This is a genomic window from Bradyrhizobium sp. UFLA06-06 (assembly GCF_054820065.1).
Genome location: NZ_JADFUD010000003.1, coordinates 111,069 through 166,412, shown reverse-complemented (window position 1 = coordinate 166,412; position 55,344 = coordinate 111,069). Strand labels below are relative to the sequence as shown.

The 55,344-nt window shown below is 64.1% G+C and carries 59 protein-coding genes and 1 tRNA gene (2 of these 60 running past the window's edge); 43 read left to right on the top strand and 17 right to left on the bottom strand.

Going from position 1 to position 55,344, the window contains the following annotated elements:
- The 7 genes from IF803_RS03975 to IF803_RS03945 form a co-directional block, all read left to right on the top strand.
- Window positions 1-476, top strand: the 3' portion of a protein-coding gene (locus IF803_RS03975) for a DedA family protein (RefSeq protein ID WP_028332199.1). It extends 55 nt beyond the left edge of the window; 476 of the gene's 531 nt are visible here — the last part of the coding sequence; the start codon falls outside the window, past its left edge; it ends in the stop codon at window positions 474-476.
- Window positions 477-617: 141 nt separating this feature from the next.
- Complete coding sequence (locus tag IF803_RS03970) at window positions 618-3,269, top strand: DUF3857 domain-containing protein (RefSeq protein WP_461191343.1); 2,652 nt, start codon at window positions 618-620, stop codon at window positions 3,267-3,269.
- A gap of 217 nt (window positions 3,270-3,486) precedes the next feature.
- Window positions 3,487-4,476, top strand: a complete 990-nt coding sequence (locus IF803_RS03965) for an MBL fold metallo-hydrolase (protein ID WP_461191342.1) — start codon at window positions 3,487-3,489, stop codon at window positions 4,474-4,476.
- Window positions 4,477-4,818: 342 nt separating this feature from the next.
- On the top strand, window positions 4,819-5,493 hold the full coding sequence (locus IF803_RS03960) for an FMN-binding negative transcriptional regulator (protein ID WP_461191341.1): 675 nt from the start codon (window positions 4,819-4,821) through the stop codon (window positions 5,491-5,493).
- Entirely contained in the window at window positions 5,490-6,536 is a 1,047-nt protein-coding gene (gene argC / locus IF803_RS03955; protein WP_461191340.1) for an N-acetyl-gamma-glutamyl-phosphate reductase, read from the top strand. The genes IF803_RS03960 and argC (IF803_RS03955) overlap by 4 nt, the downstream gene beginning before the upstream one ends.
- 120 nt (window positions 6,537-6,656) lie before the next feature.
- On the top strand, window positions 6,657-7,637 hold the full coding sequence (gene argC, locus IF803_RS03950; protein ID WP_461191339.1) for an N-acetyl-gamma-glutamyl-phosphate reductase: 981 nt from the start codon (window positions 6,657-6,659) through the stop codon (window positions 7,635-7,637).
- A 14-nt stretch (window positions 7,638-7,651) separates the two neighbouring features.
- Window positions 7,652-8,242 (top strand): class I SAM-dependent methyltransferase, encoded by a 591-nt coding sequence (locus tag IF803_RS03945; RefSeq protein WP_461191338.1) that lies wholly within the window; start codon window positions 7,652-7,654, stop codon window positions 8,240-8,242.
- Between the two features lie 50 nt (window positions 8,243-8,292).
- Here IF803_RS03945 and IF803_RS03940 read toward each other — a convergent pair whose 3' ends face one another.
- Window positions 8,293-8,691 carry an MAPEG family protein gene (locus tag IF803_RS03940; RefSeq protein ID WP_038386775.1) on the bottom strand — a complete coding sequence of 133 codons (399 nt, stop codon included), beginning with the start codon at window positions 8,689-8,691 and terminating at the stop codon, window positions 8,293-8,295.
- 92 nt (window positions 8,692-8,783) lie between these two features.
- Window positions 8,784-10,592: a PHA/PHB synthase family protein gene (locus IF803_RS03935; protein ID WP_461191337.1), complete on the bottom strand. Its 1,809-nt coding sequence runs from the start codon at window positions 10,590-10,592 to the stop codon at window positions 8,784-8,786.
- Between the two features lie 291 nt (window positions 10,593-10,883).
- On the opposite strand from IF803_RS03935, the gene IF803_RS03930 reads away from it, so the two are divergent.
- The 7 genes from IF803_RS03930 to IF803_RS03900 all read left to right on the top strand — a co-directional run bounded on the left by IF803_RS03930 (window position 10,884) and on the right by IF803_RS03900 (window position 18,605).
- The gene (locus IF803_RS03930; protein WP_016842954.1) at window positions 10,884-11,159 is read left to right on the top strand and encodes a hypothetical protein; all 276 of its coding nucleotides are present in this window, start codon (window positions 10,884-10,886) and stop codon (window positions 11,157-11,159) included.
- Between the two features lie 216 nt (window positions 11,160-11,375).
- Window positions 11,376-12,596: an LL-diaminopimelate aminotransferase gene (locus tag IF803_RS03925; RefSeq protein WP_016842955.1), complete on the top strand. Its 1,221-nt coding sequence runs from the start codon at window positions 11,376-11,378 to the stop codon at window positions 12,594-12,596.
- A gap of 38 nt (window positions 12,597-12,634) precedes the next feature.
- The gene (locus IF803_RS03920) at window positions 12,635-13,954 is read left to right on the top strand and encodes a homoserine dehydrogenase (RefSeq protein ID WP_028342125.1); all 1,320 of its coding nucleotides are present in this window, start codon (window positions 12,635-12,637) and stop codon (window positions 13,952-13,954) included.
- 79 nt (window positions 13,955-14,033) lie between these two features.
- The gene (glpX, locus tag IF803_RS03915) at window positions 14,034-15,032 is read left to right on the top strand and encodes a class II fructose-bisphosphatase (RefSeq protein WP_028332190.1); all 999 of its coding nucleotides are present in this window, start codon (window positions 14,034-14,036) and stop codon (window positions 15,030-15,032) included.
- Between the two features lie 119 nt (window positions 15,033-15,151).
- Window positions 15,152-15,871: a haloacid dehalogenase type II gene (locus tag IF803_RS03910; protein ID WP_461191336.1), complete on the top strand. Its 720-nt coding sequence runs from the start codon at window positions 15,152-15,154 to the stop codon at window positions 15,869-15,871.
- Window positions 15,872-15,926: 55 nt separating this feature from the next.
- Window positions 15,927-17,768 carry a single-stranded-DNA-specific exonuclease RecJ gene (recJ, locus tag IF803_RS03905; RefSeq protein ID WP_461191335.1) on the top strand — a complete coding sequence of 614 codons (1,842 nt, stop codon included), beginning with the start codon at window positions 15,927-15,929 and terminating at the stop codon, window positions 17,766-17,768.
- Window positions 17,769-17,786: 18 nt separating this feature from the next.
- Window positions 17,787-18,605: an SDR family NAD(P)-dependent oxidoreductase gene (locus IF803_RS03900; protein ID WP_461191334.1), complete on the top strand. Its 819-nt coding sequence runs from the start codon at window positions 17,787-17,789 to the stop codon at window positions 18,603-18,605.
- A gap of 284 nt (window positions 18,606-18,889) precedes the next feature.
- Here IF803_RS03900 and IF803_RS03895 read toward each other — a convergent pair whose 3' ends face one another.
- Complete coding sequence (locus tag IF803_RS03895) at window positions 18,890-20,125, bottom strand: lytic murein transglycosylase (protein WP_461191333.1); 1,236 nt, start codon at window positions 20,123-20,125, stop codon at window positions 18,890-18,892.
- A 140-nt stretch (window positions 20,126-20,265) separates the two neighbouring features.
- Window positions 20,266-20,841, bottom strand: coding sequence for a MarR family winged helix-turn-helix transcriptional regulator (locus tag IF803_RS03890; protein ID WP_461191332.1), 576 nt, complete (start codon window positions 20,839-20,841; stop codon window positions 20,266-20,268).
- Between the two features lie 95 nt (window positions 20,842-20,936).
- Here IF803_RS03890 and IF803_RS03885 point away from each other — a divergent pair, with 95 nt between their 5' ends.
- The 3 genes from IF803_RS03885 to IF803_RS03875 all read left to right on the top strand — a co-directional run bounded on the left by IF803_RS03885 (window position 20,937) and on the right by IF803_RS03875 (window position 22,999).
- A complete protein-coding gene (locus tag IF803_RS03885; RefSeq protein ID WP_461191331.1) occupies window positions 20,937-21,416 on the top strand; it encodes a carboxymuconolactone decarboxylase family protein in 480 nt (159 codons plus the stop codon).
- A gap of 37 nt (window positions 21,417-21,453) precedes the next feature.
- The gene (locus tag IF803_RS03880; protein ID WP_461191330.1) at window positions 21,454-21,960 is read left to right on the top strand and encodes a cupin domain-containing protein; all 507 of its coding nucleotides are present in this window, start codon (window positions 21,454-21,456) and stop codon (window positions 21,958-21,960) included.
- 145 nt (window positions 21,961-22,105) lie between these two features.
- Complete coding sequence (locus IF803_RS03875; RefSeq protein WP_461191329.1) at window positions 22,106-22,999, top strand: dihydrodipicolinate synthase family protein; 894 nt, start codon at window positions 22,106-22,108, stop codon at window positions 22,997-22,999.
- A 21-nt stretch (window positions 23,000-23,020) separates the two neighbouring features.
- On the opposite strand, the gene IF803_RS03870 is transcribed toward IF803_RS03875, so the two are convergent.
- The 3 genes from IF803_RS03870 to efp all read right to left on the bottom strand — a co-directional run bounded on the left by IF803_RS03870 (window position 23,021) and on the right by efp (window position 26,094).
- Window positions 23,021-23,443 (bottom strand): DUF805 domain-containing protein, encoded by a 423-nt coding sequence (locus IF803_RS03870; protein ID WP_461191328.1) that lies wholly within the window; start codon window positions 23,441-23,443, stop codon window positions 23,021-23,023.
- A gap of 351 nt (window positions 23,444-23,794) precedes the next feature.
- Window positions 23,795-25,399 carry a M23 family metallopeptidase gene (locus IF803_RS03865; protein ID WP_461191327.1) on the bottom strand — a complete coding sequence of 535 codons (1,605 nt, stop codon included), beginning with the start codon at window positions 25,397-25,399 and terminating at the stop codon, window positions 23,795-23,797.
- A gap of 128 nt (window positions 25,400-25,527) precedes the next feature.
- Window positions 25,528-26,094 (bottom strand): elongation factor P, encoded by a 567-nt coding sequence (gene efp, locus IF803_RS03860; RefSeq protein WP_016844580.1) that lies wholly within the window; start codon window positions 26,092-26,094, stop codon window positions 25,528-25,530.
- A gap of 536 nt (window positions 26,095-26,630) precedes the next feature.
- On the opposite strand from efp, the gene epmA reads away from it, so the two are divergent.
- From epmA to IF803_RS03840, 4 genes are read left to right on the top strand one after another with little or no spacing between them, the layout of a single operon-like run.
- Window positions 26,631-27,683: an EF-P lysine aminoacylase EpmA gene (epmA, locus tag IF803_RS03855; RefSeq protein ID WP_461191326.1), complete on the top strand. Its 1,053-nt coding sequence runs from the start codon at window positions 26,631-26,633 to the stop codon at window positions 27,681-27,683.
- Entirely contained in the window at window positions 27,680-28,771 is a 1,092-nt protein-coding gene (locus IF803_RS03850) for a lysine-2,3-aminomutase-like protein (RefSeq protein ID WP_461191325.1), read from the top strand. Before epmA ends, IF803_RS03850 begins: the two co-directional genes overlap by 4 nt.
- Before the next feature lie 10 nt (window positions 28,772-28,781).
- Window positions 28,782-28,994, top strand: a complete 213-nt coding sequence (locus IF803_RS03845) for a hypothetical protein (RefSeq protein WP_038386801.1) — start codon at window positions 28,782-28,784, stop codon at window positions 28,992-28,994.
- A 22-nt stretch (window positions 28,995-29,016) separates the two neighbouring features.
- Complete coding sequence (locus IF803_RS03840) at window positions 29,017-29,283, top strand: hypothetical protein (RefSeq protein ID WP_028342111.1); 267 nt, start codon at window positions 29,017-29,019, stop codon at window positions 29,281-29,283.
- Between the two features lie 66 nt (window positions 29,284-29,349).
- Here IF803_RS03840 and IF803_RS03835 read toward each other — a convergent pair whose 3' ends face one another.
- The 4 genes from IF803_RS03835 to IF803_RS03820 form a co-directional block, all read right to left on the bottom strand.
- On the bottom strand, window positions 29,350-30,435 hold the full coding sequence (locus IF803_RS03835; protein ID WP_304500132.1) for a 3-deoxy-7-phosphoheptulonate synthase: 1,086 nt from the start codon (window positions 30,433-30,435) through the stop codon (window positions 29,350-29,352).
- A gap of 241 nt (window positions 30,436-30,676) precedes the next feature.
- A complete protein-coding gene (locus IF803_RS03830) occupies window positions 30,677-31,249 on the bottom strand; it encodes an HdeD family acid-resistance protein (RefSeq protein ID WP_038386803.1) in 573 nt (190 codons plus the stop codon).
- Between the two features lie 88 nt (window positions 31,250-31,337).
- Entirely contained in the window at window positions 31,338-33,197 is a 1,860-nt protein-coding gene (locus tag IF803_RS03825) for an acyltransferase family protein (RefSeq protein ID WP_461191324.1), read from the bottom strand.
- A gap of 79 nt (window positions 33,198-33,276) precedes the next feature.
- On the bottom strand, window positions 33,277-34,314 hold the full coding sequence (locus tag IF803_RS03820; RefSeq protein ID WP_028342108.1) for a PrsW family glutamic-type intramembrane protease: 1,038 nt from the start codon (window positions 34,312-34,314) through the stop codon (window positions 33,277-33,279).
- Between the two features lie 355 nt (window positions 34,315-34,669).
- Here IF803_RS03820 and IF803_RS03815 point away from each other — a divergent pair, with 355 nt between their 5' ends.
- Complete coding sequence (locus IF803_RS03815) at window positions 34,670-35,575, top strand: sulfite exporter TauE/SafE family protein (RefSeq protein WP_461191323.1); 906 nt, start codon at window positions 34,670-34,672, stop codon at window positions 35,573-35,575.
- A 7-nt stretch (window positions 35,576-35,582) separates the two neighbouring features.
- Here IF803_RS03815 and IF803_RS03810 read toward each other — a convergent pair whose 3' ends face one another.
- Window positions 35,583-36,815 (bottom strand): hydantoinase/carbamoylase family amidase, encoded by a 1,233-nt coding sequence (locus IF803_RS03810; protein ID WP_461191322.1) that lies wholly within the window; start codon window positions 36,813-36,815, stop codon window positions 35,583-35,585.
- 178 nt (window positions 36,816-36,993) lie between these two features.
- Between IF803_RS03810 and IF803_RS03805 the strand changes: the two genes are divergently transcribed.
- The 3 genes from IF803_RS03805 to IF803_RS03795 all read left to right on the top strand — a co-directional run bounded on the left by IF803_RS03805 (window position 36,994) and on the right by IF803_RS03795 (window position 37,792).
- A complete protein-coding gene (locus IF803_RS03805; protein ID WP_461191321.1) occupies window positions 36,994-37,338 on the top strand; it encodes a hypothetical protein in 345 nt (114 codons plus the stop codon).
- Window positions 37,339-37,422: 84 nt separating this feature from the next.
- A complete protein-coding gene (locus tag IF803_RS03800; protein ID WP_016844593.1) occupies window positions 37,423-37,572 on the top strand; it encodes a hypothetical protein in 150 nt (49 codons plus the stop codon).
- A 145-nt stretch (window positions 37,573-37,717) separates the two neighbouring features.
- A tRNA-Glu gene (locus tag IF803_RS03795) sits at window positions 37,718-37,792 on the top strand.
- Between the two features lie 133 nt (window positions 37,793-37,925).
- Here the strand turns inward: IF803_RS03795 and IF803_RS03790 are convergent.
- From IF803_RS03790 to IF803_RS03775, 4 genes are all read right to left on the bottom strand, one after another.
- Window positions 37,926-38,720, bottom strand: coding sequence for a hypothetical protein (locus IF803_RS03790; protein ID WP_461191320.1), 795 nt, complete (start codon window positions 38,718-38,720; stop codon window positions 37,926-37,928).
- Between the two features lie 135 nt (window positions 38,721-38,855).
- Window positions 38,856-39,065, bottom strand: coding sequence for a hypothetical protein (locus IF803_RS03785; protein ID WP_461191319.1), 210 nt, complete (start codon window positions 39,063-39,065; stop codon window positions 38,856-38,858).
- 216 nt (window positions 39,066-39,281) lie between these two features.
- Complete coding sequence (locus IF803_RS03780) at window positions 39,282-39,419, bottom strand: hypothetical protein (protein WP_461191318.1); 138 nt, start codon at window positions 39,417-39,419, stop codon at window positions 39,282-39,284.
- Window positions 39,420-39,676: 257 nt separating this feature from the next.
- Window positions 39,677-40,330 carry a LexA family protein gene (locus IF803_RS03775; protein ID WP_461191317.1) on the bottom strand — a complete coding sequence of 218 codons (654 nt, stop codon included), beginning with the start codon at window positions 40,328-40,330 and terminating at the stop codon, window positions 39,677-39,679.
- Window positions 40,331-40,687: 357 nt separating this feature from the next.
- Here IF803_RS03775 and IF803_RS03770 point away from each other — a divergent pair, with 357 nt between their 5' ends.
- The 10 genes from IF803_RS03770 (at window position 40,688) to nusG (ending at window position 46,654) form a co-directional block, all read left to right on the top strand.
- On the top strand, window positions 40,688-40,990 hold the full coding sequence (locus tag IF803_RS03770; RefSeq protein WP_461191316.1) for a hypothetical protein: 303 nt from the start codon (window positions 40,688-40,690) through the stop codon (window positions 40,988-40,990).
- 145 nt (window positions 40,991-41,135) lie between these two features.
- A complete protein-coding gene (locus IF803_RS03765) occupies window positions 41,136-41,402 on the top strand; it encodes a DUF2312 domain-containing protein (protein ID WP_461191389.1) in 267 nt (88 codons plus the stop codon).
- Complete coding sequence (locus tag IF803_RS03760) at window positions 41,402-41,887, top strand: HNH endonuclease (RefSeq protein WP_461191315.1); 486 nt, start codon at window positions 41,402-41,404, stop codon at window positions 41,885-41,887. Before IF803_RS03765 ends, IF803_RS03760 begins: the two co-directional genes overlap by 1 nt.
- 41 nt (window positions 41,888-41,928) lie before the next feature.
- The gene (locus IF803_RS03755) at window positions 41,929-42,318 is read left to right on the top strand and encodes an ABC transporter permease (RefSeq protein WP_461191314.1); all 390 of its coding nucleotides are present in this window, start codon (window positions 41,929-41,931) and stop codon (window positions 42,316-42,318) included.
- Window positions 42,315-43,706 carry a hypothetical protein gene (locus tag IF803_RS03750; protein WP_461191313.1) on the top strand — a complete coding sequence of 464 codons (1,392 nt, stop codon included), beginning with the start codon at window positions 42,315-42,317 and terminating at the stop codon, window positions 43,704-43,706. Before IF803_RS03755 ends, IF803_RS03750 begins: the two co-directional genes overlap by 4 nt.
- Window positions 43,703-43,897 (top strand): hypothetical protein, encoded by a 195-nt coding sequence (locus IF803_RS03745; RefSeq protein WP_038380096.1) that lies wholly within the window; start codon window positions 43,703-43,705, stop codon window positions 43,895-43,897. Before IF803_RS03750 ends, IF803_RS03745 begins: the two co-directional genes overlap by 4 nt.
- On the top strand, window positions 43,894-44,199 hold the full coding sequence (locus IF803_RS03740; protein ID WP_461191312.1) for a hypothetical protein: 306 nt from the start codon (window positions 43,894-43,896) through the stop codon (window positions 44,197-44,199). Before IF803_RS03745 ends, IF803_RS03740 begins: the two co-directional genes overlap by 4 nt.
- Window positions 44,200-44,443: 244 nt before the next feature.
- Window positions 44,444-44,680 carry a hypothetical protein gene (locus tag IF803_RS03735; protein WP_461191311.1) on the top strand — a complete coding sequence of 79 codons (237 nt, stop codon included), beginning with the start codon at window positions 44,444-44,446 and terminating at the stop codon, window positions 44,678-44,680.
- Between the two features lie 55 nt (window positions 44,681-44,735).
- Window positions 44,736-45,992 (top strand): helix-turn-helix domain-containing protein, encoded by a 1,257-nt coding sequence (locus IF803_RS03730; RefSeq protein ID WP_461191310.1) that lies wholly within the window; start codon window positions 44,736-44,738, stop codon window positions 45,990-45,992.
- Window positions 45,941-46,654, top strand: coding sequence for a transcription termination/antitermination protein NusG (gene nusG, locus IF803_RS03725; protein WP_461191309.1), 714 nt, complete (start codon window positions 45,941-45,943; stop codon window positions 46,652-46,654). The genes IF803_RS03730 and nusG overlap by 52 nt, the downstream gene beginning before the upstream one ends.
- A gap of 214 nt (window positions 46,655-46,868) precedes the next feature.
- Here the strand turns inward: nusG and IF803_RS03720 are convergent, their stop codons facing one another.
- The gene (locus tag IF803_RS03720; RefSeq protein WP_461191308.1) at window positions 46,869-47,876 is read right to left on the bottom strand and encodes a PAS domain S-box protein; all 1,008 of its coding nucleotides are present in this window, start codon (window positions 47,874-47,876) and stop codon (window positions 46,869-46,871) included.
- A gap of 264 nt (window positions 47,877-48,140) precedes the next feature.
- Between IF803_RS03720 and IF803_RS03715 the strand changes: the two genes are divergently transcribed.
- The 8 genes from IF803_RS03715 to IF803_RS03680 all read left to right on the top strand — a co-directional run.
- Window positions 48,141-48,422: an HNH endonuclease gene (locus tag IF803_RS03715; RefSeq protein ID WP_461191307.1), complete on the top strand. Its 282-nt coding sequence runs from the start codon at window positions 48,141-48,143 to the stop codon at window positions 48,420-48,422.
- Window positions 48,423-48,500: 78 nt separating this feature from the next.
- Window positions 48,501-48,992, top strand: coding sequence for a hypothetical protein (locus IF803_RS03710; protein ID WP_461191306.1), 492 nt, complete (start codon window positions 48,501-48,503; stop codon window positions 48,990-48,992).
- Entirely contained in the window at window positions 48,992-50,749 is a 1,758-nt protein-coding gene (locus IF803_RS03705) for a terminase TerL endonuclease subunit (RefSeq protein ID WP_461191305.1), read from the top strand. The genes IF803_RS03710 and IF803_RS03705 overlap by 1 nt, the downstream gene beginning before the upstream one ends.
- A gap of 116 nt (window positions 50,750-50,865) precedes the next feature.
- A complete protein-coding gene (locus IF803_RS03700; protein ID WP_461191304.1) occupies window positions 50,866-52,095 on the top strand; it encodes a phage portal protein in 1,230 nt (409 codons plus the stop codon).
- Window positions 52,088-52,957, top strand: coding sequence for a S49 family peptidase (locus tag IF803_RS03695; protein ID WP_461191303.1), 870 nt, complete (start codon window positions 52,088-52,090; stop codon window positions 52,955-52,957). Before IF803_RS03700 ends, IF803_RS03695 begins: the two co-directional genes overlap by 8 nt.
- A gap of 130 nt (window positions 52,958-53,087) precedes the next feature.
- Window positions 53,088-54,401, top strand: a complete 1,314-nt coding sequence (locus tag IF803_RS03690; protein ID WP_461191302.1) for a phage major capsid protein — start codon at window positions 53,088-53,090, stop codon at window positions 54,399-54,401.
- 102 nt (window positions 54,402-54,503) lie between these two features.
- The gene (locus tag IF803_RS03685) at window positions 54,504-54,953 is read left to right on the top strand and encodes a hypothetical protein (RefSeq protein WP_461191301.1); all 450 of its coding nucleotides are present in this window, start codon (window positions 54,504-54,506) and stop codon (window positions 54,951-54,953) included.
- A 63-nt stretch (window positions 54,954-55,016) separates the two neighbouring features.
- A protein-coding gene (locus IF803_RS03680; protein WP_461191300.1) for a head-tail connector protein crosses the window boundary here: on the top strand, window positions 55,017-55,344 show its 5' portion. 293 nt of this gene lie beyond the right edge of the window; 328 of the gene's 621 nt are visible here — the first part of the coding sequence; the start codon lies at window positions 55,017-55,019; its stop codon lies beyond the right edge, outside the window.

The following is a 55,344-nucleotide window of genomic DNA, read 5'->3' as shown; positions in this document are numbered from 1 at the left end:
CCGCTCCGATCGTCATGCTGCTGGCGTTCGCTGAATCGCTCGCCTTCATTTCATTGCTGGTTCCGGCCTGGGGCGCGCTGGTCGCGATCGGCGCCCTGATCGGCGTCAGCGGGATCAGCTTCTGGCCGATCTGGATCGCGGGCGGCGTCGGCGCCGCACTCGGCGACTGGGTCTCCTACTGGTTCGGCTATCGCTACAAGGAGCAGGTCGCGCAGATGTGGCCGCTGTCGCGCTACCCGGAGATCCTGCCGCGCGGCGAGGCCTTCGTGAAGAGCTGGGGCGTGCCCAGCATCTTCATCGGCCGCTTCTTCGGACCACTGCGTGCCTCGGTGCCGCTTGCGGCCGGCATTTTCGAGATGTCGTACTGGCAATTCCAGATCGCCAATTTCGTCTCCGCGCTGGTCTGGTCGGCGGCACTGCTGTTGTTCGGCGACGTCATTGCGCATGCCATCGAGTGGGTGTGGCGGGTGGTGTAGCGCCGACAGTCGGCGACATCGGACGGGTGCCCACACGCTAAAAGAGAAGCCTAAAACTTTTTCTATCCCGGCGAGGCGACGGTAATCTCGCGGTGCTAGCTCAACAGCCGACGTTTCGGTCGTCGTCGGGCTTGCATCACCATGATTGCGCGCATCTGTCTCCTTTTCGCTTTATTGCTACTGACGCCGTTGAGCTTCGCTGCAGCCGATAAATCGGCTTCAACGACTGCGGACCCGCACCGGGTCTGGATCGATCCGGGCTGGCGGCGGACGATCAGCCGCTATGCGATTACTTTCGACGAGCAGGGCCTGAGCACGACTATCTTCGATTTCGAAGCCCAAGCGCTCGATGAGAAGGGGGCCGAGGCGCTCGCTCGACGAATCTTCCGCTACAACAGCTATTTCTACGACTTGTCATCCGGCGAGCTCGCTACGTTGAAAGCCGATGGCCGGGTCATTGCGGTCGACGAACGCGCAATCCGAGACCAGCCTGCCTCGACGGACGGCTCTTCTCCCTATTTTGACGAGCAGCGGCAGCGGTTGGTTGCTTATCCGGACGTCGCTCCCGGCGACAAGGTCAAGGGGCGGTTGATCTACAAGGCGAAGAGAGCCGTGTTTCCCGGCGAATTTGCGGGCTACTGGAGTCAAATGGCGGATCAACCCCGCGAGGTGATGGAGCTCACGCTCGATGCGCCCGCGTCGAAGCCGTTGCATGTCGGGTTGCGCAATGTCGAACATGAAGAGGAGAGGCGAGGCGACCGGATCGTCCATCATGTTCTCTTCAGGCAAGAAACGCCGAGGCCGCGCGAGATGGACGCGGGGACATTCGACGATGCCCGGCGGTTCGAGGTCAGCACCTTCGCGGACTATGCAACTTTTGCGGCGGTGTTGAACGCCCGTAACGCGCCGATGGCGCAGCCTGACGAGAATTTGGAAAAGCTCTCTGCCGAGATCGTCGGCGACGCCTCGGACGCCCGAAGCAAAGTTGAACGAATTCACAACTGGGTCGCGCGGAATATCCGGTACGTTGGGATCGGGCTCGAGGATGGTGGTTTGACGTCACAACCCGCATCCGCAGTCCTCGCGGCGCGCTACGGTGACTGCAAGGCGCATGCGACGATCCTCAAGGCGTTGCTCGCGGTTCAGGGGATCGAAGCCAACCTTGTCGTGGTGAATGCCAGCCTGCAGTACACGCTGACGCAGGTCGCGACGCAGAATTTCGACCACGCGATTGTCTATGTTCCGGCAATCGACCGCTATCTCGACCCGACCTCGTCGCTGGTGGCGTTCGATTCCCTGCCGCCGAACCTCGGCGGCAAACCCGCGCTCAACATCGACAAGGGGACGATCGGCCGTATCCCGGTGACGGCACCGCAGCGCTTCGTGTTGGCTGCGGATACGGAATACACGCTGCACAGCGATGGTACACGTCAGGCGCGCTCGGTGTTGTCCGGCAATGGACTGGGAGCAAGTGTTGGACGATCCGTCGCACTCGGCCTTGACGCGGGGGACCGTCAGAACGGCGCCAGGAAGCTGATCGAGCAGGCGGGGCTGAGCGGTACGGGCGACTACAGCTTCCCGAATCCGCGCGACCTGTCCGACAGCTATGCGATAACCGCGAACTTCCAGATCACCAAGCCCGTCGGCCTCAATCATCTCGAGCGGATCAGGATGCTGCCCCTGACTGACCCGCGCCCCTCGCTGCTGCTGCTCGCCACCAGCGGGCCAACCGACCGGGCCTTTCCGTGCCGCTCGCTGGAATATCGGGAGACCAGTTCGCTCACCGTACCCGAGGGAACCAACTTCTACGAAAAGCCGGCGCCGGTCATCTATAGCAAGAGTTTCAGCGGCAGCACGGCATACGGCGCCGCGACGGGGCGCATCGAGGTCAACGCGACCGCTACGCTAAACGGCCGCACGATTCGCTCCAGCGCGTTGGTGCGGTTCACCGTCGACGCTGCGGTCTGTCCGGCGGAATTTGCAGCGGCGATCAAGGCTGGCTTGGACAAGTTCGCGGAGTTCAAATACGGACCGATCGGATTGACGCCGAAACCGGTGCCGCTCGTTACGGAAATCAGCGCCGAGTTTACCGATGGCGTGAACGCGTATCAGGCGCAAAACTACGTGCGCGCGATGGCTCTGCTCCGACCGTATGCCGAGCATGGCAACGCCAAAGCTCAATCCTATGTGGGGTACATGTACGAAAGCGGCTACAGCGTCGAGCGCAACTACGCCGAAGCGATCCGTTGGTTTCTGATGGCCGCCGAGCAGGGCGATTCCTACAGCCAGGGGAAGCTAGGCTACGCATATGAGTACGGGCTTGGCACCGCGCGTGACGAGAAGGTCGCAGCCCAATGGTACGCCAAGGCAGCCGAGCAGGGCGATGTCTTCGGTCAGACCCACCTCGCGCGCCTCTATCGGGATGGCGCCGGTCTCGCCCAGGACTATCAGCAAGCTGCGACCTGGTTTTCGAAGGCTGCCGATCAGGGCTCGGCTTGGGCGCAGGGGAATCTCGCATTGCTTTACATCAAGGGCCGCGGCTTGCCGCTCGACCTATCCCGGGGCATCGCGCTGCTTCGGGTTGCCGCCGATCAGAACGACAGTGAGGCCCAGTACAATCTGGGATATGCCTATGAGAGCGGCACGGGTGTTCCGAAGGACATCCAGGAAGCCGCCAAGTGGTACAGCAGGGCGTCCGATCGCGGTAATGCGCTCGCCCGCACGCGCCTCGCGGGATTGCTGGGAGGCGGAGGAATTTTGGGCCACCTGCGCCAACTCTTCGGTGGTCTTTGAGCTCCTGATCTGCCCGACGACGGTGCGCCAGCGCATCCGACCCATCGCCGCGAGAGCCGTTGCCGGCCGTCGGCCTCGGAATAAGGCCGCGGCGCAGGGGTTAGCCCGGACGATGGCCAAGTCGCGCAACCGTCATCGCGCGGGCATCGAAAGGCTGATACATCCTCGCCTACCAACTGCGAATTTATTGGGCGCCGTTTCACTGGGAGGACAACACATGGAATTGACACGACGTCATGCTCTTGCCGGCGCTGCCGGCATCGCCGCCGCACCGTTGCTATCAACCGTTCCTGCGGCCGCTGTGGCGCCGCTCGCCGACAAGCAGGCGCCGAGCTTCTATCGCTACAAGGTCGGCGACATCCTCGTCACCGTGGTGTCCGACGGCAAGAACGTCTTCAAGCTGGAAGATTCATTCATCCCGAACGCGAAACGCGACGACGTGAATGCGGCGCTGGAGAAGGCGTTCATGCCGCGCGACATGATGACGATCTGGTTCGCGCCGCTGGTGCTCAACACCGGCGGCAAGCTGGTGGTGATCGACACCGGCAATGGCGCGCTGGCGAAGGCCAGCACGAAGGGCGCCAATGGCCTGTTCGCCGACAATTTCGTCGCCGCCGGCTTCGATCCCAAGAATGTCGACATGGTCGTGATCTCGCACTTCCACGGCGACCACGTGAACGGCCTCTTGACCGCCGAAGGCACGCCGGCATTCCCGAACGCCGAGGTGCTGGTGCCGGCGACCGAGTGGAAGTTCTGGATGGACGACGGCGAGATGAGCCGGGCGCCGGCCGGCCGCATGCAGGGCCTGTTCAAGAACAACCGCAATATCTTCGAGGCCGGCCTGAAGAAGAAGGTCACGCCCTACGAGTGGGGCAAGGAGATCGCGCCGGGCCTGACCTCGGTTGAGACCGTCGGCCACACGCCGGGTCATACCTCGTACGTGCTGGCCTCCGGCTCGGACAAGGTCTTCATCCAGTCCGACGTCACCAACAATCCGAACCTGTTCGCGACCAACCCCGGCTGGCATGCGTTCTTCGACCAGGACGGCGACGTGGCGGAGAAGACCCGCCGCCGCATCTACGACATGGTGGTTGCCGAGCGGCTCCAGGTGCAGGGCTTCCACTATCCGTTCCCGGGCCTCGGCCATGTGGTGAAGGACGGCAGCGGCTATCGCGTCGTGCCGGCACCGTGGAATCCGGCGATCTAGGTTCGTCATTCCGGGGCGATGCGTAGCATCGAACCCGGAATCTCGCGCCGCAATCTCTGGATTCCCCGATGCGCAATTGCGCATCTGAGGTTCGCGCCCAGGGCGCGCGCCCCGGAATGACAAGCAACATCTTGACGTCAAGCGGGCGCGGCCTTATAGCCGCGCCCATGATCAACGCCGCGACCATCATCATTGCCCGCCGCCGCCGCATTATCGCGGTATGGGCGGTCGCTCGCGTTTAAAGACCATCGCCTCTGCCGCCGGACCTGATCCCGCGGCGCTCTCCTCAAAAAGACACGCGGTTCGATCTGGCGGCTCCTTCGTCATGCAGGAGCATCAGTCATGTATACGCCACCGCCTTTCAAGCCTGACCGCGCCGCGAGCCTTGCCTTCGCGGAAGCGCGCGGTTTCGGCATGGCCTGCGCGTGGGACGGCAGCAAGCCGATCGCCTCCGCGCTGCCGTTCTACTTGACTTACGCCGCCGACGGCACGCCGCGGGCGCTGTTTCATGTTGCCCGTCACAATCGGCTGATAAAGCTGGCGGGTGGCACGTCCTGGCTGCTGGCCGTTACCGGCGCCGACGCCTATGTTTCGCCGGACTGGTACGTGTCACCCGATCAGGTGCCGACCTGGCTCTATCAGGCGGTGCATCTGACCGGGCCGGTGCGGACGTTGTCGGATGACGAGCTTGCCGTTCAGATCGACGCACTGAGCGCCAAGTTCGAGGACCGGCTGCTGCCGAAAAAGCCGTGGGTGTCGGGCAAGATGACCGCCGCGAGGCTGGAAACCATGAAGAAGGCCATCGTGGGCCTCGAGATGATGGTGGAAGAGGTGGAGGGCAGCTTCAAGCTGAACCAGCACAAGTCTGAAACCGATTTCGCAGCGGTCGGCAACACGCTCGCTTTGCAGGCCGAAGCCGGTGCCCGGGACGTCGCGGCCTTGATGCGCGAGGTGCGCCCGCAGGCTTTCGCGATGATACAGACCGAGATGACTACGCTTCCGAGGAGCGAGCAATGACGAAGAAGAAAATCGGAATTTTGGGCGCGTCCGGCTACACCGGCGCCGACGCGGTGCGCCTGTTGGCGCGGCACCCGAATGCCGAAATCACCGCGCTTACCGCTAACACCCATGCCGGCAAGACGATGAGCGAGGTGTTTCCTCACCTCTTCATGCTCGACCTGCCAAAACTCGTGGAATGGGAAAAGGTCGACTGGACGCGGCTCGACGCCGTGTTCTGCGGACTGCCGCACGGGACGACGCAAGAGATCATCGCAGCGGTGCTGAAAGCCAATCCCAGAATCAAGATCCTCGATATGTCCGCGGATTTCCGGCTGCGCAACAAAGACAGCTATGCGCAATGGTACGGCCATGAGCACCGGGCGCTCGAATTGCAGGACGAGGCGGTCTATGGGCTGACCGAACTCTACCGGGAGGAGGTCACGGCCGCGCGGCTGGTAGCCTGTCCCGGCTGCTATCCGACGGCGGTGCTGCTGGCGCTTGTTCCGCTGGCGAAGGCAAAGCTGATTGACGTCGACGACATCATCATCGACGCAAAGTCGGGCGTCACCGGCGCCGGACGCGGACTGAAGCAGAACACGCTGTTCAGCGAGGCCGGCGAAGGGTTGTCGCCCTATTCGATCGGAAGCCATCGACACTCGGCGGAGATTGAGCAGGAGATTGGCGCGGCCGCTGGCTCGGCTGTGACGGTGAACTTCACCCCGCATCTCATTCCGATGGCGCGGGGTGAGTTCTGCACATCCTATGTCAAGCTCAACGGGGCTACGCCGGACGATTTGCGCGCCGAGCTGGAAAGGGCCTACGTCAACGAGCCGTTCGTATATGTGACGAAGAAGGGTGTGCTGCCACAGACGCAGAACGTGCGTGGTTCGAATTATGTTCAGGTCGGCGTCGTCGCCGACCGGATCAAGAACCGCGCCATCGTGCTCTCGACGCTCGATAATCTTGTGAAGGGTTCGGCCGGACAGGCGATCCAGAACATGAACCTGATGTTCGGCTTGCCCGAAACCACCGGACTGGAGCAGATCGCGCTGTTTCCATGAGCGGAGGTTGTTGTCGCTGGCGAGGGGCGCTCCATCTAAGGATAACTGCCCATCCCCGTTGGCGGCGCAGGCGCGGCCAGATGTGTTAAACGAAACGAACGAGCTCGAAAGGAACGTGCCATGACCCTCACCGACACCAACCAACCGAAAACCAAAAGCGGTGCGACCAAGGCCACCGTGTTCGTCGATGGTGCGTCCGGCACGACCGGCCTCGGTATCCAGGAGCGGCTGCTCTCGATCGGCGACGTCGCGGTGAAGCACATCGCCGAGGACAAGCGGAAGGACGCCGGTGCCAAGCGCGCGCTGATGGAGGAGGTGGATCTCGTGATCCTCTGCCTGCCTGACGAGGCTGCCAAGGAGACCGTGGCGCTGATCGACACGATGGGCAATGCCGCGCCGAAAGTGCTCGACGCCTCGACGGCCTATCGCGTTGCGCCCGACTGGGCCTATGGTTTCCCCGAACTCGCGCCCGACCAGGCCGACAAGATCCGTAACGCGAAGAAAGTCTCCAATCCGGGTTGCTATCCGACCGGCGCAATCGCGCTGCTGCGGCCGATCGTCGACGCCGGCCTGCTGCCGGCGGATTATCCGGTCACCGTCAACGCGGTGAGCGGCTATTCGGGCGGCGGCAAGTCGATGATCGCCAGCTTCGAGGACGGCTCGGCGCCGGCCTTCGAGCTCTACGGCCTCGGTTTCGAGCACAAGCACGTGCCGGAGATGCAGCTCTATTCGCATCTGACGCGGCGGCCGATCTTCATCCCGTCGGTCGGCAACTACCGGCAGGGCATGCTGGTCTCGGTGCCGCTGCAACTCGACGCGCTGCCGGGCAAGCCTGATGGTACCGATCTGCAGGCGGTTCTGGCGAAGTGGTACGCCGGCAGCAAATATGTCTCGGTGATGCCGCTGCAGAACGAGGCCGCCAAGGGCGGTCGGCTCGAGCCGGAGGCGCTCAACGAGACCAACCAGCTCGAGCTCTATGTCTTTGCCAGCGACAAGCACCACCAGGCGGTGCTGGTCGCGCGGCTCGACAATCTGGGCAAGGGCGCCTCGGGTGCCGCGGTCCAGAACATGCGGCTGATGCTCGGGCTGGCCGACAGCTGACGGCGACGCGGATCGTGGACGACGCCACGCTGCAATTCTATCGGCGCAATGCCGAGGCCTATGCCGGGTGGGCGAAAGCCCCGTCCACCCGGCTGATCGGCTTTCTGAAGCTGCTGTCGCCGGGCGGCGCGATTCTCGAACTCGGCTGCGGCGCGGGCAATCATGCCGCGGTCATGCTCGCCGAAGGCTTTGTGCTGCGTGCGACCGACGGGTCGCCCGAGATGGCCGAGGTCGCGGCGCGCCGCATCAAACATCCCGTCGAGGCGATGCTGTTCGATGAGCTCGAGGACCGCGAAGCCTATGACGGCGTCTGGGCCAGCGCCTGCCTGCTGCACGTGCCGCGTGACGAATTGGCCGGCATCATCGGCCGCATCCATCGGGCGCTGAAACCCGGTGGCGCTTTCTACGCGAGCTACAAGATCGGCCATGGCGATGGCCGCGACAGCATCGGCCGTTACTACAATTATCCCGCGGCGGACTGGCTCGCCGCGACCTACGCCTCGTCAGGGCCGTGGACGCAAGTCTCGTCCGACACCAGCGAGATCAAGAGCTTTGACGAGGCGCCCGCGACGATGCTGCATATCGTGGTCCGGAAGAGCGCGTAGTTGATGCCGCGCCGGCGCGGCTGTCGCCGCAACCGGCGGGAATATTTGGATCAGACGATCTTGAAGATCGCGAGCGCCAGCACCGCTTGCGCCAGGAAACCGACCGTGAAGGCCAGGGTGCGGAACACCGGCAGGCCGAGCGTGTACACGATCAGGTGGGCGACGCGGGCCCAGAAATAGACGGCGCAGGCGAGCACGGTCCATTTGGTGGAATAGTCAGCCGCGTTGAGGATCAGGACCAGCGGCGCGAAGATCACGAGGTTCTCGACCGCGTTGTCATGGGCGAACATCAGCCGGTTGGCCCATTCCGCGTGCGGCTTGTCGTTGCGCGAGGGGTTGCCCATGGCGCCGGAGAGGCCCCGAACCTGACAGCGGTTGATGATGTAGGGAATCCACAGCAGCCCGGTCAGGATCACCGTCAGCGACAGCCAGAACAGTTCGCGCGTCATCGTCTCCCCCTCACGTGAATTCGATTCCCGACCGTCGGGACCGTCTGTTTATAGCTGAGCGGGAGACTTGGCGCTACGCGAGAGACTTGGCGCTACGCGCGGACGCGGACATAGCTGCCCGGGGCGTCCTCGAGCACCTGTGTGCCGCTGGAGCCGACCATGCGCGCCGGGACCGTCTCCGGATCATGGCTTTCCAGCCAGCCGCGCCAGTCGGGCCACCACGAGCCCTTGTGCTCCTCGGCGGCCTTCAGCCAGTCGGCGAGCTTCATGTCCTTGATGTTGTCGTTGGTCCAGTACTGGTACTTCTTCGACGCGGGCGGATTGACCACGCCGGCGATATGGCCGGAGCCGGACAGCACATATCTCACCGGACCGCCGAAGAACTGCGAACCGTAGAGCACCGATTCCGCCGGCGCGATGTGATCCTCGCGGGCGGCGAGGTTGTAGACCGGCACCTTCACCTTCGACAGATCGAGCAGCGTGTTGTCCAGCACCATGGTGCCGGTCGACAGCCGGTTCTCCAGATAGCAGTTGCGCAGGTAGTAGGAGTGGTTCGACGACGGCATCCGCGTCGCATCCGAATTCCAGTGCAGCAGGTCGAACGAGGAGGGCGTCTGGCCCTTCAGATAATTGTTCACGACATACGACCAGATCAGGTCGTTCGAGCGCAGCATGTTGAAGGCCATCGCCATCTTGCTGCCCTCGAGCACGCCGGATTCCTGCATGTCGCGTTCGAGCGCCGAGATCTGGTCTTCGTCGACGAACACCAGGAGATCGCCGGCATGGGTGAAGTCGACCTGCGCGGCAAAGAAGGTTGCCGACGTCACGCGCTGGCGGCGCTTCTCGGCGAGATAGGCGAGCGTCGAGGCGAGCAGGGTGCCGCCGACGCAATAGCCGGCGGTGTGCACCTTCATCTCGCCGGTGACCTTCTCGATGACGTCCATCGCCGTCAGCGGGCCTTCGGTCATGTAGTCGGCCCAGGTCTTCTTGCCGAGCTCCTTGTCCGGATTGACCCAGGAGATCACGAACACCGTGATGCCCTGGTCGACGCACCATTTGATGTAGGATTTCTCGGGGCGCAGATCGAGGATGTAGAACTTGTTGATCCAGGGCGGCACGATCAGCAGCGGCGTGCGCAGCACGTTCTCGGTCGCCGGCGAATACTGGATCAGCTGCATCAGCTCGTTCTGGAAGATCACCTTGCCCGGCGTCGTCGCCATGTTGACGCCGACCTCGAGATTGCTCGAGTCGGACTGGCGGATCCGCAGCGTGCCGTGGCCGGCCTCGATATCCTCGGCCAGCATCTTCATGCCGCGCACCAGATTGTCGCCGTTGGTCTCGACGGTGGCGCGCAGCACCTCCGGATTGGTCAGCACGAAGTTCGACGGTGCCAGCGCGTTGGTGATCTGCTGGACGTAGAATTCGGCCTTCTTGCGCGTGTGCGGATCGATCCCGTCGGCGTCATGGACCAGCTGCTGCGCCCATTTCGAGGTCAGCAGATAGAGCTGAAGGATGAAGTCGAAGAACTGGTTCGACTTCCATTCCGGATCCTGGAAGCGCTTGTCGCGCGGGGCCGGGGCGATCGCCGGCCTGGCATCGGCCTCGCCGGCCATGCGGCGTACCGCCGAGCCCCAGAGATCGAGATAGTCCTTGCCGAGCTGCATCTGCAGCGACGAGGCGCGCTCCTTGTCGGACAGCCAGTATTCGGCGATCACGCTGAACGTCTTGATGACCTCACCGAGCTCATTCGGCGGCTTGTCGCGGACTTCTCCGGTCTGGCGCGGCTTGAGATAGGCTGCCAGCGCCTGGCCGCTGCTCTCCATGGCCCGCGCGATGTTCATGGCGAAGGCTTCGGCGTTGAATTTCGGGGTGGTCTGGGTGTCGGTACTAACGTTGCTCATCTGAGGTACAATATCGCGTCGTTTGGAGGGCGTCATCGCGCGGTGCGGTAACGCAAATCAGTCAAAATCCAGCATTTCGCTCTGTTGCGGTGCGAGAAAAAATCTTTGTTCCGTCATATTGAAGCCTCAGGCGTCGCTTTTGGTGTTCCCGCTTTAAGCGTTTCGGGCGACAATGGTTTGAAACGCTGAAGTCGAAATTAACGCAGCGGGGACGCTGCAAGGCTCGTACCAGTGCGACCCGTGTCGGCAACGTGCGACGTGCGCGCTAGCTTGTTGGGGACAATTCGGCGCATGCCGATCGATCGAATGAACAGGGGGCTCGCGGCCGCAGTGCTGCTCGCGTCGTTGGTGGCGCTGAGCGGGTGCTCGAGCACGATCGCCGATATGACAATGCCGGCCGATGCGCCGGCGCGCGAGAAGGACGCCGGCGGCTACCTGCCGGTCCATGATCTTCCGCCCGACCGCGCCGATCCGACGATCAAGCCGGCGGACCAGGCCAAGATCGAGCAGGAGCTGATTGCCGCGCGCGCGCGGCAGGCCTCGACGGCCGCCCAAAGCGGCAAGTAGCGCCCGACAAACGGCCGATCAGCGCTGGCGCCGCCCGGTGTCCGTGCTAAAAGAAACCCAGTTCAACCGCAGATCCGGCCGCAGCCCCCAGATCGTGCGCCTGAATTCGCTCTAAGTCATTGATTCAGTGCGATTTCTGTCAGAGGCCGAGCCGGCTTCCGCAAACTGGACCAAGGGGGTCGATTCTGGCATCGCGGTTGTCGGAGCAAGGGTCCCATGGAAGATTTTTACCGCATTCGCCGTCTGCCGCCTTACGTCTTTGAGAAGGTCAACCAGGCCAAGGCGGCCGCGCGCAACGCCGGGGCCGACATCATCGACATGGGCATGGGGAACCCGGACCTGCCGACCCCGCCGCATGTGATCGAGAAGCTCAAGGAGACGCTGGGCAAGCCGCGGACCGACCGCTACTCGGCCTCGCGCGGCATCAACGGCCTGCGTAAGGCCCAGGCCGCCTATTATGCGCGCCGCTTCGGCGTCAAGCTCAACCCCGACACCCAGGTGGTTGCGACGCTCGGCTCGAAGGAGGGCTTTGCCAACGTCGCACAGGCGATCACGGCGCCCGGCGACGTCGTGCTGTGCCCCAATCCGAGCTACCCGATCCATGCGTTCGGCTTCCTGATGGCGGGCGGCGTGATCCGTTCGGTGCCCTCGGAGCCGACGCCGCAGTTCTTCGAGGCGGTCGAGCGGGCGATCATCCATTCGATCCCGAAGCCGATCGCGCTGATCGTCTGCTATCCGTCGAACCCGACCGCCTATGTCGCGGACCTCGACTTCTACAAGGACCTCGTCGCGTTCGCGAAGAAGCACGACATCTTCATCCTGTCCGATCTCGCCTACGCCGAGGTGTATTTCGACGAGAACAATCCGCCACCATCGGTGCTGCAGGTGCCCGGTGCGATCGACGTCACCGTCGAGTTCACCTCGATGTCGAAGACGTTCTCGATGGCCGGCTGGCGCATGGGCTTTGCGGTCGGCAATGAGCGGATCATCGCGGCGCTGGCGCGGGTCAAGTCCTATCTCGATTACGGTGCCTTCACGCCGGTCCAGGTGGCGGCGACCGCGGCGCTGAACGGTCCGGACGACTGCATCCGCGAGATGCGCGACACCTACCGCAAGCGCCGCGATGCGCTGGTCGAGTCATTTGGCCGCGCCGGCTGGGACATTCCGCCGCCGCAGGCCTCGATGTTCGCCTGGGCGCCGCTGCCCAAAGCGTTCGAGGCGGTCGGCAGCATGCAGTTCGCGACCCTGATGGTGGAGAAATCCGGCGTCGTGGTGTCGCCCGGCGTGGCGTTCGGCGAGCATGGCGAGGGCTATGTCCGCATCGCGATGGTGGAGAACGAGCAGCGGATCCGGCAGGCCGCGCGCGGCGTGCGCCGCTTCCTTGAAAGCGGCATCGAAACGTTGCACAACGTCGTTCCTCTCGCCAACCGACGCTAATCCTTCCAGGTTGCTTAATCTCCAGGTCCCTTGAATCCATGGTCGCACCCCTGAACGTGGGCATAGCGGGGCTCGGCACCGTCGGTGCCGATGTCGTCCGCCTCATCGAAACGCAAGGACGGGCGCTGGCCGAGCGCAGCGGCCGCGGCGTTCGCGTCGTCGCGGTCACGGCGCGCTCGAAAGCCAAGAAGCGCGGCCTCGACCTGCGCGGCATCGCCTGGGCGAAGAGCCCCGAGGCGCTCGCCGAAGATCCCAATATCGACTGCTTCGTCGAATTGATGGGCGGCGCCGGCGATCCCGCGCTGTCCGCGATCGAGACCGCGCTGAAAGCCGGCAAGTCGGTCGTCACCGCCAACAAGGCGCTGATCGCCAAGCATGGACTGCGCCTTGCGGCGGCCGCCGAGAAGCACGGCGGCGCGCTGAATTTCGAGGCGGCGGTCGGTGCGGCGATCCCGGTGATCAAGACGCTGCGGGAGGGCCTCGCAGGCACCAGCGTCAACCGCGTCTACGGCATCCTCAACGGCACCTGCAATTACATCCTGACCCGGATGGAGCAGGAGGGCCTGTCGTTCGAGGAGTGTCTGAAGGACGCCCAGCGTCTCGGCTATGCCGAAGCCAACCCGTCGTTCGACGTCGATGGTCACGACACCGCGCAGAAGCTCGCAATCCTGGCGAGCCTCGCCTTCGGAACCAAGGTCGCTGAAAGCGCGGTTTATGTCGAAGGCATCTCCTCGATCACGCCGGAAGACCTCAAGGCCGCCGCGGAACTCGGTTACCGCGTCAAGCTGCTCGGTGTCGCGGTGCGCACGGCAAAGGGCATTGAGCAGCGCGTGCACCCGACCATGGTGCCGAAATCATCCTCGATTGCGCAGGTGATGGGCGTCACCAATGCGGTCGCGATCGACGGCGAGGGGATTCCGCCGATCACACTGGTGGGACCCGGCGCCGGCGGCGGCGCGACGGCTTCGGCCGTGGTCGCCGACATCGCCGACGTCGCCCGCGGCATCCGTGCCAAGCCGTTCGGACGGCCGGTGGAGCGGTTGCGCGACACCACCAAGGCGCCGATGGAACGCCATGAAGGTGGCTATTATATCCGCCTGATGGCGCGCGATCTTGCAGGCACTGCCGCAACAATCGCCACCCGGCTGGCGGAACAGAAGATATCTCTGGAATCCATCGTGCAACGGCACCCCGATGGCGTCGATGTGAACGGTGCGGCCAAAAAACCTTCACCGGTCCCGGTCATTCTGATTACCTATGCGACCAGCGAGGATGCCGTGCATCGCGCGTTGGCCGCAGTGCAGCGCGATAAGGTCATCAGCGGCCGGCCGCAGGTGATCCGGATCGAGAAAAACTAGCGCATGGCCTGAACGGGTCGGGCGTGAGACGATTGATGCGGGCAGGCTGGCCTGTCCCCGAGGCTTAAGGAGTACGCCGATGTCGACCCATATTTCCGTTCCGCCGCAGATGCTGCTCGAGCGCATCCTGACGCTCGAAATCGTGCGCGTGACGGAGCGCGCGGCGGTGTCGGCCGCGCGGCTGCGCGGCCACGGCCAGGAGAAGGCCGCCGACAAGGCCGCGGTCGATGCGATGCGGCGCGAGCTCAACAAGCTGCCGATCGAGGGCACCATCGTGATCGGCGAGGGCGAGCGCGACGAGGCGCCGATGCTGTTCATCGGCGAGAAGGTCGGCCTCAACGCCGGTCCCAAGGTCGATATCGCTGTCGACCCGCTCGAAGGCACCACGCTGTGCGCCAAGAACATGCCGGGCTCGATCGCCACGATGGCGATGGCCGATGGCGGCACGCTGCTGCACGCGCCCGACGTCTACATGCAGAAGATCGCGATCGGCCCGGGCTACGCCAAGAACGTGATCGAGCTCGACGCTCCGCCGGCCGACAACGTCCGCCGGCTCGCCAAGGCCAAGGGCGTCGACCCCAGCGCGATCAACGTGCTGGTGCTCGACCGTCCGCGCCATGCCGACATCATCAACAGCGTGCGTTCGACCGGCGCTGCCGTGCAGCTGATCACCGATGGCGACGTCGCCGGCGTCATTCACTGTGCCAAACCCGATGAGACCGGCGTCGACATGTATATCGGCACCGGCGGCGCGCCCGAGGGCGTGCTCGCGGCGGTGGCGCTGCGCTGCATCGGCGGCCAGATGCAGTGCCGCCTGATCCTCGATACCGAGGAAAAGCGCGAGCGCGCGCACAAGATGGGCGTCACCGATCCGAAGATGATCTACGGCATCGAGGACATGGCCAAGGGCGACTGCCTGTTCGCCGCCACCGGCGTCACCACCGGCTCGCTGCTGACCGGCGTGAAGTTCAAGAAGGACGTGATCGAGACCGAGACGGTCGTGATGCGCTCGGTCACCGGCACCGTGCGCTACATCAAGGCCGAGCATCGGCAGCTCGAGAAATTCCACCTGGACTAATATCCGCTGTCATTCCGGGGCGTCCGAAGGACGAACCCGGAATCTCGAGGTTCCGGGTTCGATGCTTCGCATCGCCCCGGAACGACAGCGTAAACAACAACAAGAAAAGGGAGACGCGCATGTCCGATCTGTCCGGTGTCAAGGCGCTGGTATTCGACGTGTTCGGGACCGTGGTTGACTGGCGCACCAGCCTGATCAACGACTTCACCAGATGGGGCGAGACGCGCGGTATCAAGGCCGATTGGACCGCGCTGGTCGATGGCTGGCGCGCAGTCTATGCGGCCTCGATGGACGAGGTGCGCAAGAACCCGCAGAACGGCTACGTCATCCTGGACGTATTGCACCGCCGCTCGCTGGAAAAACTCGTCGCGCAGTTCGACATCAAGGGGCTGACCGAGGCCGACCTACAGCATCTGACGCTGGGCTGGCATCGCCTGCACGCCTGGCCCGACAGCGTCGCCGGCCTGACCCGGCTGAAGACCAAATACATCATCTCGCCGCTCTCCAACGGCAACGTCGCGCTGCTCACCAACATGGCGAAGTTCGCAGGCCTGCCCTGGGACCTCGTGATGTCGGCGGAGCTGTTCGAGCACTACAAGCCCGACCCTGAAACCTATCTCGGCGCCGCGAAGCTGCTCTGTCTGCCGCCGGAGCAGGTGATGATGGTCGCCGCGCACAATTACGACCTGAAGCACGCGCAGAAGCTCGGCCTGAAGACCGCCTTCGTGGCGCGTCCGACCGAATACGGCCCGCTGCAAAAATACGATTTCGAGGCCACCGGAGAATGGGACATCGTGGCCAAGGATTTCGGGGAAATCGCCGGCCGGATGGGCTGCTAGAACTGGTCCACAAATCATCGAAGCGTTACGATTCCTACCTGATTGGGAAAGGATCATGACGCTGCACGCATCCGCACTGCCCGTTGAGGCGCCACAGGCGTTCCTCGGCGTGACGCGGTCGCTGACCGGGAAACTCTGGCGCGACCGGCTGGATGCGCGCGGGGCGGCGCGGGCGCTCGCGATCGTGCAGCGCTATCAATTGCCGGAAATGCTGGCGCGCGTTCTGGCGGGGCGCGACGTCGCGATCGACGAGGTTCCCGACTTCCTCGACCCGACCATCCGCAAGCTGATGCCGGACCCCCACACGGTCACCGAGATGGAGCACGCGGCCAAGCGCATTGCGGATGCCGCTGATCGCGGCGAGAAGGTTGCGATCTTCGGCGACTATGACGTCGACGGCGCGACCTCGGCCGCGCTCTTGACCTGGCATCTGCGCCATTGCGGGCTGGAGCCGCTGATCCACATTCCCGACCGCATTTTCGAAGGCTACGGGCCGAACGTCGACGCCGTGCGCGCGCTGGCGGCAAAGGGCGCGACGCTGCTCGTCACGGTCGATTGTGGCACCACCAGCATCGAGCCGCTGGCGGAAGCCAGGAAGCTCGGGATGTCGGTCGTCGTGATCGATCATCACCAGACCGGCGATGTGTTGCCCGAGGTCGATGCACTGGTGAATCCGAACCGGCCCGACGATCTCTCGGGGCTCGGCCATCTCGCAGCGGTCGGCCTCGTGCTGGTGACCTTGGTTGCCGTAAATCGCGAACTGCGCCAGCGCGGCTTCTGGACCGGCGAGATGCCGGAGCCGGACCTGCTTAGCGTGTTGCATCACGTCGCGCTCGGTACCGTGGCCGATGTCGCGCCGCTGATCGGGCTCAACCGGGCCTTCGTCGCCAAGGGCCTGATCGCGATGCGCCGCCGCGACCATGTCGGCCACACCGCGCTGATGGATGTCGCGCGCCTCAACGGCCCGCCGGAGGCCTGGCATCTGGGCTTCATGCTGGGGCCGCGCATCAATGCCGGCGGTCGTATCGGGCGCGCCGATCTCGGCGTGCGGTTGTTGCTCGAAGGCGACGTCTCCGAAGCTGCGCGGATCGCGGCCGAGCTCGATCGCCTCAATGCCGAACGGCGCGTCATCGAGCAGGCGGCCGAGGCACAGGCCGAAGCCGAGGCGCTGGCTTCGCTCGGGCTCGAGGACAAGGGCGCTGTCATCGTCACCGCGGCGGAAGGCTGGCATCCCGGCGTGGTCGGGCTGGTCGCGGCGCGGCTGAAGGAGAAGTTCGCGCGTCCCGCGTTTGCGATCGCGCTGGAGCCCGGCGGCATCGGCACCGGATCGGGCCGCTCGATCGGCGGCGTCGATCTCGGCAAGGCGGTGCGGCAGGCGGTGCATGACGGCCTTTTGATGAAGGGCGGCGGGCACGCGATGGCGGCCGGCGTCACGCTGCGCAAGGAGAAGCTCGCCGAATTCCGCGCCTACATGGAGAGCGCGCTGGCGGCCGACGTCGCCAATTCGCGCCACGAGAACGAGCTGTTCATCGATGGCGCCGTGACCGCGCGCGCGGTGACGCCGGAATTCGCCGCGACACTCAATCGCGCGGGCCCGTTCGGTGCCGCCAATCCGGAGCCGGTGATCGCGCTGCCGTCGCATCAGCTGGTCTATGCCGACGAGGTCGGGCAGGCGCATCTGCGGCTGCGCTTCAAGTCAGGCGACGGCTCGATCGTCAACGGTATCGCGTTCCGTTCCGTCGGACAGAAGCTCGGCAGCGCCTTGACGCAAAATCGCGGCCAGCAATTGCACGTGGCGGGCTCGCTTGCGGTCGACCGTTGGCAAGGCACCGAACGTGTGCAATTCCGTGTCCTCGACGTCGCGGTGCCGGATCAGGGCCCGACGGTGATCCGATAAGAAACGTTGGGAGAGGACATGTCAGGACAGGTTGAAGGCAAGGTCGCACTGGTGACCGGCGGCGCATCAGGCATTGGCGAGGCCATCGTTGAATTGCTCGCGCAGGAAGGCGCGACCGTTGTTGCCACCGATATCGATGAGTTGAGGGGACCGGAGCTCGCAGCCCGTCTTACGAAGGCCGGCCGCAAGGTGAGCTTTCTGCCGCAGGACGTCACCAGCGAGGAGCGCTGGATCGAGGTTGTCGCTGATATCGGCAAGCGCTATGGCCGCCTGGACATCATGGTCTCGAATGCCGGTATCGGCATCGGGGCGCCTTCGATCGTCGAGATGTCGCTCGCGGACTGGCGTCGCCAGACCGCCATCAACATCGACGGCGTATTCTTGTCGGTGAAGCACTCGCTGCCGCTGATGCGTAAAACTGGCGGCGGATCCATCATCATGATGTCGTCGCTGGCCGGCCTGCGTGGTGCGGCGACCCTTTCCGGCTACAGCGCCACCAAGGGCGCGGTGCGGCTGTTCGCCAAGTCGATCGCGATGGAGTGCGCGCAGGTAAACGACGGCATCCGCGTGAACTCGGTGCATCCCGGCATCATCGACACGCCGATCTGGGGCAAGATCCCGACCGGCGCGACCGGTGCTGGCCAGAACGCGCCGATCGATCCGGAGGAACGGGCAAGGTTCGCCACGCCGCTCGGCCGCGCCGGCCAGGCGATCGAGATCGCGCAAGGTGTGCTCTATCTCGCTTCCGACGCGTCACGTTACGTCACGGGCAGCGAGCTCGTGATCGACGGCGGCATGAACGCCGGCGGCGTCGTGCGGCAGCCTCTGAGCGGCTAGCCGCGAATTGTCGTAGCCCGCATGAGCGGAGCGACATGCGGGAAAACCGCCCCGGGTATCGCTTTCGCTCACCCGGGCTACGCAGCTGCGAGGAGTTGAGCGGCGCATTTGCATCCCAACCGCCGTCGTCCCTGCGAAAGCAGGGACCCATACTCCGCGGCCGATGTTGTGAACGGGACTTGTCATTCCAGCGGTGTGCAACAATCATCATCTGTGGTTATGGGTCCCTGCTCCCGTGCGCAATTGCGCACTAGGCAGGGACGACACGGAGTATGTGCTGCGAGCTACCCGCCTTGCCGTAACCGCGCCAGCACCTTGAGCCCGCCGTAACCATCGGCGGGCAACAGGCCCATCTTGATCTGATAATCCTTGATCGCCTTCATGGTGTCGTTGCCGACGCGGCCGTCGGTGCCGCCGGTGTCGAAGCCGGCCTTGGTCAGCCGCGTCTGCATCTCCTGCACCTCGGCGAGCGTCAGCGCGCGCTCCGAGCCCGGGAAGGGCTGGATGAAGGGCGGCCCGCCGAGGCAACGATCGCCGAGATGGCAGATCGCCAGCGCGTAGTTCATCGACGGGTTGTAGCTCTTCACCGAATTGAAGTTCGGACCGAGCAGGAAGGCCGGGCCACCCGCGACCGGGATCCACAGTTGCGCTGATGCGTTCGGCTGCGGAAACGGCTGGCCGTCGGCGCGGACGACGCCGGCGCTGGCCCAGGCCGCATAGGTGCGGCTGCCGCTGGCGCCGCCGCCGGGTGCGCGGACCTCGTAGCCCCAATGCTCGCCGCGGTGCCACTTGCCGCGATTGACGAGATATTTCGCGGTCGAGCCCAGCGCGTCGTCGGGCCGGCCGAACGGCGAGACCTTGCCGTCGCCGTCATAGTCGAAGCCGACATTGAGCCAGACTTCCGGCATCCACTGCGAATGCCCCATCGCGCCGGCCCAGGAGCCGTTCATCTCCTGAGGCGTGCTCCAGCCGCGCTGCACGATCTTCATCGCGTTGATCAGTTCGGTCTCCCAATAGGCCTTGCGGCGCGGCTCGTTCCAGGCGAGCGCCGCCAGCGAGGGAAACACCGGCGTCATGTGGTTCTGCTGCACCAGCGGATCGCCATAGGCTGACTCGACGCCCCACAGCGCGAGCAGCGTGCCGCGCTCGACACCGAAGTCGCGCTCGATCCGGCCGAACAGCGCCTCATTCTTCTTCAGCGCTTCCCGGCCGTGAATGATCCGCCAATCGGAGACGCGGCGATTGATGTACTGCCAGATCTGCTCGTGGAATTCGGGCTGGTTACGCATCTGCTTGAACACGCTCATGTCGGGCTCGACCCGCGCCATGCAGCGATTCCAGGTCGCCTCCGAAATGCCTTTTGCCAACGCGCGGGCGCGAAAATTGTCGCGCCACTGGTCGAAGCCCGGAGGGGCTGCCGCCAGCGCGCCGAGCGGATTGACGAGCACCACGCCTGCGGCGAGCCCCGCCCTCAGGACGGCGCGGCGGGCAGGGGATTTCGGAGAATCAGGCTGTTTCATCGGGCCAGTGTAGCGGCGCCGATCGGGTGAGCCAAAAGCCACGCCGACGCAGGAGCCATTGTTTTGAGCATGACCTCCGCGCAAACGCGTTCCGCGTTTGTCGCGAGGGAAAACCGGTTCCCACTTTTCCGGGTCATGCTCTAGCTATCCTGCAAATCTGTGGCGATTTTTGACAGCCACCGGCGCACCACCTGTTCCGACCTGGCGTCGAGGCCGGCGGCGAGCCGGCGTTCCTGGGCCTGGGCGATCTGCCGGCATTTCTCCAGCAGCGTGGTTCCATGGCCGGTCAGGGTCCATTGCAACACGCGGCCGTGGACCGGGTGCGGCGTCTTGCCGATTGCGCCGTCGCGCTCGAGGTTGCGGATGATCACGCTCACGGTCTGCGGCGTCAGCAGCGCAACGCGAGCCAGATCGGCGCCTGAGAGCCCCGGATAGGCTTTCAGCATCGTCAGCACGACGAATTGCGGCGAGGTGACGCCGAGCCGTCCCAGTTGGCGCTCCATCGACAGCCGCGAGGCCGCGTGGGCCTGGCGCAGCAGATAGGCGAGATAGCCCTGTTCGCCGCGTTTGCCTTCGCCCGGCGCCGGAACGGAAGGGGCGAGCAGGACGTCGCCTGCGGTCGATCCTGTATTCGCTGCGGCCCTTCGGCCGGCGGCTTTTCCGACCGGACGCCGCTCGGCGGTGCCGGATTTGCCTCGTTTCTGCATTGCCGCCATGTCGCCTGCTGTCGCCTTCGCCGATGTCCGCATCTTGCCGATGATATCAGAGCTCTGATAATATCTCAGTACACTGATAACATGAGGCCAGGCCAATGTCACATGCCCGCAAGGAATACACCGACTTCGAGAAGCTCGCGCCCGACGTCTTCGCCGCCGTGCGCGCACTCGGCCAGTTCGCGGCGAAGGCCGGCCTCGACAAGCAGCTGCTCGAACTCGTCAAGCTGCGCGCCTCGCAGATCAACGGCTGCGCGTTCTGCGTGCAGTATCACATCCTGCAGGGCGAGAGCCTTGGCGTGCCCACCGACAAGCTGAACCTCGTCGTGGTGTGGCGCGAGGCGCCGCAGTTCACGCCGCGCGAGCGCGCGGCGCTAGCCTGGACCGAAGCGTTGACCACCTTGCCGAACGGCGTCAGCGACGAGGTCTATGCGCAGGCCATCGCCGAATTCTCAGAGCAGGAGCTGACTTACCTGACCTCGGCGATCGCATCGATCAACGTCTGGAACCGGTTCGGCGCGGCCTATCGCTGGACGCCGCCGCCGCGCCGGCAGCGAGCGGACGTGGCGGCTTCGTAACGTCGAGAGGGAACGGCAACTGACAGGGAGAAAAGCAATGACCTCGATGGCAATGACACCATCTCTTCCATTCGCGCGGCCGCCGCGGCCGGTCGCGCTGGCCGTGATCGCGGGACTGGCCTCCGCCTTCGTGATCGGCAAGGCACTGCCGACCCCGATGGACGCGATCTCATCCGTCATCGCGCCGCTGTGCGCCAGCGCCAATGCGGCGTCGCCGCTCGACAAGGTCGAGGTCATCAGCTCGCACGCGCTGCCCAATGTGGCGGGCAAGCGTGTCACGGTGGTGCGCGTGTTCTATGGTCCCGGCGGCTTCACGCCGCCGCACCGCCATTCCGGTTCGGTGACGGCCTACATCACCAAGGGTGAAATCCGCTCCCAACTCGGCGGCGGGCCGGTCGAGACCTTCAAGGTCGGCCAGTCCTTCTTCGAGCCGCCGGGCTCGACCCACATGGTCTCGGCCAATGCGAGCACTACGGAGCCGGCGGAGCTGATCGCGGTGTTCGTGGCCGACGAGGGCGCGCAGCTGACCACGATGCTCGAATAACGACCGGCGGGAAGCTCGTCCTGCGGGACGCGCACTGGACCAGTTTGGTGCCCAGTTAGCGTGAAACTGGACCTTGCGCGCGACGAGGCGCGTCGATTGATTGCGCGGCAGCTTACGGCGTTAGCCGCCGACGAGGGACGAACCGATGATCAGTCTGAAGGGGCTCTCTGCCTTCCCGATAACGCCTTCGAACCGGGATGGACGGGTCGATGTGGGTGCGCTCCGCGCCTTGCTCGACCCCTTGATTGCGGCGAAGGTGGATTCGGTCGGGCTGCTCGGCAGTACCGGCTCATATCCGTATTTCAGCCGCGATGAGCGGCGGCGCGCCGTGCAGGCGGCCACCGCCTTGGCAGACGGCAACACACCAATACTGGTTGGCATCGGCGCACTGCGCACCGACGATGCGGTGCGGCTGGCCCAGGATGCGCGTGATGCGGGCGCGACGGCAGGCCTGCTGGCGGCGGTTTCCTATACGCCGCTGACCGATGACGAGGTCTTTGAGCATTTTCAAACCGTGGCCCGCGAGAGCGGGTTGCCGATCTGCGTCTATGACAATCCCGGAACGACTCATTTTCAATTCACGCCGGCTCTCATCGGCCGGTTGGGTCGTGTGGACGGAATCGTCGCGGTAAAAAGTCCTGCGCTGGATGCTTCGACCGTGGCGGGCCATCTCAGGGAATTGCGGGCTGTGGTTCCGGACGGCGTTGCGTTGGGTTACAGTGCCGACTGGAATTGCACCGAGGCGCTGCTGGCGGGCGCAGATACCTGGTACAGCGTTGTCGCAGGAATCTTCCCGAAGGTCTGCGTGGACATCGTTCGCGCCGCGACGAGCGGCGATGCGGCCCGCGCGCGAGAGCTCAACGCGAGTCTGCGGCCGATTTGGGATCTGTTCAGGACATATTCCAGTCTGCGTGTTGTCTACGCACTTGCCAATCTCAGAGGGGTCTGTGCGGCCGAGCCTCCACGTCCGATATTGCCGCTGCCCGCGGACGCTCAGAGGCGGGTCAAGGAGACGTTGGCGGCGATCGAGATCGACTGATCGCGACCACGGAGCAAGGCGCTAGATGCCGGCGCCCGCCAGCGGGTCGCGGCCGAACCGGTTGTCACCCTTCGATCCCCGCAGCACGCTCAGCGTTGCGACGAGCGCCAGATAGGGGATCCAGTATTTGACGTGCAGCGCGGCGGCGAGGTGGGGAATGGCGAGGATCGTCAGCGCCCACCAGCCCGAGACGTTGAGGTCGTGCAGCCGCTTCACCAGGATCGCGGTGAACGGCCACAATGACAGCATGAGCAGCAAGCGCATGACGGACAGGTCGTCGGCGGGGGGATTGCTGTCGTAGTAGCGTGGGCCGGAGTCGAATTTTACGCCGACACGAATGACGAGCATGTCGACCAGCACGAGGCCGAAAAATCCCAGGCCGAATTCCTGCCGGCTGATGCGGCCTTTCACCGAAAGAAAAAACCAGCTGAAGGTCGAGAGCATGCTTGGTTGTGGTCCAGCCTGAATGGGCATCTGATAGAGACTTGCGTCCGATGGTCAAAGCGGGACATGTTCCCGCGGATTGCCGCTTCCATCATGATCATTCAAGCTGGCAATTGTCGCCGCGACATGGCGCGCATCGATGCGATTCCGAATGGAACCTGCGGTGGGCGTTTGCACAATTTCGGAATAATGGAATAATGCCGCTGATTTGCCCGACGTGTCAAGTTGTCGTGTCGAACGACGGCAGCCGCCGGCTACTTTGCATGGGGTTGTTTTCGATATTTTGGCAGTGCGCCCCGAACCGGTGTCCCTCCCGCATCAAGTGCGGGACAGGCTTCGCTCGACAACACTCTAGTTGCCGCCACCCTCCTGGGTGTCGATGCGATGCAAGACGTCGTCGGGCAGGGCATGGGCCACGGCGGCCGCAGGTCCGGGCTCCGGTCCGATCTCGCGGCCGCGGCCGCGGATCAGCCGCTCATAGGCCGACACCAGCGTGGTGTAGGGATTGACCCACAGCCAGCCGTCGCGCGTGAACACCTGGACGTCGAAATGCAGATGCCGCGACGTGCCATTGGGGTGGTCGAGATAGTTCGAGACCACGCCGATCTTCTCGCCCTCGCTGACGCGGCGTCCGTTGAGCAGGCCGTCGGCATCCATCACTGACGGGTTCATGTGCATGTAGCGGAAGCGGACGTGCTCGGTGCGGGTGTTGACCTGCAATGTCGCGGCCTGCTGTTGCGGCGAGCGGATCACGATGCTGTCGCGCACCGCAACGACCGCCTGCTGTTTGGGGTCGCAACCATCCTTGCTGTCGACAGGACATGCGCCGGGGCGGATGTCCTGGCCCTGATGGCCGTAGCCGCTGGCGCATTGGCCGACCTCGAAGCTGCGCGCCTCGCAGAAATTGTCCTGCCAGGGATACGCGTCGATGGCCGCGCCGGGCTTGCGCCTGGCGAAGGATTGCGAGTGCGCGAAGGCCGGCGCCTTCTCGAGCGGAAAGCGGATCTGCGAATAGACGGTGAAGTCGGCGTGACCGCCTAGTTGCCTGCGGCCGCCGCTGCCTGCGACGATGTCGCCGCTCGGGTGGTAGGTGAAGTCGGTGGATTGCGCGGCGGGCCGCTCGGCGATGTCGGAGGCGACGTCGCTGCGCGGCCGTGACGGCTGGCCGCCGGCGACGCGCAAAGCCTTCAGAAAGCGCTCGACGACCGGATAGGCCTCGCGGCAGGCCAGCCGCTTCGGCCGCGGCGCGCTGTCGAGGCACTGGATCGACACGACATAGGGAATCCCGAAGCGGGTGAAGGCGTAGCGGACATAGCCCTCGCGAATGAAGCGGCGCAGGTCCGGAAACTGCGCGGCCAGCGTCTTGACCGGCTCGCCCTTGCCGCCGAGCCGGTCGGCGAGGTCGTAGACCAGGATCGAGCCGGAAATCTGCACCTCGACCGGCTTCGCAAATGTTCGCGGCGGCAGGCCGTCACCGGCGCCGGGGTCGAGCGAGAACACGGCATCGTAGCCGGACGCACCGGCATGGAAGAAATCGACCGCGCGGAAGTCGGCCTGGTAGCGCGCGATCGACAGGCTGTCCGGCGCACCGTTTTGCCGCGCGTCGAGATAGCTGGCGGGATCGAACGGCAGCAGCACCGGGATCGGGCTCTGCGCGATGCCGGGAAACAGCGGCGCCGTCACCGCGTTCAACTGCACCAGCGCAGGCGTCGCCCGCGGATCGGTGGAGGGAACGCGGCGTTGTCCGGCGAAAGTGAAGCCGGCGGAGACGGCCGGGCGGCTGCCGATCTCCTGCCGCAACTGGTCGAGCACGGCACGCCATTCGACCCGCATGGCCGAGATCGATGGCGTTCGGAATTCGTCGGCATGGGCGCCGGGAAGAGGCGCGAGCAGGGCTGCCAGCCAGCAACTGACGAAGCTGACCACCTTCCTGTTCACTGCACTCCCCGGGCTCATGTCTGTTCGCCCGAGAGACTAAAGCAAGTTCCGGAAAAGTGTGTAGCGGTTTTCGGTAAAGTTGATGCTTAACCAACAAGTTGAGGCGCGGTGACGATTCATTTCAAATCCCACCGCGCCTCAAGCGCTCAGTCCTTGGCGCGTTCGACGTAGGAACCGTCCTCGGTCATGACCACGATGCGGGTGCCCGTGGTGATGTGCGGCGGCACCCCGGTGCGCAGGCCGTTGGACAGCATGGCCGGCTTGTAGGACGAGGAGGCGGTCTGGCCCTTGGTCACGGGCTCGGTCTCGACCACTTCCAGCGTCACGCGCTGCGGCAGCTGGATCGCGACCGGGTTGCCCTCGTGCATCGAGAGCTTCACGGTCATGTTCTCCTGCAGATACGGCGCAGACGAGCCGACGATTTCCTTGGAGACCTGGACCTGGTCGTAGTTGTCGTTGTTCATGAAGTGGAAGCCGTCGCCATCTTCATAGAGGTAGTTGTAGTTGTGGTCCTCGACGGTGGCCTTCTCGACCTGGTCGGTGGTCTTGTAGCGCTCCGAGACCTTCACGCCGTCGCCGATGCGGCGCATTTCGATCTGGCTGACCGGGGTGCCCTTGCCGGGATGAATGTTCTCGGCGGAAAGGACCACATAGAGCTTGCCGTCCTGCTCGATGACGTTGCCCTTGCGGATGGAACTGGCGATGACTTTCAAAGGTGTTTTCCTGAATTTGAGAGCCTAAGGGCGCCAACCGGATCGGCAGCCCCTCGGCCATGGCGGCGATTTCGGGCTGCAACATACTGATTTGTCCCTGAGATGCCAGTCTTTTGCGGTCGAATTCGCAAGGTTGCGAACCGTCCCGGCCGCGCCGATCGGCGCTATTTTCGGGCCGGATCGGGCGTTTTCAGTGCGGTCCGGTTGTGCTCGGCAAAGCTCGCAGGAACCGAGAATGTGCCGGTCTTCAGATCGTAGCGGCAGCGCCAGTCCTCGACCCAAGGGAAAGGCGTTTCCTCTCCTCGCCGAGTGGCTTATCGGTCGCCGGATGGGACGTGCGAGCCGTCGTTCAGGTTCAGCCGGGCGCGCATGGACAAGGTGCGCGTCTTTCGACAAGAAGGGACCAGCCTCGCCGCGTTCCGCGAAGGCCGGGGGCTGTGCGGGGTTATGAACTTGTGTGGAATCAATCGATTGTGCAAGACTCTTGAGTGCGGATGGCGGCTCGTTGATGTTGAATCCATGGGGATACCCTTGTGATGACAGCTCATGACCAGCCGTCGCCCTGGTGGACGCCGCAGCGCTTTGTCGACCGCAGGCCGTTCCTGCAGGCGCGGACCGCGATCACGCGGGCGGTGCGCGCCTGGTTCGAGGAGCAGGGATTTGCCGAGGTCGAGACCGCGATCCTGCAGATCTCGCCGGGCAACGAGACCCACCTGCACGCGCCCCGCACCGAGCTCAGGCAGGCCGATGGCTCGCATGCGCCGCGCTATCTGCGCACCTCGCCGGAGTTCGCCTGCAAGAAGCTGCTCGCGGCCGGCGAGCCCAGGATCTACGAGTTCGCGCGGGTGTTCCGCGACCGCGAGCGCGGCGACCTGCATCTGCCCGAATTCACCATGCTGGAATGGTACCGCGCCAATGCCGGTTATGACGCCATCATGGCCGACACGATCGTCGTGATCGCCCATGCGGCGCAGGCGACCGGGATCGGGCGGTTTTCCTTCCGCGGCAGGACGGCTGATCCGTTTGCAGAGCCGGAATTGCTGACGGTCGCGGCAGGTTTCGAGCGCTTCGCCGGCATCGATCTGTTGGCGACGATCACGGGCGGCGCGGGCGATCGCGAGGCGCTTGCGGCGGCTGCAGCAGCGCGGGTGCGGGTTGCAGATGACGACACCTGGTCCGATATCTTCAGCAAGGTGCTGGTCGAGCATGTCGAGCCCCAACTGGGGCAGGGCCGTCTGACGGTGCTGTTCGAATATCCGTCGCCAGAGGCCGCGCTGGCCCGCACCAAGGCCGGCGATCCTGATGTCGCCGAGCGTTTCGAGGTCTATGCCTGCGGCGTCGAGCTCGCCAACGGCTTTGGCGAGCTGACCGACGCGGCCGAGCAGCGCCATCGTTTCACCGCAGCGATGGACGAGAAGGCCCGCCGTTATGGCGAGCGCTATCCGCTCGACGACGATTTCCTTGCCGCGGTCGGCCAGATGCCGGAGGCCAGCGGCGTCGCGCTCGGCTTCGACCGGCTGGTGATGCTGGCGAGCGGCGCGCCACGAATTGATCAGGTGGTCTGGACACCGCCTGCGGGAGAGACATGAACAGGATCGATCCAAAGCTGGCGGCGACGCTGCGACAGCCGCGCGAGCTGGTCGATGCCAGGCTCGCGCCGGTCGCAGCACTTGCCGGGCTCGAGCGGGTCGCTGCGCGCTACGCGGTCGCGGTGACGCCGGAGCTCGCCGCGCTGATTGATCCGGCCGATCCCGCCGACCCGATCGCGCGGCAGTTCATCCCGAGCGCCGACGAACTCGTCGAGCAGCCGGGCGAGAACGCCGATCCGATCGGCGACGATGCGCATTCGCCGGTCGCCGGAATCGTGCATCGCTATCCCGATCGGGTGTTGTTCAAGCTCGTCCATGTCTGCGCGGTGTATTGCCGGTTCTGTTTCCGGCGCGAAATGGTCGGGCCGGGAAAGGCCTCGGCCTTGTCCGATGACGCCTACCGCGCGGCGCTGGATTACATCCGCAGCCATCCGGAGATCTGGGAAGTCATCCTGACCGGCGGCGATCCCTTGATGCTGTCGCCGCGCAGGCTGACCGAGATCATGGCCGATCTTGCCGACATTGATCATGTGAAGATCGTTCGCCTCCACACCCGTGTTCCGATCGCCGATCCGGGCCGTATCAATCCCGAGATGATCGCGGCATTGCGGGTCGATGGCGCGACGACCTGGATTGCGATCCACGCCAACCATCCGCGTGAGCTGAGCACCAATGCCCGCGCGGCGTGCGCGCGCCTTGCAGACGCCGGCATTCCCCTCGTGAGCCAGTCCGTCCTGCTGCGCGGCGTCAATGACGATGCTGCGACGCTCGAGGCGTTGATGCGCGGCTTCGTGGAGTGCCGGATCAAGCCCTATTATCTGCATCACGGCGACCTTGCGCCCGGCACTGCGCATTTGCGCACCACGATCGAAGCCGGGCAGGAATTGATGCGGGCGTTGCGCGGGCGTGTTTCCGGACTATGTCAACCGGATTATGTGCTCGACATCCCCGGCGGCCACGGCAAGGCGCCGATCGGCCCGAGCTATTTGTCGCAGCCGGCTTCCCGCGAACGTGAAGATCCGGTGGAACGGCGCTACCGTATCGTCGATTATTGCGGCGACGTTCATCTTTACCCGCCGCAATCCTGAGGCGGCGGCGATGAGCGGGGCCAGGGACGGACGGCAGGAGCCGCCCGAGGACGAGGGCAACCGCAGCATCGAAAATGCTGTGATGTTCGGCTTCTTTGTGGTGCTGGTCGCCGCGGGAATCTGGCTCCTTGGCACGATGGCCGATATACGGAAGGTACAGGATTGCGCAGCGCAGGGGCGACGCAACTGTGCTACCGTCGAGGTCCCGGAACGGGCGCGATAGGGTTGAGAAGCGGAGACGCGAGATGCGGAAGACAGTTTTGTTGATGGCTCTGATGATGGTTGCGGCCGGAGCGCCCCAGCTTGGCACGTCCCAGGCATGGGCGCAGCAGCAGGGCGGATCGTCCTCCATGCAGAAGGGCGGGACGGTCCCGGAGGCGCCGATCGGACATCGTCAGCCGCGCCGCGGCGACGTTGGCAACGAGAAGAACATCAGCGATCCGAACAGTCAGGCCAACAAGGAAGACGCGGCGCTCGACAAGAAGATCAAGAGCATCTGCCGCGGCTGCTAAGCCACGGAAGAGACCGGCGGAGCGCGATGTACGCCCCGCCGGCAACGCTCAATCCGTCCGGCCGTGTCAGGCCGAACGCTCCTGCAGGCCACCACGCCGCACGCTGCGCCTTGCGTCGACGGCATCGGCCAACTGCTTCAGCACGTCAGCCGTCGTCCCGAGGTCGATGCAGCCATCCGTGATGCTCTGGCCGTAGGTCAGCGCCTTGCCCGGCACGACGTCCTGGCGTCCCGCAACAAGATTGCTCTCGATCATCACGCCGATGATGCGCTGTTCGCCGCCTGCGACCTGGCGCGCGATGTCGGCGGCAACTGCCGGCTGGTTCTCCGGCTTCTTGCTGCTGTTGGCGTGGCTGGTGTCGATCATCAGCCGCGCTGCGACACCGGCGCGGCCGAGCTCGGCGGCGGCAGCATCGACGCTCGCGGCATCATAGTTCGGCGCCCGGCCGCCACGCAGGATGACGTGGCAGTCTTCGTTGCCGCTGGTGGCGGCGATCGCCGAACGGCCGCCCTTGGTGACCGCCATGAAATGATGCGGGTGCGAGGCCGACTTCACCGCGTCCGCCGCGATCCGCACGCCGCCGTCGGTGCTGTTCTTGAAGCCGACAGGGCAGGACAGCCCGGAAGCCAGCTCGCGATGGATCTGGCTCTCGGTGGTGCGCGCGCCGATCGCGGCCCAGGAGACCAGATCGGCGATGTATTGCGGCGTCGTCATGTCGAGGAATTCGGTGCCGGCCGGCAGGCCGAGATTGTTCACCGCCGACAGCACGTTGCGGGCGAGCCGCAGGCCCTTGTTGATGTCGAAGCTGCCGTCGAGATCGGGATCGTTGATCAGCCCCTTCCAGCCGACGGTGGTGCGCGGCTTCTCGAAATAGACCCGCATCACGATCTCGAGGCGGTCGGCGAGCTGTTCGCGCAGGCTGGCGAGGCGCTCGGCGTAGTCGACGGCCGCCGCGGGATCGTGGATGGAGCAGGGGCCGACGACGACCAGCAGGCGGTCATCGGTGCCGTTCAGGATCGCGTGGACGGCGTTGCGGGCGCCCATCACCACCCGGGTCGCCGTCAGGGTGCGCGGGACCTCCCGCATCACCTCTTCGGGCGTACTGAGCTCTTTCAATTCCTTGATGCGAAGATCGTCTGTCGTACTCAACACGGCTGGCTCCTTTGGAGTTCGGGACCTGCCGGCACACAAAAAAGCCGCCAGGTCTGGCGGCTTGTTTTGGACTTTTGCTGCAATTCTTCAGATTGAGCGCGATCCTCCTGCCGCCAGCGAGCTGTCGTAGCTAAAGTACCAAAAATAGCTGGTGGCGGATGTGATCATGGGGCGGCTCTATAGCGCAGGGATTTGGGGCTGTCACCCCCCAAAAGCAAGCCCCCCCCCCCGCGGTTCGGCGTCAGGTGTTGCGCGCCGCCAACGCCATGCCGATCAGGGTCGCACCGCCGAACATCAGATTGAGGCCGACGAGGAGGCCGATCGCCCATCCCGCGGATTCCGGCAAGCCGGCGATGATGAAGAAGGCGATCACGACGTCCATCAGGCCGGCGATCAGCAGCCACGACCAGCGTCCCGACAATTCGCGGCGGTGCTCCAGCGCGTACATGATGGTGGCGACGCCCTCGGCGACGAAATAGGCGCCGACCACGATGGTCAGCGTCAGCACGCCCTGCATCGGACGGGCGAGCAGCACCATGCCGGCCAGCACGGCGAGCGCGGCCGAAATCAGCGACCACCAGAAGCCCGGCATGTTGCGCGCCCAGAACGTCACGATCAGCCCGCCGATGCCTGAGATCAGGAACATCCAGCCGAGGAAGATGGTGACGGCGAGGCTCGCGAAGGTCGGCACGATCATCGCGGCGATGCCGAGGATCACGAGCAGGATGCCTTCGAACAGGAACGCCTTCCAATGCGCCTTCACCGCGGCCTGCATCTCCGATCGCAGCTTGTCGAGGTCGTTGGACAGGGTCATCGCGGCTCTCCGGATCTGCGCGTGTGCAGTCTATCCTAACCCGTTATAAATGGTCAGCCCGTCAGTTGCGGCAGCAATAGCTGTGCGCTCATCTTTCCGCATGGCGGTTTTCGACAGCCAGAATCCTTGGCACAAGCTTGGCCGCCAGATATCGCGAGGCGCGCGGCGACAGATGCAGGAAGTCGGCCGATACCAGGTCGTTTGCGCTGGTCCCGACCCTCGTCAGACATCCGTCCGCGTTGCACAGCTCGTCATAGGGCGACAGATATTCGATCCCGAGATCGGCGGCGATCTGCCCAACCCTGTCGTCAGTCTGCTTGGTCAATCGCACGTCGTGGCTGCGTTCCGGGATCAATGCATGATGGCGCAGGAAATATTGCACCGTCAGATGGGGTACCGTGTCGGTCCAGACCGGGACAGGGCCGACCAGGATGACACGAACGGCGCCGGCCTGTCTGAGGGCGGCAATCGTCGGGCGGAGATCGTCGGCGGTGGGTTCTCTGCTCCACACCAGGTGCAGGAGCACGACATCGGGGTGCGAGCGGGCAACCGCAGCAACGATGTGGCGGTTGGTTTGAACACAAAACGGAATGGTCTCGGCCTGCGCGGTGAAGAGCGGCGGGCAGGAATTGACGGTGAACTGGGCTAACCCGAATTGATCGCCCTGGACTTGCCGCAGCCCGGCGGCAAGCATGCCGGCGGTCGAATCGCCCCATACGAAAACAAGCGGGCGCTTGCTGGCGTCGACGCAACTCGGATCAAACGCGGGATCGGCGGAAGCGGAGATATGGCATTCGCCGTATCTCAGGAAGTCCCTGGATACGGTCATGGCGCCGGCTTCGCGAACGATCGCCGGAAGCCGAAAGGCAAAGCCGTCGACGATCGCCAATGCTCCCACCGATGCAACGGCCACCATCGATGCCGCAAGGACCGGCGCCACCCGCCACTGCCCGAACCTGATTGGGCGCTCGACGTAGCGATAGGTTGCCCAGGCCAGAATGAAGCTGGCCCCAACGGCCAGCCCGTTCTCGGCCAAAGTCAGGGGACGACCCTTGAAGCTCGCCGCAAAAACCAGGATCGGCCAATGCCAGAGGTAGAGCGGATAGCTGATCAGCCCGATCGCGACCGCGGTACGGGTCGAGAGAAATCGATTGCGACCTGACATGATGAGGGCAGCTGCTGCGGCGACCGGCGCCACCGCCGCGATCCCGGGGTAGGTCATGGAGGGCGAATAGAACGCGGTTACCGCCGCGATCACTGCGAGCGCGGACCATCCGAGAAGATCGCGCGCCGCGGAGAATCCGTTGGGCAGCAAGACGGCCACCAATGCTCCGGCTGCGAGCTCCCACGCCCGCGTGAACGGCTGGTAGAATGCGGCTTCAGGGTTGGTTCGAACGACCAGGATATTTGCGACAAGCGATGCGATGAAGATCAGGGCAAGGGGAGCGGCGGCGGCGATCCGCCATCGCATCAGCGCCCACAGCAGCAAAGGCCAGACAAGATAGAACTGTTCCTCGATGCCGAGCGACCAGAGATGGAGCAGCGGCTTCGTTTGCGCGGCCGCATCGAAATAGCCACCTTCCGAATAGAACAGCAGGTTTGCCGAGAAACCCGCGCCTGCCGCAATCTCCTTTCCAAGGGCTACCAACTCGCTCGGCATCAAAAGTTGCCATCCGGCGATGAAGGCGGCGATCAAGACGACGATCAGGGCGGGAAAAATCCTGCGAATGCGACGCGCATAGAACGTCGCAAGGCTGAAGCTCCCGTTCTGAATGTCGCCATAGATGATCCCGGTGATCAGGTAGCCGGAAATGACGAAGAAGATGTCGACCCCGACGAAACCCCCGGGAACATATTGCGGGAACGCGTGGCCGAGCACGACCAACGAGACGGCAACGGCCCGCAGGCCGTCGATATCCGGCCGATAATTCTTGTAGTTGTGCCCCATCGTCCTCTCGCGCCTAGTCTGTGTCTCTCCCTGAACCTGCCGAGGTTGTTTTGCAAGGGGAGCGGTGCCGGCCGGGGCGCTAGCTTTGACCGGGTGCGGACGGAAAGCCCTCCGAGGCGGTCCGCATCCGGTTGCGGCCGAGGAAGTAGACGGCGGTGGTCGCGATCAGCAGCGCCAGTCCGATCAGGATCGAGGTGAAGCCGATCGGGACCAGGATGAACGATGCATTGCGTTCGGGATTGACGTACCAATGATGCAGCGAGGTGAGCAGGAAGGAGACGCCGGCAAAGCCGGCGCCGCCGCCGATCAGCAGCAGCGCCCACATCCGCCGCAACTGGCTGAGCCGCTCGCGCGCAACGTCGGTGCGCGGCGCATGATGCTTGCCGAGGCGTCGCACCAGGCGGATCGCAAAGCCGATCGAGGAGAAACCGATCAGCACGCTGGCCGAGCCGAGCAGCAGCCGCGTGGTCGAGCCGAGATCGGGGATGCGCTGGAGCGCGAGCAGCGGAAAATCGAACGCCGCGTGCAGCGCAACCGGTGCGACCAGCACCAGCGCCCAGTTCGTCATGCGCGCCCAGTCGCGGTGACCCCGGTAGGCGCCGAGCGCGCCGCCGGAGCGCGCGATCGCAAGATAGGCGCCGGCGATGATACCGAGCGCGCCGTGGAACGGCACCGTGAGCACGCTGCGCAACGCCGCGAGCGCGCGCCACATGTCCTTGTGCTGGACCAGATAGGCGAGGTTCTCATAGGCGGCAAATCCAAGTCCGGCGGCCGCGCCGTAGACCACCGTATCCATCGGATCGGCGAAGGCGCGGCGCCGCGTCGAGATGACGACGATGACGAGAACCTTGACGATCTCCTCCGGTGCCGCGACCCCGAAAGCTGCACGCACCGCCTGCGTCGCCCAGGGATTGTCGGGAATGGCGAGCAGCGCATTGAACGGAATTCGCGCCAGGCCGAGCAGCGAGATGCTGGCCGCGCCGAGCACGAAGGCGAGCCACACCTGCACCGGCGGTCCGGGGCGCTCGTCGGCGGCGATGACGAGCCACAACACCAGCAATGCGGGGGCAATGGCGGCGGCGCCGATAACGGTTGGAAGCGACTCAAGCAACAACATGAGCCGGACGGGCCCCTTTGATGGCACCAAAGCGATGCGTGCCGAAGAAATGGCAGCAAGTTCAGCGGATTGCAAATCGGTCTGATGCCGTTCTCGTGACCAATATGCCACGGTGCCTTACGAAAGCGGGTTGGAAAGGTGCCGTTGCGGGCCTTGATCAGCTCAAGGGGGAGGGCGGCTCCCGGACAGGTTCCTGACGGGAGGCAGGCCCATGGCGTTTCCAGGCGCAGGAGCTTCGATAACCCCGACGATGGGTGGGATTGCGACCGGTGGGTCCAATCAGCTTTCGGCACCGCGTTCCCTTCGTTGGGCTATAATGCCGTGGGCAAGGCGACTGATCCGGTAAAAGCCAGAGATGCTTTCGATTGATTCTGCTGTGATCGTTCTTGCCGTGATCGCGCTGTTTGCGGCGTTTGTGAATGGCGCGCTTGGTTACGGGTTTTCCTCGCTCACGGTGCCGGTCGCACTCGTCTTCTACACCAACCGCGTCCTCAATCCCGCGGTGGTCATCGTCGAAGTCTTCGTCAATCTGTATGTTCTGTGCATCAACCTGAGCGGTGTTCCGGCCGTGTGGCGGCGCGTGCTGCCTATTCTCATCGGTATGCTGCCCGGCATCGCGGTCGGAGCCTTTGCGCTGACGTCGCTTCAGCCCGGTTGGACCAAGTTCGCCACCTACTCGATCATTCTGCCGCTCATTCTGCTGCAGGCGGCCGGTTGGCGGAGGCCGATCCAGTCGAAATGGCTGGTCGGTTTGCCTTTTGGAACGATGCTCGGGGTCTTGTACTCGGTCACGACCATTTCGGGCCCGCCGCTGGCGATCCTTTTCAACAATCAGGGCCTCGTCAAAGATGAGTTTCGGGCCGGTCTCGCACTGGTTCGGGTGACGGAGTCCAGCCTGACTGCAATCGCGTACTACAAGCTCGGTCTGTTCATCGACGAGAGCCGGAGCCTCTTGTTCGTGCTCGTTCCCTGCGTTGTCCTCGGCATACCGCTCGGTGCCTGGCTGATCCGGCGGCTGGACGCCGAGACGTTTCGCCGGATCTGCATGAGCTTTGATGCGTGGGTCGTGGGATTCGGCCTGTCGCGCGTGTTGATCGAAGTGAAGCTGATGGAAAGCCCGTGGGCCTACAGCGTCATGGCCGGCACGATCCTGATCGACGTCTGCTTGCTGTACGTCTTCTTCACCGCGAGGAGAGGCACCATGCAGAACTCGCACGCGCTGGCTTCGCTGAAATCGGGCAACCGGAGCGGTCCGACCTGAAGGTGCTCTAACCTGCGAGCAGGCGCCGGCAGGTTTCGACAAACACCTCGGCCCCCGTGACGATATCGGCGTCGTCGGTGTTCTCGCTCCAGTGATGGCTGATGCCGCCGATCGACGGCACGAACAGCATCGCCGCCGGCATGATGGTGGCGAGGACCTGGGCGTCATGGCCGGCGCCGCTCGGCATGCGGATCGATTTGCCGCCGGCGCAAGCTGCGCTCGCGGCTTCGATCGCATCCTGGAATGCGGGCGTCATCATCGCGGGCACCCCGGTGCGGATGCGCTCAACCTTCACGCCGCAACGGCCCTGAGCGGTGGCCTCGGCCGCCAGGCGATGCAGCTGTTGTTCGAGGCGGGCGATCACCTCGGGATTGTCGTCGCGGATCTGGAACAGCATCTCGGCGCCGCCTGGAATGATGCTCGGCGCGCCCGGGTCAAGCGTGATGCGGCCGGTGGTCCAAACCGTGCGCGGTCCCGACAGGGCAGGGAAGCTGTCATCGACCGCGACGCAGAACCGCGCCAGCGCCAGGCCGGCGTCCCTGCGCACCGCCATCCGCGTGGTGCCGGCATGGTTCTGCTCGCCGGTGAACGTGATGTGATACTGCCAGATGCCGACGATCGAGGTGACGACGCCGATCTTGAGCCCGCTGCTTTCGAGCGTGTCGCCTTGCTCGATATGCGCTTCGAGATAGCCGATGTGGCGGCCGGCCTCGGCGTTGAGGCGCGGGCGGCCGGCGAAGCCTGCGTCGCGCAATGCATCGCGCATGGTGCGATCGCTGGAGCGGTCGCGGGCTGAATCGATGTCGGCTTCGGTCACCGCGCCGACAAACGACCGGCTGCCGAGGAAACTGCCGAAATGTCCTTCCTCGTCGCACCACGCAGCGACCTCGACCGCGCCGTTCGCGTCGGGATCCGTATTGATGACGCGCGCCGCCTCCAGCGCGTAGATCACGCCGAGCGGCCCATCGAGCCAGCCCGCATGGCTCTGGCTCTCCAGATGCGAGCCGGCGAGCAGCTTTGGTCCCGTCTTCGCGCTGGAGCCGAGCACATTGCCGATGCCGTCGATCGTTGCGGTGAGATTGGCGTCGGGCAAACGCGCCGCGAGCCAGTCGAGCGAGCGCAGATGCGGTTCGGAGAATGTCGGCTTGTGCACGCCGGTCTTGTAGGCGCCGATCGCGCGCAGCGCGTTGAGATCGGCCAGCACGCGCTTGCCGTCGAAGCGACCGTTGATGCCTGGCATGATTGGACTCCGGATTGCCGTCTTGATTTCGCGTCTTGATTTGCGCCTCGATTTGCTCCTTGGCGCCTCAATCCCGTCTTGATGCCGTCGTGGTTGGGTGCGACGGAACAATCAGGGCAAACGATTTCTTAGCGGTTCTGCTCTTAGGTCGCAGTACGAATAGCGTGAGAGTGTGATCATGTCTGCATTCCGGAACTGGGCTCGCAAGGCCGCTGTGCTGTTTTTTCCGATCGCGCTCGGCGCCTGCGCGCAGGTTTCGCAGCAATACAGCATGACCACGCCGCCGCCGGGGACAGGTCCGCTGGCCTGGGACGGTGCCGGACAGGACCCCAATCTCCCGCAGCCGCGGCGCCATGCGCGCAACGCGTCGCCCGCAGTGGCGGACACGTCGGGCGCGCAACTGTCGGAAGCGGACGCCGACGAGCGGCTGGCGCGCAAGCTCGTAATCTGCGGCACCTGCATCAAGCGGACGCCTGTGGCGGCGCAGCCGAATAATCGTCAGGACGTCGCCAGCAATCACTAACGGCTGGCGCTGAGCGCCGTTGCCGAGCATCCAGTCGGCTCGCAGGCCTTAGTTAGGCCACGATGTCGGTCGATGCGCAGGCGCATGTCGATCCGAAGATTCATTGTTCCCGTCGTCGTCGTCGCGCTTGCCGCCGCAATCCTGATTCACGTCGGCGGTTCGCGGGCGCATGCACATGTGCCGACGCATTGCGGCTTCTGGACCTCGATCGAGGCCGGATTGTCCTGCAGGTGATCTCCAGTGACCTGCAATCCGGGAAAAGCGCTCTGAACGCTTGCCCGCCCGGCCAATCGCCACTATACGTTCGCCCGTCGCGGCTTGAGGGCTGTGGCCAGTCCGGCGCATCTCACGTCTAACGTATTGATTTGCCGGAAGTTTTGCTCCCTTCGTCTATCGGTTAGGACGCCACCCTTTCACGGTGGAGAGAGCGGTTCGATTCCGCTAGGGAGCGCCATTGCGCGCACGTGCACGAAAAACCACATTAGTATCAAAGCTTTAAGATTCCGCCGCGCGGCGTGTTGGACGTTTTGTTGGACGCGACGAATACCTGCGGTGTTCTCATAACGTTCCATTCGTTACGCATAGCGCTACAGGCAGGCGAGTGACTTCATAAGAACCCGGCAGGCATCGTAAACATCCTTCGCCTGAGAGGGCGTGTAGGTGGCGGCTGGATGCATCGTTTCATTGCGCCAAACTGATCCAGCATGATGCAGATGGGTGCAGGCTAGCTCCCATTTGTTCTTCTTCCGCTTTGCTGCGACCGTGCCATCCGGCATTTTTTTGATTTTCGCGTCTAAGGAGTTCGTCAGCACGCGCCATGGCGTTTTGTGCGTAACAGTTATTCCCATCCTGCTCGAAAGCTTTTTGACGATAGCCTCTAAGGCGCGGCTGAGATGAAAAACGCAGGCCGTACTCTCTTCGACAGCCAAACATCTTCCGGCGCTGGCAATGTCTGCATGGGCATTCCTGAATTTGTCGCCGAGCTTGAACGGATCAGTACCCTCAACCGCGCCTCTGCGCGGGTCAGATTCGTTGTAGAGCTTAGTCATTTCCTCTGAAACGAAGAGGAAATCCTTCCGCTTCAACTCTTCCCGCAAGCGAACCCGCAACTGAATGCATTCAGGAGCTACCTCGCTTAGTGGTAGATTGAGGATATCGATCATTTGTCGCAGGGTGCCGAGCTGATCCTGTACGGATCGCATGCCGGTTTCTCTGGCGAAATACGTCACCGTGTTTAGGAGCGTTTCGAATGGCCCGCTCGCCATGCTCCCGGTGGTTATGTTCTCATTCCAAGTCCCGTCCGGATTTTGGGCCGCGACCATGCAAATCTCATCGATCTGCTCCATAAAATGGACGAATAGAAAGCCGTATGCATGCAGCATGTCCCACAGGCTCCATAGCCTGCCGGGCGTACAATGAACCCCGGCGCTACTCATGGTAGCGTTCCCCGCATTGCAAATACAATAACGGCACTGGTTAGCGGCTTGCCGCGACAGCGCTCGGCTTCGGCGGTGCTGCTAGACCCTTGCCTGCTCAGTGCTTCGTTGCTCCCATGCACGCTGTTCAAGATGGCGCCGAGCGCGGCTAACGGGATCTTCGTAACGCTTGATCGCCTCGAGCTCTTGCTCAAGGCGATCAAGTAGCGGCGCGTATTTATCCCCATGCAGGATGATCACCTCGGAAACTAGCGCGATTGCTTCGAGCAGTCGTTTCTCGGTGATCGGCATGCTCAAACACGATGCCCTGGCTTCACCAGCTGCAGTTTGCAGCCGACGATCTGAGCGCGGCCGCCGGCGATGAGGCGGTCGGCTATTTCGCTCGTGATCCTCCTGGCGCCAAACCGCCAACCGCCGCGCGGATGCCGCTCGAAGGGGCAGTATTCGAGCAGCGCAAGCGCAATGTAGTGATTGCGTTGAAGGCGCTTCATCAGGGAAGGGCCGCTCTTAAAGGCTCGGCCCGGCGAGCTGCTGCGCCAGCGCGCGGGCGTCCGCTACGTGCGCCCTGATCTGCGCGCGGGTGAAGCCCTTGCGCTCAAGATCGTCTTCCGTGAGGCCGCCCTCGCGATAGGAAGCCTCACGCATATCATCGGCCATACGCTTGACGGTCTCGCTGGGCGAGAGCGGTGCGCGCGGTTTTACGAGCGCGGTATCAATGTAGTGAGGCACGATGGTGAGAGCAGAGCGCGCGCGGCCGGCAGCGGGAAGGCGATTGCAGGAAGTTCGTCGCATGGGAGTTCCCCGTTTGTTTCACGGGAAACAAAATCACACCAGTTCGGTGATGCGTCAACACCAAAATGGTGATAGATTGGCGCGCGGTATCATGGGGCGACTTCGCCGCCTCAGCTTAGGTCGTTGATTACGCGACCGACGCGGCCGACAATGAGGGTTTCCCCGGTCATTTGCAGCGTCTCATGGTCAGGATTTGTCGAATAAGGCTGCAGTCGAGGCGGATTGCCGGCTCGGTAGCGTTTGAACGTTGCTTCCCCATCCGGAGTGCCGAATACGTAAAACTTGTCTGTGACGACCCGATGGTCTGCGAGGTTCACGCAGATATAGCTGCCATCGGGAGCGATCCTGTCCATCGAGTCTCCTTGCACCTCGAGAACAATCCAGTCTCCTTTAGGCAAGTCCGCCAAATATACGTACTTCCGGACGTCGGATTTTTTCACTCCTTCCTGTTGGGCTAGCCTGCCTGCGCTCACCCAAGACAGCAGCGGGGCTCGGAATGTCCGCAAACTGGGAAACACCAATTTTTCTGGCGATGTTCGCAGTGGCGGGGCGAGGCGCTCGGCCCATAGCGCGGTCATCTCCCGCTCGCCTTGGAGGAGGCGATTTATCTGCTGCGGACTAGTGCCTGCGGCCTTCGCGAGATCGGCTTGCGTGACGTCCGGTCGCCTCGCCAAGGCATGGGCCAGACCGTTTGGATATTTACCCTTCATGGCGGGATGTGGCACCAAAATGGTGTCATGATATAGCACCATTTTGGTGAGCAAATCTTGCTAATCATCACCAAAATGGTGTTGAACTGCCGTCATGCGCTTCGATGAGTGGATGACCAAGCAACGTGAGACCAACCCTGGCTTCGCCCGGAGGGCGGGTTGGTCCGGTGAAACGGTTCGCCGTTACCGCAGCGGCGAGCGAGAGCCTGACCACGCCGCAATGGCAACCATTTTCGCGCTGACGGCTGGCGACGTGACTCCAAATGATTGGGTCGGGGTCGGTCCCCGTACAGAAAACGCTGAGCAACTGAACACATGACCCGCAGCGTAAAACCCGCGCGGGGACAGTCAAATCCCGCCACTGACAAAGTCGTCAGTAGATCGCGACGAAGTCGTCAATCATGGCTGCGCGTGCTCGACGTGCTGCAGAAGCGCTTCAAGGTTGATTTTGTTTGGGAAATGCACGTTCGGACGGGACGGTCCGAGCGCGATTGTTACCGGTGGAAAACCGGAAAGGCGGCGCCGGATTTCGAGGCGCTGGACCGGCTGATCAACAGCGACGTTGGCGACCTCGTGCTCCTGACCATGACAAGGGGCAGCAATCAGCCGTGGGCGGTTGCCATGCGCCGAACCTACGAAATCGCCAAGGCGCGCGTGGACATGGAGGCGGCACAGCGTCGGCTTGCCGCGCTGGAGAGAGGGATCATTCCATGATCACAGAGCGGCTTTCAGACCCGCAGCTCTACACGTTGATGAGCATCTTTCTCGGCCTCGGTCTAGCGGCTGTTCTGAGCGCTATCGCTTGGCCGAAGCAGGACGCACAGGTCGATATCGGCGCCGGATTTCGCTGGGTGCGCCGATGACCAAGAAACCGGCCGCAGAAACCCGTGCGACGACGATCGCCAAAGACCAGCTGAAATCGATCATTGAACGGGTCGAGCGGTTGACCGATGAGAAAAAGACGATCTCCGACGATATCCGCGACGTGTTCGCCGAGGCAAAGGGCAACGGTTTCGACGTCAAGGCGCTGCGCGCGATCATCAGAATCCGACAGCAGGACCCGATTGACCGCGAGGCTGACGAGGCGATCCTCGAGACCTACATGCAGGCGCTGGGGATGCTGTGATGCACGGCTCTTTCGCCAGCGCGGTGCGGCCGAGCGAGATCGCCTCGATCGAGCGCCTGCTCGATTCCGGGCTGACGCCGTGGCGCCGGATCATCCTGTCGGCGCGCGATAACGTCTGGTCGCTGGTCGATGCCTGTGATTACGACTGGCTGTCGAAAAATACCTGGAACGTGTCTTGGGGCTCGCGCACGCCCTGGCAGCTCTACGCGAAACGCAACGTCGGGCCTGATCGGGCGACACTGCGGCAACACCGCGAGATCAAGATCGTGCGAGATCCGCGCTCCGAGCGGTTCATGCGGACGCATCACGTCGACCACGGAAACGGGCAAACGCTCGACAACCGCGACGACAATCTCGCCTGGTGCACCCACAAGCAGAACATGAAGAACCGTCGGCCGCGCGCGGCGATCCCTTCGCTCGAGCAGATCGTCCTCGAGCTGATGCGCGTTCACGACATCCCGTTTCCGCAGGAGGTTCCGTTTTGACCGACGTTCCCGCATCCGAAGGCATGGGGCTGACCCGTCGCATGGTCGACGCGCTGACCGCGATTACCGAGTTTGTCGGCCGACATGGCGTGATGCCGTCGCGCCGCACATTGGCCGATGCGATGGGCTGCTCGCCGAACAATGCGAACCGGCTTATGCAAGGCCTGGTCGAGCGCGGCGAGTTGTCGACGGTGACGCAGGGCGGCATGATCGCCGGGTTCGGCCGCGAGGGCGTGCTGATCTCGGTCCGGCGGAATACGGCGGCAAGGCTCGCGGCGTTCTCCGTTGCTACGCGCGACAAGGTGACCGCTATCGCCGACGATGCGATCAACCTCCACCTGGACATGCTCGAGGGCAACGTCGCGGCGATTGCTCAATGCGGTGACGGCGTCGCAATTGTCCTCAACGACGAGGAGGGCGCCGCGTCATGACCGAGCTCGTTCGCTATGAAGCTGCGCGCCGTGCCCTGGCCGAGGCTGTCGCCGTCGACGAGGTCCTCGAGATCCGCGACGAATGGGAGGCGATCCGGCTCGCCGGGCAGGTCGCCAAGGACGTGGAGCTGCAAGTCCACGCGGCGAAGATCCGCTTTCGCGCCGAGCGCCGCCTCGGCGAGCTGGTGCGCGAGCAAAAGAAAACGGTCGGGCTCGCCAGGGGCGGCCAGCCCTACCAGTCCGAGCGGGAACAGGTAGACCGGCCGGCGACGCTGGCCGAGGCCGGCATTGACAGGAAGTTGTCGGCGCGCGCGCAGCGGATCGCCGAGATGAAACCCGACGAATTCGAGAGCGCGCTCGTCCAGCACGAAAGCGAGATGCGGTCAGCAAAGGGCCGCGTTTCGATGGATCTGACCAAGGTCGCCGCCGAGGAAAAGGGCCGTGAGCATCGCCGCAATGTGGCGCAGGCGCTCTCTGACGTCTCGGCGCTACAACCGACCGGCCGCAAGTACCCGATCATCTACGCAGATCCGCCGTGGCATCGAAACCAGGGCGTCACCAGCCGTTCCTATGAGAACCATTATCCGACCCTGCCGTGGTCGGAGATCTGCGAGCTGCCGGTCAAGGACATGGTCCTGCCGGACGCCTGGCTGTTTCTCTGGATTCCGCGCGCGCATCTGCTCGCCTGGCACGAGGCCGAGATCGAGGCGACGGATCTGCGGGCCGGCGAGGTCATCAAGGTCCGCTGCCAGATGCCGCTCGCCTCGGCGGTCGCGCTGTCGTGGGGCTTTGAGTCCTACTCGACGGCCTTTGTCTGGACGAAAAACGACGACGAGCATCCAGACGAGGCCGGCGGCGCCGTCCTGGTGCGCGACCAGGACGAGCTGCTGCTGCTGTTCAAGCGCGGCAAGGGCCTGCCGAAACCGGCCAGCGGTGAAAGGTTCGGCTCCAACCATCGCGAGCGCTCGAGGCCGCTCGGTCACTCGCGCAAGCCGGAGCATTACCGGCGAATGATCGCGGCGATGGGCGGCGGCGTGCCGGTGCTCGAGCTGTTCGCGCGCGTCGACGCCGAGAATCCTTTGCCGGCCGGCTGGAGTGCATGGGGCAACCAGGCCGCGCCGGCTTCACAGTTAGCGGACGCCGGAACTCACGCCGGCGATCCTCCAGCCCGTTGGGCCGGCGTTGCCTCGTTGCCGATCGGGGAAGTCGTTTCGGGCGTCGCCGTCGCTGCCGGCCGCGCCGATACAGCCGGGCCGCCGGCGAACCGACCTGGAGTCAATTCAAACGACGATGGCCTCGACATTCCGGCGTTTCTGCGCCGTCAGCCGGTGACGGCCGAAATATCGGGCCAGCGCACGGGACAGCCAAGGCTTGAGCCGCGCGTATGACGGACAGAATCTCGCTGACCCGCCAGATCGCCGCCGTCGAGACCGAGATCAAAGATCGACGCAGTGGCGCGAGGACCAAGCTGAATCCATCCGCTGCGCAGTACCAACGCGATGGCCTCGAGGCCGCCGCGAACACGCTGAGATGGCTGCAGCAGAACGAGGCGCGCATTAAAGGGGCGTTGAGGCAATGATCGTCGTTCGGGTCGAGCTGCATTCCGCCATCACGAACAAGGTGACTGAGATCGCGCGCATGCGCATCCGCAATAATGGCGGTACGCGCACCATCGGCCGCTACGCTGTCGAGACGCTGCGCGGCCGATCGCGAGACGATCTCGATCGCGGTCTTTGCCAGCGTTCCGGCGAGGTGAGGGACTACCCGCGGCTACGAATCCACGTCTGGCACCTTGTGGCACGTGCGCTGATCGCCACGCGCTATGCCGGCGGCGCCGAGATCGAACAGCAAGGCGATCTGCTGGGCGAGGCGGAGCGGTGACACCAGCGACGGAAACTTCGCAAGTTGCGAACATCAATCCGGGCTCGACCCGGCACCGTTGGGGCGAGAAGGTCCGATTTCCGCTCAAGACCGAGCAATCTTGCTTTCGCTGCGAGATGGTGAAGGTAGGCCGGCACGAATTCGAGGGCGGGCGCGACCGGTACTGGACGGAATACTGGCGTGACGAGGAGCGCATCCACTGCGATGCGACGCCGACTTGTGACGCGCGACTCGAGGTGCAGACATGAGCCGCGCCGGGCCCGTGCTGCGGGCGCTGACCGCGGAAACTCCGGAGGCTGCGCGGCTCGCAGATGCGATCTGCTGGCTGGTCGTCAAGGGCAAAGAACTCGGCGAACTGTCGCCGCGCGGCCTGCGGCCGGAATGGCTTGTTCGCCTGGCGCGTGCGGTCGAGGTCGGCGCGCCGTCGCGCATGACCGGCGAGGAGATCGCCGACCACATCCTGCAGGTGCCTGCAGCGTGAAAATTCAGTGCTGTTGCGTCGCGTTGAACCGACTTTTTCATCAGGAATCAAAGTTATGACGACCGCGAAAAAGCGGGCGCGACGCATCGCCTCGGACGAGGCGACGGCTTGGGCGCGCAATCTCGAGCTCGGCAACCCTTACGCAAAAAGCGTCCTGCGCGCGATCGGGCAGTATGTCGACGGCGATGGTCTCTGCTGGGTCGGCATTCCCTCGCTGGCGTCGGACTGCGATCTGTCGCAGGACACGGTTCGTCGGCGGCTTGCCTGGCTCGAGGAGGTCGGCGCGATTGGCCGGACGGCGCAATGGCTCGACGAGAACGGCCGCCGCAATGGCGAAGGTCGCGGCAAGCGCACCACGGATCTGATCCGGTTGCTGGTCGACGCCGATACCGATGCGATCGAGGCGAGGGCCGCCGGGCGGCGCTACGTTGACGAAACGCCTGCAAATTCAAGGGTGATTAGCCCTAGCAGGCAGCAAGGGCTAAATTCCGACGCCGAAACGGTTAGGACTCCGTTAGCCCTCGGCCAGCCCTCGCAGCTGTGCGACCACCTAATCTCTGAACCTGAACCGGAAGATCCCCCTAAGTCCCCCTCCGGGGGATTTCCGGACGATCACAAGGCGATCGAGGAAGGCGAGCCGGTCGAGTTCGCGGCGGCATTCGAGGGCTATGTCGGGCATGAGATCATGCGACGCGACCTGGCGCTCGAGGAATTCCGCCTCCTGACGCCGGACGATCGCGCCTGGTGCGGCCATGCCGTGTCGCTCTACATGGCGAAGCTGCGCGAGCTCAAACAACGCCGGCCGATGAATTTTCATCTCTGGGTGCGAACGCGTGGCTTTCGCGAATTCGCGGCGCCTGGTGCCGCGCCAGCAAAGGCAGCGCCGCCGCAACGGCGGTTCGTGCAGGGCGACGAGCTCAAGGGCTTGGCGGTGGCGATGCAGATCGCCGAGCGGCGCGAGCTGCGCACTATCCGCGAGCAGGATCTCGGCGAGGGCATCTGGACGCAGCTTGCGGAGCGGGCTGACCTGGTCGCGATGGCCGAGTTTGCCTGCGCCGATCGCGAGGCCTGGCAGGTCGTCGACCTCGGTACGCCGCAGTTTGCCGCCTGGCGCGATCGCCTGGCGCTCTGGACCGGCGCCGAGCCGCAGGCCGAACGGATATTCCTCGAGCCGTTTGATCCGAGCGTCCATGGCATTTCGTCGTCGAATCCGAATTTCCGTTTGAGGAAGTCAAAACAGGGCTTTCGCGTGCCGGCGCCGTGGCCGCCGCGCCGCGATGGGACGTGGCAAGTCGCAGGGGAGAGCGAATGAACATGCAATACCGCATGGGGCAGATCGTCGGCTATGTCGAGGCCTCCGGTCGATTGTCGGTGCCGGCGATGCCGGAGAGCTGGCGCGTGCTGCAGGTCATGCCTGGTCGCGATGCCAAGGTCATCAAGGCTTTCGGCGAGCGCTGCATCAGCGGTTGGTCGCCGACCGTCGTGCATTTCGTCGAGCGCGGCAGCGGCCAGTCGGCGCGACGCCCGCATCTTGGCCGCAGGATTGAAAAGCCGTTTCTGCCTGGCCTGATCTTCCTGCCTGACTTCGAGCTCGGTCGCCTCGCTGAGATCCGCAGCATTCCGGACGTCGACAATCTGCTCGAGTTTGGCGAGCTGCGGTCGTGGCTCAACGCGACCGAAATGCAGCTGCTGCGGGATATCGTCAAGATCGAGAACATGCTGCCGTCGCGCCGGCGATGGGCTCTGGCGCAGCTGTTCCTGCGCTATGGCTTCATCAGTGTCGCCGAGGTCAAAGACCAAACCGAAATGAGGGTAGGGCGCGAGATCCGCGTCGCCGAGGGCCTGTTCTCCGGCTTTCGCGCGCTGATCGAGCGAATTGACTCAAAAGGCCGACTCACCGTCTTAGTCAGCGACGGAAAGCACGGCGTCAAGGTAAGCGGTTTGACCGAGGCGCAGATCGAGCTGATCGACTAATTCGCGGTGCGGTGCATGCGCGGCAGCTCGACTAAAAGTGCGGAGCCTGATTCCAGGCGGACGCGCGAAGCGCGCCTCAACCTCCTTACTGAATCGAACGCCGCAAACGCAGCTAGGGGCGCGTATGTCGGCTTGGCAGCCATTGCATGTCGGTTTCGAGCCATGAGCGGAAGTGCCACGATGGAAGAGCAGCGAAGCAAGTGTGGTTGGTATGTCACGTCGGAACGGCGATTTCGCAATTAAGCCCTTCCGAGCGCCAGTCAAAGCGCAACCTGCCGCCGAGTGGTTTGATCGTTCCTTCGATGAGGCGACTACCAAAGCCCTTGCGTTGGGGCGCCTCTACCCTCGGCCCGCCTAGTTCGGTCCAGCGGAGCACCAGCTGTCCATCATCGGCGCGGGACCAGTCCAATTCTATCCGGCCGCTTTTGTTGGATAGCGCTCCATACTTGATAGCATTGGTCGCCAACTCATGCAGGACAACAGCAATCGCTTGCGCCGCGGTAGGCTCTAACACGGTTTGCAGACCGTCCATCCGAACCCGCGTGCCGTGTTCATCGAGATAAGGGGCGAGTTCTTGCTTGGCAATCGCCGAGACTTCGGCGCCTATCCAGCGCGTTTCAACGAACAGCGAGTGAACATTTGCCATCGCTTGGATGCGCCCGCTGATCACCTCCTTGAGGCCCTCGGAAGTGTCGGACCGAGAAAGATTGATGATCGCCTGTACGTTCGAGAGGATGTTCTTGCTTCGGTGCTCCGCCTCGCGAGCGAGAATGGCAATCTGCTCCTGAGCCCGCTTTTGCTCGGTGATATCCCTAGCAATCTTCGATGCGCCAACGATGTTGCCGTGGGCATCTTTGACGGGAGAAACAGTGAGAGAAACGACGATTAAGCCACCATCCTTACGTCGCCGAACCGTCTCGAAGTGGTCGATCCGTTCACCACGTCGGATGCGCGTTAAGATCTCACGTTCTTCGCTCAGTCGGTCCTCCGGGATCACAAGCGTAATGGGCCGACCGATCGCCTCGGAGGCCGAGTAGCCAAAGATGCGCTCGGCCGCCCTGTTCCAGCTTGTAATAATGCCGTCTAGATTCTTGCTAACGATCACGTCGTTGCTGGATTCAACTATGGAGGCCAGCAAATTGGCCAAGCGCTCGGCGCGTTCGCGAGCCGGCTCGTTGACGAGAGGCCTGCGTTGAAGTCCCGACTGGTCTTTGGATTTCAATGAGAATTCCCGAAATGTAGATGCTGCACTGCCGTTGGCGACTAATCATAGCACCAAAAAGGCCCAAATGCCTCCGTTGGGCCAGCAGCGGAAGTCGACGTGAGCTGGAACCAAAAAGACCCCAACTGAGGCCCCATCATCCGCGTTTAACCTATCCGTCAACTTTAGCGATCCGAGAGCGGCCGTGAGTCCTCCAAAGGACGGCATCTCCTTGCTAGACTCCAGGCCGATCATCGCAAGGTGGTCGGCTTTTCCTTTTATGGAATGCCGCGGCAATCTTGGAAAGCCTGGTACAAGCTCGCGCGCTGGCAGGCGCTACGTCTCCGTATCTTTCTGCGCGATCGCTACACGTGCCAGCGCAAGGCCTGCGGCAGGGTCGAGCCGAACACGTCACAGCTGGTCTGCGACCATGTCATCCCGCATCGTGGCGATGAGCGCCTGTTCTGGGATGAGACCAACCTGCAGACGCTCTGCAAGGCTTGTCACAATCGCGACAAGCAGCGCGAGGAGCAGACTAGCTTGCACACGCGCGGCGTCTGGGACTGAGGGTAGGGGGTGGGCAATTCCTTCGCCGATGCGCCTCCCCGGACCGGCCCATCTCACATTGACGGATTTTTTTTCATCATGGCTGAAGTTTTGGACCTGTTCGGCGATCCTGTGCCGGCCAATTGGGGCGGGCGCGGTCGGCCGGAGCATGTCGCCAACCAGCAAAACCGGAATCGCGTCAGCCTGTTAGTCGCGCTCGGTTGGAGCAATGAGCGGATCGCGGCGGCGCTTTTCATCACGCAGCCGACGCTGCGCAAGCATTATTTTTCAGAGCTCAAGTTTAAGGACGTCGCGCGCGATCGGCTGGTCGCGCAGGTCGGCGTCAAGTTGATGGACGGCGTCAACGCCGGAAACGTCTCGGCGATCCGGGAATTCCAGAAGTATCTCGAGCGCAACGATCTCATGTTGTACGGCCAGACGCAGAAGCCTGCGAAGGCCGCGCCGGCGGAAAAGCCGGCTGAGAAGATCGGCAAGAAAGCCGCGGCGCTCGCGGCGGCGCATCAGCCCGACGTCGGCACGCCGCTCGGCGAGCTCATGATGCGGCGCCAGCAAGCAGGGACCTCGCATTGATGCAGACCTCGATCGAGGCTGCGGCGCCAGCCGCCGCAACGTGGGATCTGTCGCGCGTCGATTGGGCAGAACGCATCCGCGACGGCCGCTCGCTCATGCCGGATATGCCGCTGTTCGCAGGCGAGGCGGACATGGCGCAGGCGTTCTATGACGAGATCCAGCTGCCGGACGTGCCTGGCAAGCCAAAGATGCGGACGGCGTCCGGTCCCTGGTTTCGCGAGCTGGTGCGCGCGGCTTTCGGCAGCTGGGACGCGGTCAACCAGGTCCGGTATATCCGCGACATTCTCGCGCTGGTGCCGAAAGGCTCGTCAAAAACGACCAACTCGGCCGCGCTGCTGATCGTCGCGATGCTGATGAACTATCGGCCGCGCGGAAAAGCGTTGTTCGTCGGGCCGACGCAGGCGATCTCGACGCGCGCTTATGACCAGGCGGTCGGCATGATCGAGGAGTCGCCGGACCTCAAGCGGCGGTTTCGCACGCACGATCATGAGATGATGATCGAGGATCTCGTTACTAAGGCCGAGGCGCAGGTCAAAACCTTCGACGTCAACATCCTGACGGGCGCGATGGGCCTGTTTTTCGTGCTGCTCGACGAGATCCATCTGCTCGGATTCAACGCGAAGGGCGCAAAGGTGCTGCGCCAGATCCGCGGCGGCCTCGATAAGACGCCGGAGGGCTTGCTCGTCATGACGACGACGCAAAGCGACGACATTCCGGCCGGAATTTTCAAGTCCGAGCTGAAATTTGCGCGCAACGTCCGCGACGGGAATTATCGCGGCAAGGTCATTCGGCCGATGTTGCCGCTGCTTTACGAGTTTCCGGATGACATCGCGACGCTGACGCGCGAGGAGCGGAAAAAGGGCGTCGAGCCGCGCTGGATGGACCCGGTCAACTGGCCGATGGTGATGCCGAACCTCGGCCGCTCCGGTCCGACCCTGGCGGAGCTCGTCGCCGATTGGGAAGGTGAGCGCGACAAGGGCGAGGAGGCGATCCGGATCTGGGCGTCGCAACATCTCAATATCGAGATCGGCCAGGGCATCAATAACGAGGGCTGGGGCGGTGCCGATCTCTGGGATGCACAGGTCATCAAAGGGCTTGATCTCGACGCGATCCTGGCGCGCTGCGACGTCGTCACGATCGGAATCGACTCGGGCGGGCGCGACGACCTGCTCGGCCTGGCGGTCATCGGCCGCGAGCGCGGTACGCGCCATTGGTTGTCCTGGTCCTACGCATGGGCAGATCCGATTGTCCTGGAACGGCGGAAGGACATCGCGAGCCAGCTGCAGGATTTCGTCGAGGAAGGGTCGCTGACGATCGTCGACATGGCCGACGCGATCGCGGATCTCGGCGTCCTGGTCGCTCGCATCGTCGCGAGCGGCTTGCTGCCGCAGAAAAACGGCGTCGGCATCGATCCCAACCAGGCGGCGGCGATTATCGAGGCTTTGACCGCTGTCGGCGTGACCGACGACATGCTGCGACGTCTGCTGCAGGGCTCGGCACTCGCGCCGGCCGTCTACGGCCTCGATTTCAAGCTCGCCGACGCGACATTCTGGCATGCCGGGCAGGGGCTCATGTCCTGGGTAGTCGGTAACGCCAAGACCGAGCGCCGCGGCAACGCGGACATGGTGACCAAGCAGGTCGCCGGCTCGGCAAAGATCGACCCGTTTATCGCGTTGCTCGAGGCCGCGATCCTCATGAGCTGGAATCCAACGGCCGGTTTGCTCGTGACCGGCGCTGATATCCTGACGGTGATCTGATGGGAATTGTTCGGAGCGGGCTAGGCTCGGCGTTTCGCGCTGTCGCAAACGCGTTTGATCCTGGCGCGCCACGCGACATGAGCGATCCGCAGTATTGGGCGGATTTTGGCGGTCGCATGTCGCTCGCTGGCGTCGAGGTTACTGACAGCAACGTCAGCCAGCTCGGCGCCGTCCAGGCCGTCCGTCACGGCCTTTCCTCGGCGATGAAATCGCTCCCGGCGTCGGTCTATCGGCGCGGCGCGAACGGCGCGCGCGAGGCGCTGCCGGATCATCCTGTCACCAGGTTGTTTGCGGCGAACCCGAACGCTCGCCAGACGCCGGCCGAGCTCGTCGGCGAGCTCGCCTGGAACGTGTCGTACTACCGCAATTCCTATTGCGCGATCCTGCCGCCGGGCGATCCGCGCGCGTCGGAATATTACGCGGTTGGCGGCCTCGAATGGCTGCATCCGCGCCGGCTCGCGATGGTCGAGCGCGGCGTCGACGGGCGCCTGTATTACACGTTCAATCCGCCGGCGACGATCGTCCAAGGCGCGCAGCTGAAACAGACGACTTACCGCGACGACGAGCTCTGGCATATCCGGTCGAATCCGCTGCGCGAGGATGGCCTGCTCGGCGAGCCGATTTTCCATAGCGCGAGGCATGTCTTTGCGCGCGCGATCGCCGTGCACGATTACGGCGACATCTGGTTTAAGAACAACGGCCAGTCCGGCGGCACGCTCGAGCATCCCGGCGTGTTCAAGGACAAGGCCGACCGAAACGAGTTTCTCGAGAATTGGCGCGCGGCCGGGACCGGGATGAACCGGCACAAGGACCGGCTGTTGACGCATGGCGTCAAATATAACCCGATCAAGGTGACGAATTCCGAGGCGCAGCTGCTCGAGACCGAGGACGCGGCCGACACTGCGGTTTTCGGCCTTTGGAGCTATCCGCTGCATCGCGCGTCGCGCCTCAAGCGCGCGACAAATAACAACGTCGAGCAGCAGTCGCTCGATTTTGTCGTCGGTTGCGTGGCGCCGCTCGCGATTGAGATCGAGCAGGGCGTCGAGCGGGATCTGCTGCTCGACAACGAAAACGGCGATCTGTTTTTTGAGTTCAACTTTTTCGGCCTGCTGCGCGGCGACCTGCTGAATCGTTATCGGGCTTACTTGATCGGCCGCCAGGGCGAATGGCTGTCGGCAAACGACATTCTGCGATTTGAGAACATGTCGCCGCGGACCGATCCCGGCGGCAATGACTACGAAAACCCGCTGACAAAAGACTCCGCCGGCGGCGCGCAGGGCGTCGACGACGAGGCTGGCGCCGGCGGCGGCTCGAGCTCTCCAAACAAGGACGGCAACGATGATTAGGATTGAAACCGCTGCGCCGGATCTGCGCCAGGTGCTGACGCAGATCACGTCGATCGACGCCCTGGTCGCGCTCGAGGTCTCGGCGCTCGCCGATTGCCTGGCGCGGGCCGAGCAGCGCCAGGCGCAGGCTGTAGCCGCCGCGGCGCAGGCAGCGAGCTCGGCCGGCAAGATCGCCCTGGTCTCGGTCGCCGGCGGCCTGACGCCGCGCGGCAGCTGGTTCGGCTCGAGCCTCTCCGGCATTGCGGCGCAGGTCACGCGTGCTGCCGATGACCAGGACGTCGCCGGCATCATCCTCGACGTCGACAGTCCCGGCGGGACCGTTGCCGGCACGGTCGAGGCCGCGAATTCGATCGCCGCGGCGGCGGCCAAAAAGCCGGTTGTCGCGATTGCAAACACATTGATGGGCTCGGCGGCCTATTGGCTGGGCTCGCAGGGCACTGAGCTCGTCATGGCGCCGTCTGCCGACGTCGGTTCGATCGGCGCGATGATTATGCACCAGGACATTTCCGGCTGGCTCGACCAGGTCGGCCTCAAGATGACGATCGTCCGGTCTGAGCAGTCGCCGCTGAAAAACGAGGCGCATCCGTTCGCGCCGTTGTCGGATGACGCGCAGGCCTATCTGCAGGGCCGCGCAAACGAGGCCGGCGCCGATTTCGTCAAGGCCGTCGCGAGTGGCCGGCGCGTGACGCAGACCAGGGTCCGCGAGGAGTTCGGCCAAGGCCGCATGGTCGGCGCGCGCGAGGCCGTCGCGCGCGGCATGGCCGACCGGATCGCCACGCTCGACCAGGTCATCAGCGGCATGTTGCAGCAGCGCGCGCCGCGGCCGAGCTCGCGCCGGCGATCGGCGCTGGCGTTTGAGTAGTCGGCCGCCGAGGCCGCTTTCCTCCTTTTCAGTTCCTGAGTTGCTCGACCCGCGCCGTCGCCTGGACAGCGGGAACGCGGGCTCTTTCTCCGTCCAGGCAAACCCAAAACCAACCAGGAGTCACTGATCCATGCGAGTGGACATCAAGCAGCTGCGCCAGGCCCGCGCCAACAAGGCAAAGGACGGCAAAACCGCGCTCGAGCAGCTCAATGCGCTGCAGGGCAAGGCAACCCTGACCGACGCCGAGACCGCGCAGGTCGGCGAGCTCGAGACCAAGGTCGACGCGCTCGAGGCCGAGGTCGCCGAGCTCGACAAGCAGATCGCCGCCGAGGAAAAGAAGCTGCGCCGGACCGCGCTGTTCGGCTCCTCGACCGCGCTCGGCGGTCCGGCCCTGGCGACCGTCGTCAACGATATCAATCCGGAGAGGACCGGCGGTTTCCGCAGCGTCGCAGAATTCGCGGTTTCGGTTCGGACCGCAATGACCGGCGGCGGCCTCGATCCGCGTCTCGGCGCGGCGCCGACCAATTTCCAGCAGAACCAGGGCGGCAGCGGCGAGGGCTTCCTGGTGCCGACCGAGTATCGCGAGCAGATCTGGGCGCTCGTTTTCGACGACCAGAACCTGCTGGGTTTCTGCAATCCGGAGCCGACGCAGGGCAACTCGATCGCGATCGCGAAGGACGAGACCACGCCTTGGGGCGCCTCCGGCGTCCAGGCGCGTTGGCGCTCTGAGGGCACGCAGATGATTGCGGACAAGGCCGCGATGACCGGCGAGATCGTCCAGCTGCATGAGCTCTACGCCTTCGTGCTGGCCTCGCAGGAGGTCCTCGACGATGCGCCGCGGCTGCAGAACCGGATCTTTAACCAGGCCGCCAACGCGATCCGCTGGAAGGCGTTTGAGGCGGTCATGACTGGGGACGGCAAGGGCAAGCCGCTCGGCTTCATGAACGCGCCGGCGCTGGTGACGGTCGCAAAGGAGGGCGGCCAGGCCGCGGACACGATCACGGTCCCCAACGTCCTCAAGATGTATTCGCGGTTGCTGCGGATGGGCGGCCGTCCCATGTGGCTCGGCAATTCCGACATTCTGCCGCAGATCGGTCAGCTGACGATCGGCAACGTGCCGGCCTGGCTGCCGTTGAATCAGCCGCTCGCCGGCGCGCCGGACGGCGGCGTTTTCCTCGGCCGTCCGCTGATCTTCAACGAGCACAGTGCAACGCTCGGAGATCTCGGCGATCTGACCTGCGTCGACCTTTCGGGCTATGCGCTCGCGACCAAGTCCGGCGGCGGCATCGATTTCGCCGCCTCGATCCATCTGTTTTTTGACTACAACCTTGCCGCCTTCCGCTGGATCTTCCGGATGGGCGGTCAGCCCTACCTGTCGGCACCGGTTCAGCCGGCCAAGGGCACGAATACGAAATCGCATTTCGTCGCACTCGAGGCGCGCTGATCGGGCTCGGCGAGCTCGTCAGGCAATGACGGCGCGCCGGCCTGACCTGGCCGGCGCGAGTAACAGCCGCGTTCCAGTTTCCCGAAACCATGAGGAGTGCAGATGCACACCAATCTCAAACCGTCGCAGCGCGTCAGCGTTGTCGATTCGATCAACCCACAATCGACCGCTGCCGCGGTTACCACGGGCTGGATCGATGCCGGCAAGTTCCACAACTATATGGCCGTCATCTCGGTCGGCGCTCTCGGCGCCGCAGCGACGGTCGACGCCAAGATCCAGCAGGCGACGTCGGCCGCCGGCGCCGGCGCAAAGGACATCGTTGGCAAGGTGATCACGCAGCTCACGAAAGCGGGCGCCGACGATAACAAGCAGGTCCTGGTCAACCTCAAGCAGGAAGATCTCGACATCAACGGCGGCTTTGGCTTCTTCCAGGTGTCGGTGACGCCGGCCGTTGCCGCGAGCCTGGTCGGCTGTTCCGTGCTCGGTTTCGATGCGCGGTACGGGTTCGCAACCGACAATGATGCGGCGACCGTCGACGAGGTCGTCGGCTGATCCAGCGCGCCTCGGCCGCACCAGGCCGAGGCGCCCTTTCCCCTTCCGGCAGGGCTTTCCGACATGCTCCGCATCTCTCAGCGTCCGGCGGGCTATCCCGTCACACTCGACGAGGCCAAGGCGCAGCTGCGCGTCTCGAGCACGAAAACCGACGCTTTGATCTCCGGCCTGATCGGTGCGGCAACGGGGCATTGTGAGGCCCTGGTCCAGCGCGCATTTGTGCCGCGGACGTTCCAATGGGTGCTGCCGTGCTGGCGGCCTGTGATCGAGATCCCGATCGCGCCGGTCGCCTATGACGCGGTCCATTCGATCAAGTATGTCGATTGGGCGACCGAGACGCAGCAGACGCTCGATCCCGCGAGCTATGTCGTGCAAACCGCGGGCGAAAGCG

Coding starts and splice junctions, on each gene's coding strand:
- IF803_RS03800 (WP_016844593.1), top strand. CDS start 37,423: ATGTCGATCCGAAGATTCATTGTTCCCGTCGTCGTCGTCGCGCTTGCC.
- IF803_RS03865 (WP_461191327.1), bottom strand. CDS start 25,399: ATGAGCCCGGGGAGTGCAGTGAACAGGAAGGTGGTCAGCTTCGTCAGT.
- argC (WP_461191340.1), top strand. CDS start 5,490: ATGACGAAGAAGAAAATCGGAATTTTGGGCGCGTCCGGCTACACCGGC.
- IF803_RS03970 (WP_461191343.1), top strand. CDS start 618: ATGATTGCGCGCATCTGTCTCCTTTTCGCTTTATTGCTACTGACGCCG.
- IF803_RS03715 (WP_461191307.1), top strand. CDS start 48,141: ATGCCGCGGCAATCTTGGAAAGCCTGGTACAAGCTCGCGCGCTGGCAG.
- IF803_RS03785 (WP_461191319.1), bottom strand. CDS start 39,065: ATGCCGATCACCGAGAAACGACTGCTCGAAGCAATCGCGCTAGTTTCC.
- IF803_RS03850 (WP_461191325.1), top strand. CDS start 27,680: ATGAACAGGATCGATCCAAAGCTGGCGGCGACGCTGCGACAGCCGCGC.
- IF803_RS03805 (WP_461191321.1), top strand. CDS start 36,994: ATGTCTGCATTCCGGAACTGGGCTCGCAAGGCCGCTGTGCTGTTTTTT.
- IF803_RS03885 (WP_461191331.1), top strand. CDS start 20,937: ATGTCACATGCCCGCAAGGAATACACCGACTTCGAGAAGCTCGCGCCC.
- IF803_RS03925 (WP_016842955.1), top strand. CDS start 11,376: ATGGAAGATTTTTACCGCATTCGCCGTCTGCCGCCTTACGTCTTTGAG.
- IF803_RS03750 (WP_461191313.1), top strand. CDS start 42,315: ATGACCGAGCTCGTTCGCTATGAAGCTGCGCGCCGTGCCCTGGCCGAG.
- IF803_RS03870 (WP_461191328.1), bottom strand. CDS start 23,443: ATGCTCTCGACCTTCAGCTGGTTTTTTCTTTCGGTGAAAGGCCGCATC.
- IF803_RS03900 (WP_461191334.1), top strand. CDS start 17,787: ATGTCAGGACAGGTTGAAGGCAAGGTCGCACTGGTGACCGGCGGCGCA.
- IF803_RS03695 (WP_461191303.1), top strand. CDS start 52,088: ATGATTAGGATTGAAACCGCTGCGCCGGATCTGCGCCAGGTGCTGACG.
- argC (WP_461191339.1), top strand. CDS start 6,657: ATGACCCTCACCGACACCAACCAACCGAAAACCAAAAGCGGTGCGACC.
- IF803_RS03960 (WP_461191341.1), top strand. CDS start 4,819: ATGTATACGCCACCGCCTTTCAAGCCTGACCGCGCCGCGAGCCTTGCC.
- IF803_RS03845 (WP_038386801.1), top strand. CDS start 28,782: ATGAGCGGGGCCAGGGACGGACGGCAGGAGCCGCCCGAGGACGAGGGC.
- IF803_RS03965 (WP_461191342.1), top strand. CDS start 3,487: ATGGAATTGACACGACGTCATGCTCTTGCCGGCGCTGCCGGCATCGCC.
- IF803_RS03740 (WP_461191312.1), top strand. CDS start 43,894: ATGATCGTCGTTCGGGTCGAGCTGCATTCCGCCATCACGAACAAGGTG.
- IF803_RS03930 (WP_016842954.1), top strand. CDS start 10,884: ATGCCGATCGATCGAATGAACAGGGGGCTCGCGGCCGCAGTGCTGCTC.
- IF803_RS03810 (WP_461191322.1), bottom strand. CDS start 36,815: ATGCCAGGCATCAACGGTCGCTTCGACGGCAAGCGCGTGCTGGCCGAT.
- IF803_RS03825 (WP_461191324.1), bottom strand. CDS start 33,197: ATGGGGCACAACTACAAGAATTATCGGCCGGATATCGACGGCCTGCGG.
- IF803_RS03745 (WP_038380096.1), top strand. CDS start 43,703: ATGACGGACAGAATCTCGCTGACCCGCCAGATCGCCGCCGTCGAGACC.
- IF803_RS03685 (WP_461191301.1), top strand. CDS start 54,504: ATGCACACCAATCTCAAACCGTCGCAGCGCGTCAGCGTTGTCGATTCG.
- IF803_RS03690 (WP_461191302.1), top strand. CDS start 53,088: ATGCGAGTGGACATCAAGCAGCTGCGCCAGGCCCGCGCCAACAAGGCA.
- IF803_RS03700 (WP_461191304.1), top strand. CDS start 50,866: ATGTCGCTCGCTGGCGTCGAGGTTACTGACAGCAACGTCAGCCAGCTC.
- IF803_RS03735 (WP_461191311.1), top strand. CDS start 44,444: ATGAGCCGCGCCGGGCCCGTGCTGCGGGCGCTGACCGCGGAAACTCCG.
- IF803_RS03760 (WP_461191315.1), top strand. CDS start 41,402: ATGCACGGCTCTTTCGCCAGCGCGGTGCGGCCGAGCGAGATCGCCTCG.
- IF803_RS03755 (WP_461191314.1), top strand. CDS start 41,929: ATGGTCGACGCGCTGACCGCGATTACCGAGTTTGTCGGCCGACATGGC.
- IF803_RS03895 (WP_461191333.1), bottom strand. CDS start 20,125: ATGAAACAGCCTGATTCTCCGAAATCCCCTGCCCGCCGCGCCGTCCTG.
- IF803_RS03815 (WP_461191323.1), top strand. CDS start 34,670: ATGCTTTCGATTGATTCTGCTGTGATCGTTCTTGCCGTGATCGCGCTG.
- IF803_RS03875 (WP_461191329.1), top strand. CDS start 22,106: ATGATCAGTCTGAAGGGGCTCTCTGCCTTCCCGATAACGCCTTCGAAC.
- IF803_RS03710 (WP_461191306.1), top strand. CDS start 48,501: ATGGCTGAAGTTTTGGACCTGTTCGGCGATCCTGTGCCGGCCAATTGG.
- recJ (WP_461191335.1), top strand. CDS start 15,927: ATGACGCTGCACGCATCCGCACTGCCCGTTGAGGCGCCACAGGCGTTC.
- IF803_RS03765 (WP_461191389.1), top strand. CDS start 41,136: ATGACCAAGAAACCGGCCGCAGAAACCCGTGCGACGACGATCGCCAAA.
- IF803_RS03790 (WP_461191320.1), bottom strand. CDS start 38,720: ATGCTGCATGCATACGGCTTTCTATTCGTCCATTTTATGGAGCAGATC.
- IF803_RS03840 (WP_028342111.1), top strand. CDS start 29,017: ATGCGGAAGACAGTTTTGTTGATGGCTCTGATGATGGTTGCGGCCGGA.
- IF803_RS03780 (WP_461191318.1), bottom strand. CDS start 39,419: ATGCGTGAGGCTTCCTATCGCGAGGGCGGCCTCACGGAAGACGATCTT.
- IF803_RS03920 (WP_028342125.1), top strand. CDS start 12,635: ATGGTCGCACCCCTGAACGTGGGCATAGCGGGGCTCGGCACCGTCGGT.
- IF803_RS03940 (WP_038386775.1), bottom strand. CDS start 8,691: ATGACGCGCGAACTGTTCTGGCTGTCGCTGACGGTGATCCTGACCGGG.
- IF803_RS03935 (WP_461191337.1), bottom strand. CDS start 10,592: ATGAGCAACGTTAGTACCGACACCCAGACCACCCCGAAATTCAACGCC.
- IF803_RS03705 (WP_461191305.1), top strand. CDS start 48,992: ATGCAGACCTCGATCGAGGCTGCGGCGCCAGCCGCCGCAACGTGGGAT.
- IF803_RS03880 (WP_461191330.1), top strand. CDS start 21,454: ATGACCTCGATGGCAATGACACCATCTCTTCCATTCGCGCGGCCGCCG.
- IF803_RS03910 (WP_461191336.1), top strand. CDS start 15,152: ATGTCCGATCTGTCCGGTGTCAAGGCGCTGGTATTCGACGTGTTCGGG.
- glpX (WP_028332190.1), top strand. CDS start 14,034: ATGTCGACCCATATTTCCGTTCCGCCGCAGATGCTGCTCGAGCGCATC.
- epmA (WP_461191326.1), top strand. CDS start 26,631: ATGACAGCTCATGACCAGCCGTCGCCCTGGTGGACGCCGCAGCGCTTT.
- IF803_RS03830 (WP_038386803.1), bottom strand. CDS start 31,249: ATGACCCTGTCCAACGACCTCGACAAGCTGCGATCGGAGATGCAGGCC.
- IF803_RS03890 (WP_461191332.1), bottom strand. CDS start 20,841: ATGGCGGCAATGCAGAAACGAGGCAAATCCGGCACCGCCGAGCGGCGT.
- IF803_RS03730 (WP_461191310.1), top strand. CDS start 44,736: ATGACGACCGCGAAAAAGCGGGCGCGACGCATCGCCTCGGACGAGGCG.
- IF803_RS03820 (WP_028342108.1), bottom strand. CDS start 34,314: ATGTTGTTGCTTGAGTCGCTTCCAACCGTTATCGGCGCCGCCGCCATT.